Below are 54,612 nucleotides of genomic sequence, written 5' to 3' on the forward strand. Positions count from 1 at the left end.
GGCAAGGGCGGCACGTTCGTCGGCCAGCACCTCTACACGTCCAGGCCGGGCGTGGCGCTGCAGATCAACGCCTTCAACTTCCCCGTCTGGGGCATGCTGGAGAAGCTGGCCCCGGCCTTCCTCGCCGGGCTGCCCTCGATCGTCAAGCCCGCCAGCCAGACCGCCTATCTGACCGAGCTCGCCGTCCGGCTGATCGTCGGCTCGGGCATCCTCCCCGAAGGCACTATCCAGCTCGTCGCGGGCAGCGCGGCCGGGCTGCTCGACGAGCTGACCGTGCAGGACTCGGTGGCCTTCACCGGCTCGGCGCACACCGCCGGGATCCTGCGCCGCCATCCGAACGTGCTCGACGGCGGCGTGCTGCTCGGCGTCGAGGCCGACTCGCTGAACTGCTCCGTCCTCGGCCCCGACGTGCGGCCGGACGACCCGGAGTTCGACCTGTTCGTCAAGGGCGTCGTCACCGAGATGACGGTCAAGGCGGGGCAGAAGTGCACGGCCATCCGCCGCGCGCTGGTGCCCTCGGCGATGGCGGACCAGGTGGTGGAGGCGCTGGCCGCGCGCCTTGCGCGGGTGACCGTGGGCGACCCGCGCAACCCGGACGTGCGGATGGGCGCGCTGGCCGGGCTCGGCCAGCGCGAGGAGGTGCGCAAGGCCGTCGAGGCGCTGCGCGCCGGCGCCGACGTCGTGGCCGGCGACCTCGCGGGCGGGCCTCTGCTCGACGGGGACGCGACGCGCGGCGCGTTCATGACCCCGCTCCTGCTGCGTGCCCGGCCCGGCGCCACCGAGCCGCACGAGGTGGAGCCGTTCGGGCCCGTCAGCACCGTGCTCACCTACGACACCCTGGACGAGGCCGTGGCCCTGGCGGCGCGGGGCCGGGGCAGCCTGGTCGCCTCCGTCGTCACCCACGACCCCGAGGTCGCCCGGTCCGTCGTGCTCGGGCTCGCGCCGTGGCACGGCCGGGTCCTCGTCCTCGACCGGGACGACGCCGCAGAGTCCACCGGTCACGGTTCGCCGCTGCCCGTGCTCGTCCACGGCGGCCCGGGGCGGGCCGGGGGCGGCGAGGAGCTGGGCGGGGTGCGCGGCGTGCTGCACCACATGCAGCGGACCGCCGTCCAGGCCTCCCCCGACCTGCTCACCGCCGTCACCGGGCGCTGGACGACCGGCGCGGCGCGCACCGACTCGGACGTACACCCGTTCCGCAAGTCGCTGGCCGAGCTGCGGATCGGCGACACGATCGCGTCGCCGCCGCGCACGGTCTCGCTCGACGACATCGAGCACTTCGCCGAGTTCACCGGCGACACCTTCTACGCGCACACCGACCCGGAGGCGGCCGCGCGCAACCCGTTGTTCGGCGGCATCGTCGCCCATGGATATCTGGTCGTCTCGCTGGCGGCCGGGCTGTTCGTGGACCCCGCGCCGGGTCCGGTCCTGGCGAACTTCGGCGTGGACGCGCTGCGCTTCCTCACGCCGGTCAAGGCGGGCGACGCCATCGCCGTGACGCTGACCGTCAAGCAGATCACGCCGCGCAGCGGGGCCGGCCACGGCGAGGTCCGCTGGGACGCCGTCGTGACCAACCAGGAAGGGCGCGCGGTCGCCACGTACGACGTCCTCACGCTGGTGGCCAAGACGTGGGACGAGAACGCGCCGTGAGCGACACCGGCGAGGGCTGGCCGGCACGTCCTGCCGCTCCGCTGGACGACGTGGACCGGGCGATCATCGCCGAGCTGCTGCGCGACGGGCGCATGTCGGTGCGGAACCTGGCCGAGCGCGTGCACATCTCGCGTGCCAGCGCCTACGCGCGCCTGGCCAGGCTCCTGGACGACGGCGTGATCACGGGTTTCACGGCCGAGCTCGCGCCGGCGAAGGCAGGGCTGGGCACCAGCGCGTACGTCTCGGTGGCCATCGAGCAGAACACCTGGCGGCAGGTGTCGGCGCGGTTGCGCGAGATCGCGTACGTGGAGCACATCGCCATGGTCGGCGGCGACTACGACCTGCTGGTGCTGGTCAGGACACCGGACAACGAGGCGCTGCGGCACATGGTGCTGGAGCGCATCCAGGACATCCCCGGCGTGCGCGCGACCAGGACGTGGCTGGTGTTCGACGAGGCCCGCGGCCGGGGCGCGGAGTGGTGAGCCAAACGTCCGGCTCACCCTCCGCAAGTAACCCGATTGGATCGACATTTGGCCCATACAAGCTCCATTTTTGGCCATTTGTCGCTGTTTGTACGTGATGTCTTGAGCAGGTGGCTCGCGCGGCACACGCTTCTCTTGTCAAACGTCCAGAGAAAGCGAGTGTCGCCATGTCCCATCACCAGGTGGCCGGCCTTCTCCCCGCGCCCGACCCGGTGCGCTTCGTCGCCGAGGACGGCACCGCCGTCGATCCGCCCGCCGGTTACCGGGCGCCCGCGGACGAACAGCTGGCCGAGGCCTACCGCCTGATGGTCCTGGGCCGCCGCTTCGACCGCCAGGCGACCGCGCTGACCAAGCAGGGCAGGCTCGCCGTCTACCCGTCCAGCCTGGGGCAGGAGGCCTGCCAGGTCGCCGGCGTGCTCGCGCTGGGCGCGGACGACTGGCTGTTCCCCACCTACCGCGACTGCGTGGCCCTGGTCGCGCGCGGCCTCGACCCGGTCGAGGTGCTCACCCTGCTGCGCGGCGACTGGCACTGCGGCTACGACCCCGCGGCCGCCCGCGTCGCGCCCCAGTGCACGCCGCTGGCCACCCAGACCGTGCACGCGGTCGGCATGGCCGAGGCGCTGCGCCGCAAGGGCGAGGACGCGGTCGTGATGGCCTTCGTGGGCGACGGCGGCACCAGCGAGGGCGACTTCCACGAAGCGCTCAACTTCGCGGGCGTGCTGCGCTCCCCGGTCGTGTTCTTCGTGCAGAACAACAAGTACGCGATCTCGGTGCCGCTGGCCAGGCAGACAGCGGCCCCCGCGCTCGCGTACAAGGGCGTCGGGTACGGCGTCCGCTCCGAGCAGGTGGACGGCAACGACCTGGTCGCGGTGCTGTCCGTGCTGACCGAGGCGGTGCGGCACGCCCGTGAGGGAGGCGGCCCGTTCCTGGTGGAGGCGCACACGTACCGCATGGACGCGCACACCAACGCCGACGACGCCACCCGCTACCGCGACGACGAGGAGGTCGAGCGGTGGGCGGCGGCCGACCCGCTGGCCCGGCTGGAGACCTACCTGCGCGAGCGGGGCCTGCTCGACGCGGCGGGCGTCACGGCGGCGCGCGAGGCGGCCGAGGAGTTCGCCGCCCGTGTCCGCGACGGCCTGAACGCCGACCCGGAGACGGACCCGTACGAGCTGTTCGACCACGTCTACGCCGACCCCACGCCGCAGTTGCGCGAGCAGCGCGAGCTGCTGGCGGCCGAGCTGACCGCACCGGAGGAGTGACATGACCGCGATGTCGATGGCGCAGGCGCTGAACGCCGCCCTGCGCGACGCGCTGCGTGCGGACGAGCGGGTGCTCGTCTTCGGCGAGGACGTCGGGCCCCTGGGCGGCGTGTTCCGCGTCACCGACGGGCTGACCAAGGAGTTCGGCGAGGAGCGGTGCTTCGACACGCCGCTGGCCGAGTCCGGCATCGTGGGCCTCGCGGTGGGCATGGCGATGGGCGGGTTCCGGCCGGTGGTGGAGATGCAGTTCGACGCCTTCGCCTATCCGGCGTTCGAGCAGATCGCCTCGCACGTGGCCAAGACGCGCAACCGCACCCGCGGCCGGGTGACGTTGCCGATGGTGATCCGCGTCCCGTTCGCGGGCGGCATCGGCGGCGTCGAGCACCACTGCGACTCCAGCGAGGCGTACTACGCCCACACGCCGGGGCTCAAGGTCGTCACGCCCGCGACGGTCGAGGACGCGTACTGGCTGCTGCGTGACGCCATCGCCGACCCCGACCCGGTGATCTTCATGGAGCCGAAGCGGCTGTACTGGTCCAAGGAGGCGTTCTCCCCCAGCGGGCGGCGGCGCGCGCCCGGGTTCGGGCAGGCCGTGGTCCGGCGCGAGGGCCGCGACGCGACGCTCGTGGCCTACGGGCCCGGCGTGCCGGTCGCTCTCCAGGCCGCCGAGGCGGCGGCCGCCGACGGGGTCTCGCTGGAGGTGGTCGACCTGCGGACGATCGTCCCGTTCGACGACGAGACCGTCACGTCCTCCGTACGGAAGACCGGGCGGTGTGTCGTGATCCAGGAGGCGCAGGGGTTCGCCGGGGTGGGCGCCGAGATCGCGGCCCGGGTGCAGGAGCGCTGCTTCCACTCGCTGGCCGCGCCCGTGCTGCGGGTCACGGGCTTCGACATCCCCTATCCGCCGCCGAAACTGGAGCACGCCCATCTGCCGGACGCCGACCGGGTCCTGGACGCGGTCGACCGGCTGCAGTTCGACGACCGGCCCGACGTGGTGCACCTGAGCAGGGAGGCGTCATGACCGCGGGGCAGGTGTTCCGGCTGCCCGACCTGGGCGAGGGGCTGACGGAGGCGGAGATCCTCGACTGGAAGGTGTCCGTCGGCGACACCGTCGAGATCGACCAGATCGTGGTGGAGGTCGAGACCGCCAAGGCTGCCGTCGAGGTCCCGGTCCCCTACGCGGGCACCGTCCTGGCCCTGCACGCCGAGCCCGGCGCCGTCCTGTCCGTGGGCGCGCCCCTCATCGAGGTCGCCGCCGAGAACCCGGCGGCGGCCCGCTACCGCGAAGAGGAACGCGCCGGCTCCGGCAACGTCCTCATCGGCTACGGCACCACCCCCACCCCACCCCGCCGTCGCCGCACCCGCCGTCCCACCACAAACGGCAACGCCACCACAGCCCCCCGCCCCACCGCAGACCTCACTACCACCACAAACCTCACCCCCGCCACAAATCTCCGTCCCGCCGCAGACCGGCGGCCTGCCACAGATCCCCGCCCGGCAGACCTCCGCCCCGCTGCGGAATCACGGCCTGTCACGGAGGTGCGGAGGCGGGAGGCGGCCGGGGGGATGGCGCCGCGGGTGATCTCGCCGTTGGTGCGGAGGATCGCGCGGGAACATGGGATCGATCTCGACGAGGTCACGCCCACGGGGCCGCGTGCGGTGATCCTGCGCCGCGACGTGGACCGAGCCATCACCGACCGCGCCCGCGCCACGGCGGGGAGGGCGCCGGTGGCCGACCGTTCCCAGACCACGGCGGGGAGAGGGACCGACCGTTCCCAGGACATGGTGGGTCAGGAGCGCGTGCCGCTGCGGGGGGTGCGGCGGGCTGTGGCGGAGAAGCTGAGCCGCAGCCGCGCCGAGATCCCCGACGCCACGACGTGGGTGGACGTGGACGCGACCGAGCTGCTCGCGGCCAGGGACGCGCTCCGGCGCGACCGCCCCGACCTCGGCATCGGCCTGCTGGCCCTGCTGGCCCGCATCTGCGTGGACGGCCTGCGCCGCTTCCCCGAGCTGAACTCCACGGTGGACGTCACCCGTTCCGAGATCGTCCGGTACGAACACGTCAACCTGGGATTCGCCGCCCAGACCGACCGCGGGCTCGTCGTCCCCGTGGTCCGCGGGGCGCACCGGATGACCACCGCCGAGCTGGCCGCGGAGCTGACCCGGCTCACCGGCCTGGCCCGCACGGGCAAGCTCCCGCCCGAGGCGCTGACCGGCGGCACGTTCACGCTCAACAACTACGGCGTCTTCGGCGTGGACGGCTCCACCCCCATCATCAACCACCCGGAGGCCGCTCTCCTGGGCGTCGGCCGCGTCATCGACCGCCCCTGGGTGCACGGCGGCGCGGTCGTCCCCCGCAAGATCACCCAGCTCTCCCTCACCTTCGACCACCGGGTCTGCGACGGCGGCGCGGCCGGCGGGTTCCTGCGCCACGTGGCCGACCTCGTGGAGAACCCGGCGATCCTGCTCGCCCACGTCTGAGCGTCAGGAACCGCCCGGCACCACCAGGCCGGACTCGTAGGCGATGACGACGAGCTGGGCCCTGTCGCGGGCGTGGAGCTTGGCCATCGCCCGGTTGACGTGGGTCTTGGCGGTCAGCGGGCTGATCGCCAGGCAGTCGGCGATCTGGTCGTTGGACAGGCCCTGCGCGACCAGGGCGACGCTCTCGCGTTCCCGGTTGGTCAGCTCTTCGAGCCCTCTGCCGGTGCCGAGGGTGATCGGCCGCGTGACGTACCTGTCGATGAGTTTCCTGGTGATCGACGGCGCGAGCAGCGCGTCGCCGCGGGCCGCGACCCGCACGGCGTGCAGGAGATCCTCGGGCACGATGTCCTTGACCAGGAACCCGGCCGCGCCGGCGCGCAGCGCGTCGAAGACGTACTCGTCCAGGCCGTAGTTGGTCAGGATGACGACGTGCACCCCGGCCAGCGCGGGGTCCGCGGCGATGCGCCGGGTCGTCTCGATGCCGTCGGCGACCGGCATCTGGACGTCGACGAGCGCGATGTCGGGCAGATGCTCCCTGGCCAGGGCCAGGCCCTCGACGCCGTCGCCTGCCTCCGCCACCACCTCGATGTCGTCCTCCAGGTCGAGGAGCGCGCGGAACCCGCTGCGGATGAGCGGCTGGTCGTCGACCAGCAGGACGCGGATCACGGCAACCGGTCCACGGGGAGTTCGGCCCGGACGGTGAAGCCGCCCTCGCCGCGCGGCTCCGCCCGCAGGCGTCCGCCGAGTGCGGTGACGCGTTCCCGCATCCCGAGCAGCCCCACGCCGGGCACCGGGACGGTGTCCTGGGTGGCCCTGCCGTCGTCGTCGACGCGTACTTCGAGCGTGTCCGGGCGGCAGTCGATCCGGACCGAGGCGGTCGCGGCGGCGGCGTGCCTGGCGACGTTGGTGAGCGACTCCTGGACGATCCGGTAGACGGTCCTGCTCACCGCGGCGGGCACGTCCTGCCGCCGCCCCTCGATCGTCAGGGTGGCGTCCAGGCCGATGGCGCGGGCCCGTTCCACCAGCTCCGGGACGTCGTCGAGCCCGCGCGGCGGGGTCGTGTCGTCGTCGCGCAGCGCCTGCAGGGTCGCGCGCAGCTCGCGGGCCGCCTCGCGCCCGGCCTCCTGGATCGCCAGCAGCGCCTCCGGCACCTGTTCGCCGCGCCTGCGGGCCACGTGCACGGCGACCTCGGCCTGCAGCTTGACGATCGAGATCTGGTGGGTGAGCGAATCGTGCAGCTCCCGCGCGATGCGCAGCCGCTCCTCGTCCGCGCGGCGCCGCGCGGTCTCCTCGCGGGTGCGCTCGGCCTCCTCCGCCCGCCGCTCGGCCTGCCGCAGCGCCTCGCCCGCCGCCCCGGCCGCGACCAGCCAGGCCAGCTCAAGGGCGCCCCGGGCCTGCGCGAACGCCTCGCCCAGGTCGTACGATCCCGAGGCCACGGCGGCGAGCGGCAGCGCGGCCAGCATGGTCACGCTCGCCACCACCGTGACGACGCGGTGCCCGGCCCGTACGGCGGCGTACACCGCGAACAGGAACGCGACGGCGGGCACGTCGAAACCGGCCGCCTGGTAACCCACCGCGCACAGCCCGGTGACGACCAGGACGGGGACCGGCGCCCGGCGGCGCACGGCCAGCGCCAGGCCGCCGGCGACCAGCGCCGCGTAGCCGGCGGGGTTCGCGGAGCCCTGCCCGGACAGCCCGGTGACCACCAGCGCCGCCGCCACGCAGCCGGCGATCGCCCAGTCGAGGGCACGGGACCGTCCTGTGCTCATGCGCGCACCATAGCCCGATGCCGTCGCGGGCGGATCCTGCGTACGGACGATCGCCGGGCTACCGCGTCCGCGGTACTTCCACGGATCCTGCGTCACCGGCGGCAGCGCGCATCGCCTCCCCTGGCCGGACGACCGGCGGCGGGTCCGGAGGACACCATCGGGACACGTCCAGTCCCAGGAGGAGAGCCTCATGTCCGTCACCTTCACCCTGCTCGGAGTCGTGGAGCCCGTCGACGCCTACGCCATGACCTCCGGGCGGCTCTGGTCCGCGGTGGGCGCGCTGCTGGGCCTGGCGGGCACGGTGATCGGCGGGCTGGCCCTGGCCCGCGCCACCGGTCGCGTCGGCGCCGGCACCGGCAGGAGGGGGGCCGTCGTGGCCCTGGTGGCGGGGCTGGCGGGCGCGGCCGTCGGCGGGCTGGTGGTGACCGCCGCCGAGGGCGGTCCCGGCACCGGCTACGGCATCGTCGGCGGCTATGTCGCCGTGGTGGTGGGCCTGTGCTCCGTCGTGCTCGGCGGGCTGGCGCTGACCCGCCGCGTCCGCCGCTGATCGCCGGGCCCGTATCATCGCGGCATGCCGAACCCCAGCAGGCGGGCGGTGCTCCTGGCCGCCGGTGGGCTGATCGCCGGTTGCTCGCGGCAGCGCGAGGTCGGCGAGATCGACCTCCGGCTGGCCACCGGGCCGGCGGGGGCGGTCTACCGGCGCATCGGCGGCTCGATGGCCGCGCACATCTCCGAGCAGGTGCCGGGCGTCACGGTGCGCACCGTGCCGAGCGGGGCGTCCACCGACAACATCCGGATGCTGCGGGCCGGCGCGGTGCACCTCGGGCTGACGAGCCTGGACGCGCTGATCCTGACGGACGGCAGCGCGCCCGGGGAGCTCTCGGCGATCTGCCGGCTCTACGACAGCCACCTGCATCTCGTGGTCATGGCCGGTTCGGCGATCGAGGAGTTCGGCGACCTGGAGGGCAAGCGCATCTCGCTCGGCGCCCGCGACTCGGGCACCGAGTTCACCTCGCTGCGGGTGCTGGAGCTGGGCCCGGTCGACACCGACAGCCGGTATCTCAGCCAGGCCGAGTCGGCGGCGGCGCTGCGCGAAGGCGTGATCGACGCGATGTTCTCCCTGACCGGCGTCCCGACCCCGGCCATCACGGAGCTGGCGCAGCGCCACCCGATCCGCCTGATCCCGCTGGACGCGCAGGCGGGTGCGCTCTTCACGGCGTTCCCCGGCCCCTACGCACCGGCCATGATCCCCGCGACCGCCTACGCCGGCGTCCCGGCCACCCGCACCTTCGCCGTGCCCAACGTGCTTCTCGTACGGAACGATCTGCCGGCCGACCTGGTGTACGCCATCACCGACACGATCTTCACCCACACCGGCACGATCTCCTCCGCCGGCCGCGGCGACACCGAGGCCATTCCCGAGGCCTGGCACATCAACGTCCGCACCGGCATCTCGACCGCGTCGATCCCGCTCCACCCGGGCGCCGCCGCCTGGTTCCGCGACCGCAAGCACTAGGTGCGAGTTGCTCGCAATTGCAACTTATATGCAGAATGGGGTTCAGCGTCACCATCGTCTCACCACCGGAGCTTCACCGCATGAGCCGCCCCCGCACCACCGCCATGACCCCCACGTCGCCGGAGGCGGTGGCCGGATCATGAGGAAGCTGCTCGCCCTGATGGCGGCCCTGACGCTGACCGCCTGCTCACAGGCTCCCGCCGCCGAGGAAACCACCCAGGCGGCGCCCGGCTTCCCCGTCACGGTGGAGAACTGCGGCCGCACGCTCACCTTCGACCGGCCGCCGGCCAAGGTGGTGACCGGCTACCACCCGTCCCTGGAGACCCTCTTCGCGCTCGGCCTGGGCGACCGGATCACCGGGCGGACGAACTTCTCCGAGAGCGCGTTCCTGCCCGGCCACCAGGAGCAGTACGACAAGATCCCGGAGATCTCCGACACGATCATGATGCCGCAGAAGGAGATCATGCTCTCCCAGGGCGCCGACTTCATCGTGGACAACCAGATGGCCAGCTTCGACGCCGCCGGCGGTTACGCCACCGTGGAGGAGCTGGACGCGGCCGGCAGCCCCGTCTACATCCTGGGCGGCTGGTGCAGCCCCGAGGAGGTGCTGCGGTTCACCCTCGACGAGACCTTCGACGACCTGCGCAACCTCGGCAAGATCTTCGGCGTCTCCGACCGCGCCGAGAAGCTGATCAGCGAGCTGCAGGGCCAGTTGGACGACGTCAAGAAGCGCGTCGAGGGCCGCACCCCGGTCAAGGTCCTGGCCACCGACGGCGGCAAGGGTCCGGTCAACGCCTACGGCGGCTCCGGCATCACCCACCAGATGATCACCCTGGCCGGCGGCGAGAACGTCCTCAAGGACGTCAAGGGCGACTACACCGAGGTCAGCGCCGAACAGGTCAGCGCCTCCCAGCCCGAGGCCGTCCTGATCAGCGACTACTCCACGCTGCGCGGCGAGGACATGCCCAGCTCGCCCGCCAAGGCCGCCGAGACCTTCGCCATCGTCAAGAACAGCCCGGCCGCCGAGGAGCAGCGCTACCTCGCCGTGCCCGTCGCGGCCCAGCATCCCGGCTACCGCAACCTCCTGGCCGTCACCGACATCGCCAGGTTCCTGCACCCGGACGCCTTCACCCGGTGACCAGCACCACCCGGCAGAGCCCGGCGCAGACCGTGCTCGTCCCGCGAAGCCGCCGCGTGAGCAGGTTCCTCCTGCTCGTCGCCGCGCTGATCGCCGCCGTGGTCGCCTCGACCTGGCTGGCGGTCAGCATCGGCGCGGTGCCGGTCGCCCTGCCCCAGGCCTGGGGCATCGTCGCCGACCGCGTCATCCCGGGCGTGGTCCCGCAGACCTGGACCCCGGTGCAGGAGCAGATCGTGTGGGAGTTCCGGCTGCCGCGCGCGCTGCTGGCACTGCTCGTCGGGGCCGGGCTGTCGGTGGTCGGGGCGGTGCTGCAGGCGCTGGTGCGCAACCCGCTGGCCGACCCGTTCCTGCTCGGGGTCTCCTCCGGCGCCTCGTTCGGGGCGGTGCTCGTGCTGATCCTGGGCGCCTCCGCGCTGGGCGGGCTGTCGCTGTCGGCCGCCGCCTTCGCCGGCTCGCTGCTCGCGCTCGTCCTGGTGTACATGATGGCTCAGCGGTCCGGACGGCTCACCCCGTCGCGGCTGGTGCTGTCCGGGGTGGCGCTGGCGTACCTGTTCCAGGCCGCCTACAGCTTCGTCCTGCAACTGGCGCAGAGCGGGCGGGCCGCCCAGCAGGTGCTGTTCTGGCTGATGGGCAGCCTCGGCGGCGCCCGCTGGCACGTGCTGCCCCTGCCGGCGGTCGTCCTGGCCGCCGGGGTGGCGTACCTGCTGCTGCAGCACCGCCCGCTGAACGCGCTGGCCGCCGGGGAGGAGACGGCCGTCTCGCTCGGCGTGAACGTGAACCGCTTCCGGCTGAGCCTGTTCGTGCTGACCTCGCTGCTGGTCGGCGTGATGGTGGCCACCAGCGGCGCGATCGCGTTCGTCGGCCTGATCGTGCCGCACGCCGCCCGGCTGCTCGTCGGCGCCGACCACCGCCGGGTGCTGCCCGTCACCGCCTTGCTCGGAGCCGTGTTCCTGCAGCTCGTGGACATCGCCGCGCGCACCGTCAACGCCCCTCAGGAGCTGGCGCTCAGCATCGTCACCGCGCTGTTCGGCGTGCCGTTCTTCCTGTGGCTGCTGCGCCGCCGCTCGGTGGACCGGGCGGTGAGCGTCCAGTGAGGCTCGACCTGCGCGGCGTGTCCGTCGCGCTCGACGGCACCCCGATCGTGCGCGAGGCCGACCTGCTGGTGGACGACGGCGAGTTCGTCGGCCTCGTCGGGCCGAACGGCTGCGGCAAGTCCACCCTGCTCCGCTCGATCTACCGGGCGCTGCGCCCCTCGGCGGGGCTCATCACCGTGGACGGCGACGACGTGCACCGGCTGCCCGCCCGCGAGGCCGCCCGGCGCACCGCCGTCGTCGCCCAGGAGACCCCGCCCGACCTGGACTTCACCGTGGCCGAGATCGTCGCCATGGGCCGCACCCCGTACAAGTCCGACCCCCGCGCCGACGAGCAGCTGTGCGCGCGGGCGCTGGACCGCGTCGGCCTAACCGGCGCCGCCGGCCGGATCTTCGCCACCCTGTCCGGCGGCGAGAAACAGCGCGTCCTGCTCGCCCGCGCCCTGGCCCAGCAGACCCGCCTGCTCCTGCTGGACGAGCCCACCTCCCACCTCGACATCCGCCACCAGCTCGAACTGCTGCACCTGGTGCGCGAGCTCGGCGTCGCCACCCTGGCCGTGCTGCACGACCTCAACCAGGCCGCCGCCTTCTGCGACCGCCTGTACGTGATGAACGCCGGTCGCATCGTCGCCGGCGGCCCGCCCGAGCAGGTCCTCACCCCCGAGCTGATCTCCGAGGTGTACGGGGTGCGCGCCGTGCGGCGGACCCAGCTCGTCTTCGAACGGCTCAAGGACGAGAGGTGACCCTCAGGCCGGGGCTCCGGACGACTCCGCCACCGGCAGCGCGACCACCGCGGCGAACCCGTACCCGGACCCGTCCGGGCGCGGCAGGCCGTCCTCCAGCCGCAGCTCGCCACCGGCCGCGCCGACCAGGTCGGCGCAGATCGCCAGGCCCAGACCGGTCCCGGACACGTTCTGGTGGCGCGGCGAGCGCCAGAACCGCCGCAGCGCCTGGGCCCGCTCGGACGCCTCGATCCCCTGCCCGTCGTCGCGCACCGCGATCGTGACCACGCCCCCGCCCGCGGGGACGGCCCGGGCGGTGACCTCCACCACCCGGGCGTCCGACAGCCGCAACGCGTTGCTGATGAGCTCGTCCAGGATGCTGCCCAGCCCGCCGGTGGGCTCCAGCAGCCGCAGCCCCGGCGGCACGTCGACCGCGAGCGTCTGCCCGGCCGTCGCCGTCAGCGCCCGCCACCGCTCCACCCGGGTCGCCAGCACCGCGTCGAGGTCCACCGGGGACGCCGTCCGGATGCTCTCCATCCGCGCGCTGGCCTGCAGCGAGTTCAGCAGCCGCTGCATGGCCTTCAGCTCGTCCACGGCGACGTCGTACACCTGCCGGCCGTCACCGGAGGCGCGCAGGTGCGGTTCGAGGCTCTCCACGGCGAGCCGGAGGCTGGTCAGCGGGTTGCGGAGCTGGTGGGAGGCGTCGGAGACGAACGCCCGCTGCCGCTGCACGGCGTTCTCGACCGCGTCCATCATGGTGTTGAACGACTCCGCCAGCCGCCGCAGCTCGGCGGGCCCGGCCTCGGCGTCGGCCCGGATGGTGAGGTCGCCCTGCGAGATCCGCGAGCTCGCCGCGTCCAGCTCCCGCACCGGCCGCAGCACCCACGCCGACACCGGCCAGGCGACCGCCATCAGCGCGATCAACGGCAGCAGCCCGATCCCGGCGAGCTGGGCCCAGCGCAGCATGATGCGCCCGCGCGTCTTCGACAGGTCGGAGATCGTCACGATGGCGCCGACCACCTCGCTGTCGCGGCCCACCGGCTCCGCGACCACGAGCGCCGACCCGGCCCACGGCGCCCAGTCACCGGACGGTTCGGGCCGCGCCCCGGCCAGCGCGGCGGTGACGATCGGGCCCATGCCCGGCTCGCTTCGCGCCGCCTCCCGGTAGGCGTCCGTGGGCCCGAGCAGCACGGTGCCGGAGGTGTCGATCACCGCGACCGGGATGCCGTAGAGCTCGTGGTAGCGGGCCAGCTCCAGCTGGAGCGCCTCGGTCCGCCCGGTCGACAGCGCGGTCTCGGCCAGCGACGCGAACCGGCCGACGTCGTTCAGCCGGTCGACGTACGTCTCCTGCACCTCCCGCTCGGCCACCGTGACGCTGAGCGGGACCCCGAGCGCGGCGACGAGCATCACCGCGAGGGGCACCAGGACGACGAGCAGCCGGCGGTGCACGGCGCGTCAGCCGGTCGGCTCCGGCCGGTCGGCCAGGAGCCTGTAGCCGACCCCGTGGACGGTGCGGATGACCACGGCCGGGCCGATCTTCTGCCGCAGCGCGGCGATGTGGGTGTCGAGGGTGCGGCTCGACGACTCCCAGGTCGCGCCCCAGATCTGGTCGAGGATGACGTCGCGGCTGACCACGTTGGGCGCCCGCCGGGCCAGCAGCAGGAGCAGCTCGAACTCCTTGCGGGTGAGCGTCACGGGCGTGTCGTCGACGGTGACCTCGCGGGTGCCGACGCCGATGCGCATCGGGCCGAGGAGGAGCGGCTCGTCGGGGGCGCTCAGGGCGCGGGCCACCCGGGTGCGCCGCAGCACGGCGTCGATCCGGGCCAGCAGCTCGGGGATGCCGAACGGCTTGACGATGTAGTCGTCGGCGCCGGCGCGCAGGCCGCGGACCCGCTCATGTTCCTCGGAGCGCGCCGTGACGGCGATGACGGCGGTCTCGGGGCGGTCGCGCAGCTTGCGGATCACGTCGAGCCCGTCGCCGTCGGGCAGGCCCAGGTCGACCAGGACGACGTCGGACGGGGCCGCGCGCACGGCCTCCGCGGCGGTGGCGAGGCGGTGGACCTCGAAGCCCGCCTGGGCCAGGACGGTCACCAGACCCCGGGCCACGCGGTCGTCATCCTCGATGATGGTGATCCGCATACCGGATTGTACGGCCCGGTCCGACTCCGTTGTTAACCAGTTCTTGGGATTTTCCTGACATCTGGCGCATTCCTTGGGATTCCTCTGACACTATCCGCGCCCGTACCAGCCCAGACTGAGGCCGCGCACTCACCCAAGAACCGCGAATGCGCCGAAGAGGAGGCCGCGACATGAGAACGACCAGCAGGTACCGGGCCGCCGCGCGGATGATCGCCGTCATCGGCGTCGTCTCGCTGGCCGCCGCCTGTGCGGGCAACGGGGGCGACGGGGGCACCACCGGCGGCGGCGACACCGCAGGCTACCCGGACCAGAACATCACCTTCGTCGTGCCGTTCAGCGCGGGCGGCCCGACCGACACGGTCACCCGCATGATCGCCGAGCCGATGGCGGCCAAGCTCGGCGCCAAGATCGTCGTACAGAACGTCGAGGGCGCGGGCGGCACCGTCGGGGCCGGCGAGGTCGCGCGGGCCGAACCCGACGGCTACACCGTGCTCATGCACCACATCGGCATGTCGACGGCGCCCGCCCTCTACCAGAACCTCGGCTACCAGCCGCTGGAGAGCTTCGAGACGGTCGGGCTCGTCACCGAGGTGCCGATGACGGTCGTCGCCCGCAAGGACTTCGCGCCCGCGACGCTCCAGGACCTCGTGACCCACGTGAAGGCGAACGCCGACAAGGTCACGCTGGCCAACGCCGGCATCGGCGCCGCGTCCCACCTGTGCGGGCTGCTGTTCCAGACCGCCGCGGGCGTCAAGCTGCAGGAGGTCCCGTACGAGGGCACCGGCCCGGCGCTGACCGACCTCGTCGGCGGCCAGGTCGACTTCATGTGCGACCAGACGACCAACACCAGCGGCCAGATCTCCGCGGGCGAGGTCAAGGCGTACGCGGTCACCACGCCGGAGCGGGTCAAGAGCCTGCCCGACCTGCCGACCACGGCCGAGGCGGGGCTGCCCGGCCTGGAGGTCAGCGTGTGGCACGGCCTCTACGTCCCGAAGGGCACCCCGCAGGACGCCGTCCAGAAGCTGTCCGAGGCGCTGAAGACGGCGCTGGCCGACCAGAAGGTCGTCGACCAGATGGCCAAGCTCGGCACCGCGCCGGTCCCGGCCGAGAGCGCCACCCCCGAGGCGCACCGGACCAAGCTCCAGGAGCAGCTCGGCACCTGGGCGAAGGTCATCGCCGACGCCGGGATCAAGGCTTCCTGACGTGGAGCACCGCCGGTCCTTCCCCGACGTCCTCGCCGGGGGGATCTTCGTCCTGATCGGTGGCGCGTTCGTGGTGGGGTCGCTCGGCTACGAGCTGGGCACCCCGCTGCGGATGGGCCCCGGCGCCTTCCCGCTGCTCGTCGGCGCGCTCGTGGCCGCCCTGGGCCTGGCGATCGTGGTCAAGGGGCTGGTCGCCGGCGAGATGATCGACTTCGGCACGATCCCCTGGCGCGCGGTCGCCGTCATCACGCTCGCGCTGATGTTCTTCGGATTCACCGTACGGGGCCTCGGGTTCGTGCCGACGTCGGCCGTCACCGCCCTGCTCACCACGCTGGCCAGTAAGCACGTACGGCCGCTCACCGCCGTGGTCGTCGCGGCCGGGCTCACCGTGGCCAGCACGCTCATCTTCGTCGTCGGCCTCCAGCTGCGGATCCCGCTCTGGGGCCCGTGGCTCGGATTCTGACGCGGCATCCGGATTGAGGCATGGACCTACTCGAAAACCTCGCGCTCGGCCTCTCGACCGCTCTCCTGCTGCAGAACGTCCTCTGGTGCTTCGTGGGAGTGCTGCTCGGGACGATGGTCGGCGTGCTGCCCGGCATCGGGCCGACGGCGACGGTGGCGATGCTGCTGCCGATCACCTTCAGCTTCGAGCCGGTGACGGCGCTGATCATGCTGGCCGGCATCTACTACGGCGCGCAGTACGGCGGCTCGACCACCGCCATCCTGATCAACCTGCCCGGTGAGTCGTCCGCGGCCGTCACCGCGCTGGACGGGCACGAGATGGCCCGCCAGGGCAGGGCCGGCGCCGCCCTGGCCACCGCGGCGATCGGGTCCTTCATCGCGGGCACGGTCGCCACGGTCGTGCTCGCCGTCGCGGCGCCGCCGCTGGCCCGCGTCGCGTTGCAGTTCGGCCCCGCCGAGTACTTCGCGCTGGTGCTGTTCGGCCTGATCGTGTCGATCGCGCTGGCGCGCGGCACCGCGCTCAAGGCCCTCGCGATGATCTTCCTGGGCGTCCTGCTCGGCACGGTCGGCCAGGACATCTACACCGGCACCCCCCGGTTCACCTTCGACCAGCGCGAACTGTACGGCGGGATCGACTTCGTGTCGGTCGCCGTCGGCATGTTCGGCGTGGCCGAGATCCTGCGCAACCTGGAGAACGAGCAGACGCGCACGGCGATCGTCGACAAGGTGCGGAACCTCTGGCCGACCCGGGAGGACCGGCGCCGCATCGTCGCCCCCATCCTGCGCGGCACCGGTCTCGGCGCGGCGCTCGGGGTCCTGCCCGGCGGTGGCCACGTGCTGGCCTCGTTCACCTCGTACGCCGTCGAGAAGCGGATCTCGAAGCGGCCGCAGGAGTTCGGGCACGGCGCGATCGAGGGCGTCGCCGGCCCCGAGTCGGCGAACAACGCCGCGGCGCAGACGTCGTTCATCCCGCTGCTCACCCTGGGCCTGCCGGCCCACCCGGTGATGGCGCTGATGATCGGCGCGTTCATCGTGCACGGCATCACCCCCGGCCCGAACGTCATCACCGACGAGCCCGCGCTGTTCTGGGGCCTGATCGCGTCGATGTGGATCGGCAACGTGCTGCTCGTGCTGCTGAACCTGCCGCTGATCGGCATGTGGGTGCGCATGCTGCGCATCCCGTACCAGGTGCTGTTCCCGATGATCATCCTGTTCGCCTCGATCGGCACGTACTCCCTGGGGTTCAACGCCTACGACGTCTACGCGATCGTGCTCTTCGGGCTCCTGGGCTACATCCTGATCAAGTGCGGCTGCGAGCCGGCCCCGCTGCTGCTCGGCTTCGTCCTCGGCCCCCTGCTGGAGGAGAACCTGCGGCGGGCGCTGATCATCTCCCGCGGCGACGCGACGGTCTTCCTGACCCGGCCGATCTCCGCGGTGCTCCTGGCCCTGTCGGTGGCGGCGCTCGCCCTCTCCGTCCTCCCGGCGATCCGCAAGCGCCGCGAGCAGGTGTTCACCGAGGACGAGTGAGCCCGGCCATCGTGAGGGCGGCGAGCACGGTGACGAGCGGGATGGCCGGCAGCGCGGCGGGGACCAGCGTGACCACCAGGGTCCCCGCCGCCGCCCCGACCACGACCGCCGTCAGGATGGCGATGTCGCGCACCATGGCGCCCGCCAGGCCGCCGGAGGTGAGCAGGGCGGCGATGACGCCGGTCAGCGTCCCCGTCAGGTACGTCGTCGACACCACCCGGCGGCCGCCCAGGGCGCGCATCGCCGCGCTCTGCAACCCCATCGCCATCGCCGTCAGAACCAGCAGGACGTGCAGCGCCACGGCGGACGGGCGGCCGCCGGTCACCTCCCAGCCCACCGCGAACGCCACCAGCGCGAGCAGCTCCGCGCCGAGCACGGCGATCATCCCGCCGCGGCCCGCGACGCCGGTGCCGGCGGCGACCCCCAGCACGTACCCGATGACCGCGGTGACGGTGGTGAGCAGGTGCGCGAGGTCGGCGGTGCCGATCGCGTAGCCGGACACCACCAGGTTGCCGGTCATGACACTGCTGAACACCCCGCCGAGCCGGATGAAACTGGCCGCGTCGACCGCTCCGGTGCCGACGGTGAGCACGACGGCCATGGCGGTGAGCGGAAGGTCCAGCCGCTCTCGCCCCATCAGCGGCGCGTCACGGGCCCACGACCGTCCCGCATCGCATCCTCCCCACATCCGATGTCAACGCTCCGTACCCATTCCACCACGAAGCGCCATCACATGCCTGACACGCGCGGCCGATGGAATGCGAGCGCGGTCGCCGCCGTTGTCGGAAGTGCGAGCCCGACCATGGGTCCGCCCGGACGAGACGCGCCGTACCCGGCCTGCAAAGACGACGCTCCTTTCATGAAAGGAGCCGTCATGGCTTGGATCATGCTGGTCGCCGCGGGTCTCTTCGAGATCGCCATGGCCTACGCGCTCAAGCAGAGCAACGGGTTCTCGCAGTTGCTGCCGAGCATCGGTTTCGTCGTCTTCGCCGTGCTCAGCTTCGGTCTGCTCGCGCTCGCACTCAAGACCCTCGACGTCGGTACGGCCTATGCCGTCTGGACAGGCATCGGCGCGGTCGGGACCGCCGCGCTGGGCATGATCCTGCTGGGAGAGAGCGTGTCCCTCCTGAAGCTCGCCTCGATCACCCTCATCATCGCCGGCGTGGTCGGCCTCAACCTGGCGAGCGGGGGCCACTGACGGGCCCGGATCCGAGGACGCCCGGCGGCCCTGGTCATCACCGTCCTCCCGGCCACCCGCAAGCGCCGCGAGCAGGTGTTCACCGAAAACGACCAGGTCAGGGAAGCGCGGGAGGAGGCGTCATGCGCGGCTCCGTCGCCACGGCTTCGGCGATGCGCACCGCCTCCTCCCGCACGAGCGATCGGTTGGTGCACGGGCGCTTACTCATGAGAGCCGCAGAGCCCGGTCTGGTAGGCGATCACGACCAGTTGCGCGCGGTCGCGCGCCCCCAGCTTTCCCATGATGCGGCTGACGTGGGTACGCGCGGTGGCCGGGCTCAGGAACAGCGCGGCACCGATCTCCTCGTTGCTCATGCCCTGTCCCACCTGCGCGAGCACCTCGCGCTCACGCTCGGTCAGCACGGCGAGCCGGTCCTCCCCGGACTTGGCCGCCCGGCGCCGCGCCGTGAACTGGCTGATGAGCCGACGGGTCACCCGGGGCGCGAGCAGCGCGTCGCCGGCGGCGATCACCCGGATGGCGTGCAGCAGTTCGGCGGGGCCCGCGTCCTTGAGCAGGAAGCCGCTCGCCCCCGCCTGCAGCGCCTCGAAGACGTTGTCGTCGGTGTCGTACGTGGTCAGGATGAGCACCTTGACCTGCTCCAGCCCGTTGGTCTCGGCGATCTGGCCGGTCGCGCGGATCCCGTCCAGCCGGGGCATGCGGATGTCCATGAGCACGACGTCGGGGCGGGTGGCGCGGGCCAGCTCGACGGCCTCCGCGCCGTTGGTGGCCTCACCGACCACCGCGATGTCGTCCTCCAAGTCGAGCAGCACCTTGAAACCGGAGCGGACCAGGCGTTCGTCGTCGGCGAGCAGCACCTTGATCGGTAACGTGCCGGTCACGAGCGCGACCCGACAGGGGAGAGCGGCAGGCGGGCGCTGACCTCGAACCCGCCGCCTGGCCGCGACCGCGCGTCTAGCTCGCCGCCGAGCAGCAGGCAGCGCTCGCGCATCCCGCTGATCCCGCGGCCGGACGACGGCGAGCCGCCGGCGCGGGCCGGCACGTGCGAAGACTCGCGCCGGCCCTCGTCGGTCACCCGGATCCGCAGGGCGTCGAGCCCGGGTTCGAGCACCACCGTCACCCGGGTCGGGCCGACGTGGCGGACCACGTTCGTGATCGACTCCTGCACGATGCGGTACGCGGCGCTGCCCACCGCGCTCGGCAGCGGCGTGATCGGCGAGCTCTGCTCGAGGCTGATATCCAGCCCCGCGTCGCGGGCCTTGCCGGTGAGCTCGTGGATCTCGTCGAAGCCGGGGTACGGCTCGCGTTCGTCGCCGTCGCGCAGGACGCCGAGGATGGCCCGCATCTCGCGCAGCGCCCGCGAACTGGTCTGCTCGATCGTGCGCAGCGCCTCGCGGGCCTGCTCAGGCCGCTTGTCCAGCACATGGGCGGTGACACCGGACTGCACGTTGATGATGGCGATGGCGTGGGCGACGGTGTCGTGGACCTCGCGGGCGATGCGCAGCCGCTCGGCGTCGACCCGCGCCCTGGCCTCTTCCTCCCTGGAACGTTCGGCCAGCTCCGCCCGCTCCTGCGCGTCGGCCGCGATGACCCGGCGTGACCGTACGGACTCGCCCAGGGTCGTACTGATCACCGAGGCGCCGATCCGGAAGAAGACCCAGCCGACCGCCACCCGCGGCTCGATGTCCGCCGCGGCGACCAGCCAGACGACGCCGAGCACGGTGATGCCCCCGGCGGCGACCTGCAGCGACCGGCGGCCGTCGCCGTAGGCGGCGAGCGTGTACAGGACGATGAAGAGGGCGAGGCTGGACAGCTGGTCGGGGAAGCCGAGACTGTAATAGACGGCGTTGGCCAGGGCCACGACCGCGAACACCGCGACGGGCCACCGGTGGCGGGCGGCCAGCGCCAGGCCGCCGACGATCAGCAGGACGTAGCCCGCGTTCCCGAAGTCGTCCAGTTGCCTGGCGATCGGCTTGAACGTCGTGAAGTCCGCGACCCCTTCGAAATGCACCAGTGCGCCCTGGATCTGGACCACGGCGACGAACAGCGCCAGCAGCACGTCCGATAACCAGGGCGACCGGCGCGAGAACCAGGCGGACGTCAGCTGCGGCAGCGCTCGCAGACCCATGTCTTGATCGTACAACTTTGACCGGCTTCGGGATCCCGCTCCGGTGCGTGATCAAGGTACGACGAAGGGCGTAGCGGGCCCGTTCTTCGTACGCGTATTGACGTAGTCGGCGTCATCCCTCGTCGGAAGCGCCCCGCCCTGCCCGGCGTGACGATCCCCAGTATGAGAAAACTCTTCACCGGGCTGGCGGCACTGCTGATGCTCGCCATCGTCGCGCAGTTCTTCCTAGCCGCCGTCGGCGCGTTCGACAGCGCGCCCACGGAGGAGGCCTTCGCGCCGCACCGCCTGCTCGGGTACTCGATGCTCGTCCTGGCGGTGCTGACCACGATCATCGGCGCCGTCGCCCGGATGCCGGGGCAGCTCATCGGGCGGGCCGGGCTGGTCGTCGGGCTGGTGATCGTGCAGGTGCTGATCCGCGAGATCGCCAAGGCGATCGGCGACGGCTCGACCGCCGGGCCACTCGTCTTCGGCCTGCACGCGCTCAACGCGCTGTTCATCATGGGCGTGGCCGAGTCGGTCCTCCGGCGGTCACGGCAGACGTGGGAACCGGCCAAGACGGGCCGGCTCGTGTCATGACCGCCGGCACTCTGATCATTGTGGACCATGCCGTCGCGCTGCTGGGCGTCACGACCTGGTTCGCGTCAGGCGTCACGGCATCCCTGCGACGGACCCGCACGGCGCTCGCCCTCCTGGCCGTGGCGCTGGTGGTGACCGCGGCCAGGGCGATCCCGGTGATGCTGCTGGCCGCTCACGGCTGGTGGTTCGTCCAGGAAAAGGTCCTGCTCGGCCTTCCGCTCCTCACCCTGGCCGCCCTGGCCGCAGCGGCGATCGCCGGCCCCCGGCTGCTCGCGGCGGCCAGGGCTCAGGGATGGCGCCCGCGTGCCGGGACGGGTGAACCGGACGCGCCTCCGGACGCGCCTCTGAAGACGCCCGAGCGCGGGGCGCGTGCCGGGGACCTCGACACGGTGAGCGTCATCGCGCTGCTCACCACCGCTTACGCCGCATTGGTCGGCTTCGTGCTGACCTTCCTCGTCGGCTATCCCCTGACCCTCGGCGTCGCACTGATCGCGGTCGCACTGGTGCCTGCGGCGTCGCTGCTCACCGCCCGCGTGCTCGACCACCCGGAAAGGGACCTCGCGGAAAACCGGGACACGGTCCCCGGGGAGAGAGCGGCGGAGATTTCGCGGCGGCGGCTTCTTGGCGTCGCAGGTGGTTCGGCGGTGGTCGGCGCGGTCGGGGCGGGTATCGGGTTGTCGGTGCGGCACGGTACGGCGCCGGTGAACGGTGGCGGGCCCGGGCCGGCGGCGCGTACGACCGTGCCGGTGACAGATCTGCGAGGCCCCGTCACCCCGGCTCCGGGTGGAGTCCGTCGCGCGCACGTCCTGACCGCCAGGAAGGCCACCGTGCGCCTGGCCAACGGACGCGACTTCGACGCGTGGACCTTCGACGGCACCCTGCCCGGTCCGGCGATCACGGCCACTCAGGGCGATCTCATCGAGGTCAAACTGGTCAACCACGACATCGACGAGGGGGTCACCCTGCACTGGCACGGCTACGACGTGCCGTGCTCGCAGGACGGCGCGGCGGGCGTCACCCAGGAGGTCGTGGGGCGCGGCGGCGAGTTCGTCTACCGGTTTCGCGCCGATCAGGTAGGGACGTACTGGTACCACACCCATCACGCGTCCCACATCGGGGTGCAACGGGGCCTCTACGGCACCCTCGTCGTGAAACCCCACGAGCCGGACGCCGGAGAGCTTGATCTGACGTTGCCTGCTCACACCTTCGACGGCACCGTCACGATCGCCGGCGGCGACGAGCACCTGGCGCCGCCCGGCACGTCCGTACGGCTGCGGCTCATCAACACCGACTCCGACCCGCACCGGTACACGCTGGCGGGCACCTCGTTCCGGCTGGTCGCCGTCGACGGCCGCGACCTCGTGGGGCCCGGCGAGATCAGCCGCCAGGCGCTGTATCTGCCCGCAGGCGGGCGCTTTGACCTTGTGTTCGTCATGCCGGACACCTCCGTGGCGCTCGCGCTCGACGACGGGACCGCGACCGTGTGGCTGCGGCCCGAAGCCGGCGTTCCCGGCGGCGCTTCCGACAGTGCTTCCGACAGTGCTTCCGACGGTGCTTCCGACGGTGCTTCCGACACCGGGCTCGCCACCCAGGACATCGGCGGCCGGCCCGAGCTCGACCTGCTCACGTACGGGACGCCGGCGCCTGTCGCGCTGCGGGCCGATGCCGCCGACCGGCACTTCACGCTGGTCCTCGATCGCGGGCTGGCCATGGTCGACGGTGTGCCGGCGTACGCGCACACCGTCAACGGCCGCGGGCACCCCTCTATCCCCGACCAACTGATCGCTGAGGGTGACGTCGTCCGGTTCACCGTCGTCAACCGGAGCCTGGAGACCCACCCCTGGCATCTGCACGGCCATCCGGTACTCATCCTGTCCAGGGACGGCAAGCCGGCGTCGGGCAGTCCGCTGTGGGTGGACACCTTCGACGTCAGGCCTGGGGAGGTGTGGGAGGTCGCGTTCCTGGCCTCGAACCCGGGCATCTGGATGAACCACTGCCACAACCTGCCGCACGCGCATCAGGGGATGATGCTGCAGGTGCGTTACGACGGCGTCACGTCGCCGTTCGGTGGCATGCACGCCACCGGCCCGGGACACGCGCATGGATGACCGTGTGGGTCTTGCACAGTCCCGGGAGGGAGGTTCGTAGGGCCCGGATACGACATCACCCGCTCATCGGCGGACCCGGTACGCCAGGTGGAGCACCCGGTCCCCCTGGACCACCACGTGCGGGTCCTCCAGCAGGTGCTGAGCGTCGACCGAGCCGAAGTAGCGCTTGCCCGAGCCGAAGACCACCGGCACGACGTCCATCGCCACCTCGTCCACCAGCCCGAGGGCCAGCGCCTGCCCGCCGACGTCGCCCGCCGCCACGGCGACCGTGCGCTCCCCCGCGAGTTCCCTCGCCTTGGCGACCGCCCGCGCCACGTCGTCGACGAAGTGGTAGGACGCCTCCGGGTGCCAGCCCTCGGGCCTGGGCCGGTGCGACACCACGACGACGTGCTCGCCGGCCGGCGGGCGTCCCTCCCAGCCGTTCGTGATGTCGAACAGGTGACGGCCGATCACCATCGCCCCGATGCCGGCCCAGATCGGCTTGACGTACTCCGCCGAGGCCCGCGAGACCTTCATCGCGCCGCCTTCGACGAGCGGGACGTCGCCGTTGCCGTACCACTCGAACAGCGGGCCGACCTCATCGGCGGCGTCGGCGATGAAACCGTCCACCGACACGACGTTGTGCATGACCACGGTGCTCATGAGATCTCCCAGGGTGTGTGACTATTTCGTCCTTTCACCCATGCGTCGAACGCACACCGCCGGAACAGACACCGCACCGGGAAAATCTCGTCAGCCGGCTCGCCCCGGACGTCAGGTCAGTGTGCCGGTGACGCGCCACAGGTCGTAGCTCCACAGCGAGGCGCACGTCCCCGCGCAACTCTCGGTGAAGATGACCGTGAGCGATCCGCTGTCGGGCAGCGTGCCGTAGACGGTACGCACGATGCCGGCGTTGTGGTTGCGGGGCAGGCCGGTGAGCGCGGGGTCGATGACGCCCTCGACGCGCCAGGAGCCGCCGCCGTTCCAGATGGACGCGCCGTCGATGCTGGCCACCTGGAGCGAGGCGCCGATCTGCTTCGGGGCGACGGTCGGGTACGGGTGCTGCTCACGTACGGCGTAGAACCGGTCACGGGAGGGGTCATAGGCGACGTCGAAGTTGTTGAGCACGTCGGGCTTCCCGTCGGTCCCGGTCAGCCCGGCCCTGGTGACCTCGACGGCGGGGCCGACCACGGGTGCGGACATGTCGGCCAGGGTGATGTCGCGCCGGTACGCCCGAGTCCCGCCGGGACCGCCCGCGGTGTAGAACAGCAGCAGCCGGCCGGCGGCGGGATCGACGGCGGTGACCGCGGGCTGGCCGGCGCCCCACGCGGCGGGGTCGTCGAAGGGGAACGCCACGACGGGCTTCGGATACTTCACCCACGGCCCGTCGAGGGTCTTGGCGAAGGCCACGCCGATCTGGTTGTGGGCGCTGGCGTTCACGTCGTTGCCCAGGTAGAACATCGCGTAGCCGTACGTGACGCCCTGATATCGAGCGGTGACCGCGACGACGGCGGGATCGCAGTTGTGGTACTTGTCCCAGCCGGTGCCACCGGAGGCGATGACCCGCCGGTCGCCGACGATCTTCCCGCCGGACCGGCGAGTGTGCCAGATGTCGTCCTTGATCTTGCCGTCGGTGGTGTTGTGGCAGGTCCAATAGTGCTCGGTGGCGCCCTGTTCGATCGCGGCGGGAGCGTACGCGTAGAGCTTGCCCTTCGGATCGTAGACCTGCTGGGCCGCCCCTGGTTCCCACCCGGCGGCGGCGTGCGCGGGCGCCGGCAGGAGCGAACCGGCGAGCACGAACAAGCAGGTCAGCGCGCGAACCAGCATGGCGGCTCCTTCATGTGGAGGGGACGGCTTCGTCGCCGGTCAGCGCGATGCTTTCATGACCCGCCGCGTTCCGGTCGCCGAACCCGGATTCGTCTTCCAAGCCGGCGAGATGCGCGGCTCGCTCCACTCGGCACGTCCTGACCGTTCGCCGTCAGCTCCGGTTTCCCGCGAGCGCACGAGAAGGCATGAGCGCCGAGGACAGCGCCCAGCGGCCGGGCCCGAGTGCGGCGACGAGCAGGAAGCCCCAGCAGAAGAGCGCGGCCTTCTCGCCGCCGTTCTCGATCGGGAACAGCGCCTGCGGCTGGTGGACGACGAAGTAGGCGTAGGCCATGGTGCCCGAGCAGACGACGGCGGCGGCGCGGGTGGCCAGCCCGAGGAGGACGAGGACGCCGCCGATCAGCTGGATGACGGCCGCCCACCAGTCCGGCCACTGCCCGACGCCGGGCACCTGGCCGTGGGGCCCGCCCAGCACGTCGAAGAGCGTCGCCACGCCGTGACAGGCGAACAGCAGGCCTATCACGATCCGGTACAGGGCCAGGAACAGCCCTTGGTCCTTGACCAGCGATTCCACAGAGGTGTCCTTTCGACGAAGGGTTGCTGGTGCCGTTCTCCGGGACGCTTTTGGGAGCGCTCCCAAAGGGTCTCTGTACGGAACCCGCCCGTCAACGCCGCGCCTCCCGCGGGAGATCCCGCCGTCGGCTGCCACGCGCCCCACAAGGCGGAACACCACAACCGCGACCTCGTAGAAGATGAAAATTTCAACTACACGACTCCCCCTCACCGACCATGAAAGTTTCATGATCCACAGTGACGACCTCACGAGGTGGTAGAAGTAGGGCGAAAGCGGGGGTCCTGACGGTGGGGGCGATCGATGATCCGGGTTCTGCTCGCGGAGGACATGCACATGGTCCGCGGCGCTCTGGTCGCGCTGCTCCGGCTCGAACCCGACATCGAGGTGGTGACCGAAGCCGCCACCGGCGACGAGATCGTCCCCCCGCCACTGGAGCACGACCCGGACGTGACCGTCCTCGACGTCGACGGCCTCACCGCCGCCGCCGAGCTGCGCAGGAGACTCCCCCGCTGCCGGGTCCTGATCGTCACCGGCTTCGGCCGGCGAGCGTCCGCAGGGCGTTCGCCGCGCAGGCCACCGGGTTCGTCGTCAAGGACGCCCCGCCCGTGCCCGGTCATGCCGAGGGCGCCGCCCCGGCCGGCCTGTACGTCGGGAAGCAGGGCCACGCCCACGACGACATCCGCGACCACAACCGCGACTACGCCTTCGTCAACGTGTACGACGGGGTCGTCTCCCCCGCTCCGGGCGAGCTGACGACCGCCGGCAGGCTCTCCGACAACGTCGACGAGCAGGGGATGGCGTTCAACCAGCCCCTCGCGCCCGCGGTCGACGTCTTCGGCTATCCCGCCGGCCCCCACCCCGACGGCTACTCGGACGAGACCCGTACCGGCTATCTCAACGGCATCACGATCAGCGTTTCCGACACCGACGGCGACGGCCGGTACGACCCCGGCATCTCGTCGTACTTCGACGGCGAGACGATCCCGGTCCACAAGCACGCCGCGAGCGCCTGGACCGGCCGCATCACCTAGGGCCGCACCGATCCTCGACACCCGCATGGGCAGGGCGCCGCTCACTGCCCTGCCCCAGACTCCTGGCGCGCCTGTACGGTCGATTCACACGAGATCGCCGGCCGTGGAGGCTTCCTACCTCGCCTGTTCGGGCAGAGGCGGAATGAGCATGGTCTACTGCGCCCGCGACATCGGGCCTGGCGCAAGGCCTTCACCCGATCCAGCGCAGGGCGTGGGGCTATCCGGCTTCGGTGATCGGCAGAGTGACCACGTCGTGCGCGTCGGACTTCAGGTCGGAGCTGCGGGGAACCGAACCTCTTATGCGCAGGAAATACTCTTTGGCCTGGCGCAGGCTTTGCTGAAGTCCTCGGGCGACCTGGCCGCGCTGCTCGTAGTAGGTGTCGCTACCGTAACGCTCCTCGACGAAGTCGTAGAAGTCCTGGGCCTTGTTCTCGACGAATACGCACGCGTCTTCCATCTTGTTTCCGAGCTCAGCGCTCACGTGCTTGCTCGCCTCGGCGACAGAGGCGTCCAGCGTCCGCAGCTCGGCGGTGAAGGCGACGCGGTTCTGCTCCAGCCATTTGAGGTTCCGGCTCTGACGGTGAAGTGTCTCAAGTGTGCTGATGGCCTGGTCAAGGGCGTGAGCGCCCTGGGAGGCGGCCATTTCTCACGGTCGTGCCTCAGACAGCAGGTCGAGCAACCACCTTCGGAAAAGCTCGGCGGATGCGCATGCCCTGCGCACCTGGTCCGCGGTGGCGTACATGGCAGCCTCCGACAAGATCTCCTCCAGGCGGCCCACCAGCTCTTCAACCCTCATCGGTTCCTTCGGGTACGGTGGACGTTCTTCGCGCAGCGCCATTCGGAGGAACTCGGTGTCGGCCGCGAGATCACCGCTCGTTCGAGCTGTGAATCTGGTGGCGCGCAGCGCCTCGACGAGATCTCGCCAGGCTGCCGCTGGATTCTCTGCCAGCTGTCGCCGTCGCACGCCGGTCAGCTCTTCCAGAGCGGAGACCAGACTCTGCGCCTGGTCCCTGAGCAGCCCACGGACCAGGAGCTCGATGGAGTCCGTAGCGATGCGCACGTCGGCCGTGTCGATGAGGCCGAGCCTGCGGTCCAGAGAGAGGTGCAACTGCCTGATGTCGCCGTGGGCGATGCGTGTGACGCCGGAGGCCCGGAACTTGGTGTCCAGCTCGGCCGTGCGTACGTACCGGTCGCTGACCACGATCACCGCCGAGCCAGGTGTGCTGGCGCGCACGCGGCAGGGGGCGAGGCGCACGAAACGCTCCTCTTCGTCCAGCAGCTGGAGAGCCGCGCCTACCAGACCGTCCTGATTGCCCATCGTCCGCTGCATGAAGTGCAGTTGCCTGCTGAGCACGGCGTCTATCTCGCCCCGCGAGCGGGGCACCCCGACGACAGGAGCCTTCGCCGCCGGCCGGAAAGGAGGTACGTCGACGTCCCTGGTCAGCCGGGAGTATTCACGCGCCGCGTACACGCTCATATCGAAGAACCACTGCCGGACGTCGTCGGGCAGCCGCTTGCGACCGACGAAGACGAGGGCGCAGCCGATCAGGGACAGCAGTGCCTGGGGCCGCCAATGCTCGCCGTGATCGTTGCTGTCGGCCCAACTCTGGCCCGCCTCATGGAACGCCGCGCTGACCGCTTTGAAGCCGAAGACTGAGGGGACGTCAGGATTGTGCGGAGTGACGATCGCAGCCTTGAGGTGGTGCCGCGCCTCGGGGTCGTCGGCGAGAGCCCTCAGCCATTCGCGTGCCAGGCTGAGCAGCAGATGCGCGGGATCACGGGCCAGTGGCGCATCTTCGGCGAAGTCACCGAAGTCGATGAGCTTGAAGCCCCGCGGATCCTCGGCGCGCAGCAACACGTTGCGGACGTTCAGGTCACCATGACCACGTCCGCGGTGGACGAGCAACTGATGCGAGCCATCACCCTTGGCCAGGGCCAGCGGGTTGCGCGCCAGACCGCCATCGCCGTCAGGCACCCATTCGACCGTCGCCGTCACACCGTGCTCGACGGCCCACCTGTCCAGTGGTTCGCCGTGATCCAGGCGGTCACCGAGCAGCAGGCGCAGGTATGCGCCTGCTGTCATGGACTCCGGCCGGTGAAGGAGCGTCGGGTTCCATGCGCCGAGTACGGACTCGAACACGATTCCACAGGCTTTGGGCAGCCCATCGGAATGCCGCAGCTCCACCAGGGGCCGCACGGTGGATCGGTCGCCGCCGGCGATCCTCATCTGGATCATCCACCACGAGCCCAGCATGATGGGGTCGCCGATCAGCTCCACCAGGTGCGCCTCACGGAACTCGCGTGGTGAACGGTTCAGAGCCCGGCGCATTCGTCGCGCTTCTCTGGCGCCATCGCCTTTCAGGAATTTGAGCACGGCCTGCCGGGCGAGGACGTCGGCCTCGAACTGTGAGGCGACGGCGACCAGCGCGTCGCTCATCCCTCCCGCCATCCAACCCGTCAGCTCGGAGTCATATGTGGTGGACTCGTGCCACCGCCTGTAGACGGCGAGCAGGTCGGAAGGCAGCTCATTCCATTTCTCGCCCGACAGCTCGCCCACGTCGCCCGCCCTATTCCAGGAAGAACAAGATGATGGAGATGATGATCCCGAGCACCCCGAGGACAAGGCCGTAGAACTCCCATGGCCTGTCCCTGACGATAGCTCGCAACGTACGTCGCTGAACGCCCATCAGGCTCAGTGGCAAGGCGCCGATCCCGTCCGGAAGAGAGTCGTGGAGCCGGCGCAACCCCGCCATGTTGAGGCCGGCCCGGTTCACCTGGGTGCCTTCTTCGAGAAGGATCTCCGGTTTCACCCAACGGGCATCCGGCCCGGCGAGCAACTGGGCGCGGGAGGACCGCAGCTGGAAGAACGCGATCTCATACGCGGTCAGTGCGCCCAAGGTGCGCGACGGCTGAGTGATCTCGGCTGTTCCCAGCTCAACGAGCTGGTCCGTACGGGAGTCGAAGACGAATCGGGAAAGCTCCTCCTCCAGCTCGCGCACCGCGACCTCGCGCATGCCGGGATCGGCGGGACGCATCCGCCCGCCGGGAAGCTGGTACTGATCGGCGGCACTGTCGTACATGATCAGGTAGTTGACCCCCTGACCGCGCAACCGCGCTTTGACCACCACTTGCGCGACTTTCACGCGTCGCAGCGGACGCGCCCGGGGGCTCAGGCGACCACGCTGACGTTCCATCAGATACAGGAACTGCGGCCCCGCGAGAGCCTCCTGCTCCAGGTACGGCGGCTCGCCCACCCGCGCGCGGGCCCAGTTGCCCAGGATCGGAGTGCCCGTGTCGACGTACTCGGCCAGGCTGCGGAGGAACAGTGACGACGTCACGTGATCGGCCCTGACCTGACAGTCCTTGACCGCGAGCACGCCGAAGGCGTTCAGCAACGTGATCAGAACCTGACCGACCGTCTCGGCCTGCTCGGGATCCAGGCCCATCCCGTCGCAGATGGAGGCCGCGGGAAGCGCGGCCTCACCCGGCAAGGGCAACTTCCGCAGCAATTCCGCAGCGATCCGCCGTGCCTCTGGCTCTGTCATCCCCCACCCTTCTCGGGCCCGGGTGCCGCAGAGTCATCGTCTCTCGTGGTCGTGACGCTGTCGATCCACCTACCGGCGCAGGACCTGCGGATCACGAACATGACCTGCGGCGCGTCCGGCACAATCGAGGCTCCCGGCCGGAACGTCGCCCAGAAGTCGGGCCTCAACCGTTCGATTCTGGACGCGGGCTGGGGAGTGTTCCTGACGATCCTGTCGCACAAGGCTGAAAGCGCCGGTCGAGAGCTGATCGCGGTGAACCCCGCCGGCACCTCCCGCACGTGCTCGCGTTGCGGGCACTGCGTGAAGGAGAACCGCGTCACCCAGGCCGCGTTCCGACTCCAGGGGTGCGGACATGCCGCGCACGCCGACGTGAACGCGGCGGTCAACATCGTGAGGGCAGGGCTTGCCCTTCGCGAGGCTGCGGAAGCGGCTTAGCGAGAAGCCGCTCCCTTCAGGGAGCGGAGGAGTCACGGTTCCTCCTCGATGAGTGGTCCCGAAGGCAAGTGTGAGCGAGAGGACCGACAGATCGTCAGCGCAACGTCGCCGTGAAACTGCGGCCGTGGGCGTGGCGGGTCGTCGCCTGGATCAGCATCCCGCCCGGCACCCGCCGCACCTTCACCCCCTCGTCCGCCGAGTCGACCCGGAGACGCGGCCCGTGCAGCACGACGCTGACCCGGTCCCGCCGCATCGTCGGATCCGACAGCGCGACCACCGTACGCTCGCCCGACCGCACGATCACCGAAGCGGGCCCGTCGACCAGCATCCGCCCGGTGAGACGCGGCCCGTCCGAGAAGACGTTGGCCGCCACGATGCCGAGCCCTTTGTGCTGGATCGCCTGGATGTGCCGGTCGTTGGCCAGCACGCGCACCGTCCCACGCGCGTACCCGCGCAGCCCCGCCTCGGTCGCGCCGGGCACCAGAGCGTAGGCAAGCTCGGGAACGTGACCGCCCGCGGGATGCGTGACCGACGCGGTGAAGACGTTCTTGGTGACGCTGGTGTCGGGGTTGCTCGTACGGACGACTCTGCGGCTGCGGGTCACCGTCTCCAGCCCGGCGGTGACGGGCTGCCTGGTGAGGAAGGCGTAGCCGACGGCGGTGCCGCGGGTGTCGTTGGCGTAGCGCAGCCAGCGGGGCGGCGTGGTGTCACCCGCCCGCCAGGCTCCCCCCTGCCAGCGTTCGCCGGTGACGGCGACCGCGTCACCGGGAGCGGCGATGCGGCTGTCCACGGTCGTCACCGCGGCACGCCCGCCCTGCCCGGCGACCCCCGCCGCCAGCACCACGATCTCGTCGTCGAGCATGAACCACGACTTGGTGGCCCGGGCATTCCGATAAGCCACGAAATCCTCGGGCAGAACCCCCTCCTGCTTCGCCGTATAGGCCACGTCATCGGACTGCACGAAACCGGCCGCCCCGTACACCCCGGACGTCACCCCGCCGGAGAACGCGTTCTCGCCACGCGGGAAGTACACGTACGTGTTCTGCGACTCCGACGACGAGGTGAAGTTCAGCGGATGCCCCGGGTTCTCGTACCAGAACCGCCCGTACAACTCGGGCACTGTCCGCCGCTCCTCCACCGGCGCGGTGACCCCGGCCAGCCGGTACGGGGAGACGGCCGTGAAGTAGTCGACCCCGAACACCTCCCGCTGGTCCTCGCCCGCCAGATAGAGGTAGTAAGCCCCATCCCCCTGGAACCAGGGCATGAGGTTCTCCCCGTTCATGTACTCGTACTTGCTGATCCGCTCCGAACTCCGCGCCAGCGCGAACGCGTACCCGGGCCGCCGGTGCACGGCCCGGTCCATGGCGTTGAAGGCCACGGACCGCGAAGGCGGGTTCAGGTCGGCCGCCGGGATGGTGTCGTCAGAGCGGATGGCCGAGTAACGGGCGATGCTGACCGGAGAGACGAACGAGCCCGTGTCGGCGGGAGGCAGGTGCTTGACGTACTTCTTCAACGCCAGCGCGCTGTCCCCGCCGACGTGGTCCGCCAGGTCGGCGATGGCCTCCACGATGATCCCGACGTCCGCGTACCCGGTGTTGGTACGGGACACCGCGCGCCCCTTGACGATCTCCATCATCCAGCCCTCGAAGATGAGCGGGGCGAAGCCGTCGGTGATCCACCTGTGGACCACCTCCCCCAGCCCTGACCCGGTGGTCGCGCCTTCGAGCGTCTTGAGGGTCTGGACGACGCGGGTCAGCAGGATGCGCCCGTACGAGCCGGTGTAGGCGACCGAGTGGTGCTGGATGAAGGAGCCATCCTGGTAGTAGCCATCGGTGACGCCGTGCTGGAGATCGTACGGGTCGATGGTGGCGAAGACGGTGGCCTGGTCGGCGATGGCCTTGGCGACGCGGGCGTCGTCGGCGGTGAGGGCGCCCTGGAGGATGCGGTTGGCGGTGATGTCGGCGAGGTTGGCGCCGGTGTGGAAGCGGGAGTCGAGGTCGACGTCGCCGTCCTTGCCGTTGCGGAGGTAGGCGTCCATCGTGGCGAGGTACGTGGGCGTCAGGGCGGGGCGTTCGTCACGTAAGAGGTCGGCGAGCAGGACCAGGGTCCGGCTGACGTGGGTGGGGATGCCGATCTCCCAGTTGTGCCAGTTGCCGTAGTAGCCCGCCGCCTGGTCGCCGAAGTGGCGCTCGTGCAGCCATTGGAGTCCTTCGACGACGCGCCGCTGGACGGTGGCGTCGCCGTCCAGCTCGCCGCCCGGGGTGCGGGTGGCGAGCGCGATCTCGTACAGGAACTGGAAGGCCTGGCGGAGTGCGGCGTCGTCGGCGCCGAGCGTGAGTCCGGCGAACAGCTCGCCGTCGCCTGCCCGGTCCATGGCGGTGAGGCGCTGCCTGGCGGTCCTGAGGATGGCGGCGAGCTTGGCGGCGACCTCGGGCCGGGTGTTGCTGTCGGGGGTGCCGGCGAGCATGGCCACGGTGTTGGCGAGCAGCCGGGCGTGGTCGGCGCCGGAGGCGGCGGCGCGCACGGGAGAGGCTACGGCGAGGAGGCCGGCGGCGGGAAGGAGGGAGAGGGCCTGGCGGCGAGACAGGTGCGGCACGGCTTGACTCCGGGCTGTCGGGGGCTCCTCACATGATCCACATTCACCGCGCTGGAATCCATAGTCATCTCACGCCCCCCTGCGGGCCGAACGCGACGGGAGCCGCACACGACTGCTGCTGTGCGGCTCGGCCATGTCGTTCATGGGACGGCTGCTGAGCGGCAGCGCACCGCTGCGGGGCAGGGCCGCCCTGGAACTCGTCGTCCCGCCCCTCGATCACCGGCTCGCCGCGGAGTTCTGGGGGGCGGCCGATCCCGTCACCGCGGTCCAACTCAACGCCATCGTGGGCGGCACCCCCGCCTACCGCCGCGAGTTCGCCCGCGACGACACGCCGTCCGGTCCGGACGACTTCGAGGACCTCTACAGATCGCCCGCCCAGGTTTGAAGGTGGACACCGTGGCGGGAACCGATGAGGATCGGGACGAGGAGGAGCGATGATCCTGGACAGGCGTCCCCTGCTCGCCCTCGCCCTGGGCGGCCTGCTCGTGACCGGCATCGCGGTCATGCTCGTCACCCGGCCGCTGTGGCATCAGGTGTTCACGCCCCGCGTCCTCGCGAGCGTGGTGATCACGGCCGTCATCGTCATCGTCCCCACGGTCCTGGAGCTCGTTCCGCCGACCGTCCGCATGGTGTGGGGTCTGGCGTTCGTGGCCTTCGGCGGTGTGGCGGCGCTCGCCACGGCCCTGGTGCATCTGACGCGCGGGTCGCCCGAGGTGCTGCACGCCGAGGATGCCCTCTCCCTCGGGATGGTCGGAGGGCTGGTGGCGGGCGGGGGCGTCGTCCTGGTGGCGAGGGCCGTCCGGCTGCTGCGCGAGGCGGGCGTGGAGCACCTCGGCTGGGCGGAGGAGCGGAGCGGCGAGGGGTACGTTCCGGTCTGTGCCTGTGGCTGGGAAGGCGAACCGGGGCCGAGCTCGTCGCAGGCCCTGGAGGAGGCGGGGGATCACGCGGGCCGGGTGCGGCTCACGGGCCCGCGGGATTCCGGTCGTCCACGTGCGACAGGATGACGGCGTCCGCCACCAGGGTGATCTGGTTCTGCCCGTAGCAGTCGGCCTGGTGGGTGGCGAGGTCCGTGCCGCAGCCCGCGCAGACGAGGTTGGGGCCGTCGATCTCGCTGATCCCGCAGCAGCCGCCGACCCGGGACCGGTCCGGGTGCAGGAGCATGCCGACCGCGTCGTCCGGGTGGATCACCAGGCCGGGCGGTTCCCCGGAGAACTCCTCGGGCCGGTGGTTGGCCGCGTACGTGCCGCGCGGCATCCGCGGGGGCTGGATGCGGTCGGTGGGCACGGTCGCGCCGGCGATGGCGGTGTAGTGCGCCGGCGGCAGGGGGATCCTGCGGACCGGCAGGGTGATCGGGCGACGGCAGGCGAAGCAGAGGAAACGCGCCACAAGGGCGACGATACTTGACGTCAACCGAACTTCAGGTTGCACCGTACGAGGATGAACAGCTTCGAGATCGGCGTCATCCTGCCCGGGGTCGGCGTGCAGCGCGGGGACGGCATCGACCTGCGGGAGGCGGCGCGGCACGCCGAGGACGCCGGGCTGGACGGCGTGTGGCACGGTGACCACCTCGCCGTCGGCGGCCCCACCCTGGACGCCCCGATCGCCCTGGCCACCGCCGCCGCGGCCACGGCCCGGGTCAGGATCGGCACGAGCGTCCTCATCCCGGCGATCCGCCCCCTCGCCTGGGCCGCCAAGCAGGTCGCGACGCTCCAGTACGTGTCGGGCGGCCGGCTGGTGCTCGGGGTCGGTTCGGGTGGCGGTCCCGGGCAGTGGGCCGCCGCCGGGGTGCCCTATGCCGAGCGCGGGCCCCGTACCGACAGCGCGCTGCGGCTCCTCCCGCGCCTGCTGGCCGGCGAGCGGACCGAGGTCGAGGGCGCGGCCGTCGAGCTGGCGCCGTCCGTGCCGATGCCCCCGGTCTGGGTCGGGAACGCGTCCATGACGGCGATCCGGCGGGCCGCGCGGCTGGGGGACGGCTGGTTCCCGTCCCTGATCTCCCCCGCTCAGCTGGCCGAGGGCGCGGCGCGGCTCGGCGAGCTGGCCGCGGAGCACGGCAGGCCCGCGCCGGTCGTCGCGATCGGGGGGACCTGCGCCCTGGGCACGGGGGTCCCTTCCCGTGAGGAGATCGCGTCAGGCATCGGCGGCGCCTACGGGCGTCCCGTGGAGGAGGTGATCGACATCCCGCTGACCGGCCGTCCGGAGGAGGCCGCCGAGAAGCTGGCCGCGTACCGCGAGGCGGGGGCGCGGCACGCGGTGATCGGGATAGCGGGCGGGGACTGGCGGACGCAGGTCGAGCTGCTGGCGGAGGTTCGCAAAATCTTGCATGACACGCATTGATGCGCGTTGTGTATGTTTGACCTGTCCCCTCTAGACAGGATGCGTACATGAGCGCCGACACCGCGCAGACCGCGACGCCCGAAGAGTCGCCGAGCTCCAGCCCCACGGCGATGCGCCAGATCATCCCCCCGGACATGCTGGAGCGCGGGCGGTGCCCGTTCGACCCGCCGCCCGGTCTGCGGGAGCGGCGCGGCCAGGGGGCGGTGCAGCCGCTGCCGCTGCGCAACGGCGCGCAGGCGTGGCTGGTGACCGGCTTCGAGGAGGCACGCACCGTACTGTCCGATCCGCGGTTCAGCGCCGACAAGATGCGCCACCGCGACGCCACCTCGATGCAGCCGCACGAGGTGGACGCGACCACCACCCCCGAGCCGCCCGCGACCCGCGAGGACGGGTTCTTCGTCTTCATGGACCCGCCCGAGCACACCCGGCTGCGGCGGCTGCTGACCGGCCAGTTCACCGTGCGGCGGATGAAGGCGCTGGAGTCGCGGGTCACCGAGATCGCCGTCGAGCACATCGAGGCGATGAAGGCGGCCGGCGACGAGGCCGACCTGGTGCCGGCGTTCGCGCTGCCGCTGCCGTCGCTGGTCATCTGCGAGCTGCTCGGCGTCGACTACGCCGACCGGGCCGAGTTCCAGGAGCACACCTCCGTGGCGCTCGACAGCAGCGCCGACCCCGAGCGGCGGGCGCTGTCCGGGGCCGAGCTGTACGGGTTCATGCAGCGCCTGGTCGCCCACAAGCGCGACAACCCTGCCGACGACCTGCTGTCCGGGCTCGTCCACGACGCCGACCCGCCGCTCACCGACGCCCAGCTCGTCGACGTCGCGCTCGTCCTGCTCGGCGCGGGCCACGAGACGACCGCCAACCAGCTGAGCCTGAGCACGTTCGCGCTGCTGGAGAACCCCGACCAGCTCGCCGCGCTGCGCGCCGACCCCTCCCTGATCGACAACGCGGTCGAGGAGCTGCTCCGCCACCTGTCGATCATCCAGCTCGGCGTCAACCGGGTCACGACCGAGCCCGTCACGCTGGGCGGCGTCGACATCCCGGCCGGCGCCACGGTCGTGATCGCCACCCCTGAGGTCAACCGTGACGCCCAGCACTGGCCGGACCCCGACCGGCTCGACGTGCGGCGCCCCCGCACCCCGCACCTCGCCTTCGGTCACGGCGTCCACCAGTGCCTCGGCCAGCAGCTCGCCCGCGTCGAGATGCAGATCGGCCTGCGCGAGCTGATCACCCGCCTGCCGGGCCTGCGCTTGGCCGTGCCGGCCGAGAAGATCCCGGTACGGAACGAGATGTTGATCTTCGGCGTCCACTCCCTGCCGGTTACCTGGTCATGACGGCGCTTCCGGGACGGCGTGAGCGGAAGAAGCAGGCCACTCGCGCCGCCCTGAAGGAGGCCGCGCTGCGGCTGGCGATCCGGGACGGGGTCGAGAACGTCACCGTCGAGCGGATCGCCGACGAGGCCGACATCGCGCTGCGCACCTTCTTCAACTACTTCTCCAGCAAGGAGGAGGCGGTGGTGGCCACCGTGTCCTCGGCCGCGGAGGCGCTCATCGCCGAGTTCCGGGCGCGGCCCCGTACGGAATCCGTTCTGCGGGCTTTCCGTGAGGCGGTGCTGGTGATCCTGAACGAGAGTGACGCCGCCAACCGCGACTACCTGGCGGTGGTCAGGCTGATCCACCGGACGCCGTCGCTCGTACCGCAGCAGCTCGCCATGCTCGCCGCCCAGGAGAAGGCGCTGGCTTCAGCGATCGCCGATCGTGTCGATGTCCCTGAGGACTCCGTCTACCCGACGGTGTGCGCGGCGGCGGTGCACGCGGCGCTGCGGATCGTGGTGAACCAGTGGCTGGAGGCGGGGCGGGAACCGTCCGCCGAGGTGCTGGGGCGGCAGGTCGACCTGGTGATCGCCGAACTCGCCGCGGGGCTGGACCGGGCCGGACGGTAGGGGGTCAACTGCGTGGGTGTCCACTACCATGCCGCTTAGTCCCCATCTGCGAAGTGTCTGCGGCGTCGGGACAACCCCAGGAGGTCGCGTGTGCGTAAGTTGGGACCTAACTGGACTGGCTCATTGTCGGTACTCGACGCGATCAGTCTGCCGCCGCTCAACGTCGCCGAGGTGCTCACGGGCCGGTCGGCTCTGGCCTACCGCAGCGTCCGATGGATCCAGGTCATGCACTGGCCTTCCGACGAGTTCGTCCGGCCCGGAGACCTCGTGCTCAGCACCGGGGTCGCGCCGTCCGAGCAGGCCGCGCGCGAGTTCCTGGAGAACGTGGTCAGGTCCGACGCGGCCGCGCTGATCGTGAGCCTGCCCGAGGGCCTGGATCAGCAGGCGATTCTGGCGCCGGTGATACCGGTGGCGCGGGCACGGGAGTTCCCCGTGCTGTCGCTGCCGTGGGAGGTCCCCTTCGCGGACGTCTCGCGGACGATCGTGACCCGCCTCATGGCGATGGGGTGTTACGCCGACGAGTCCTCCTGCGCGTTGCGGCACGCCGGTGTCCGGCGGACGCCCCTGAAGCTGAACGTGTCCGAAGAGATCTCGCGGGCGATGGCGCTGCGCGCGGAGTCGGCGGATGTCGAGGTCGCCCTCGGGCGGCCGGGGGCCGGGGCGGACGCGCACGAGAGCCTGGCCAGGCTGGTCGCCGAGCTCCAGAGCACCGCGGCCCGCGAGCAGCTCCAGTTGCGGCTCTGCCAGCGGCCCGGGGTCGCGCTGCTCGTCCTCGAGGACGGGCGCGGGGTCATGACGTTGCGGCGCCTGCTGGAGAGGGCTCGCCAGTCGGTGTCGGACACCTCCACGCACTGGGTGGTCGCCGATCGCGACGGTCACGAAGCCTCGCACGAGGCGCCGGAACTCGCGCAGTCGATGAAGGTCGGCCGGGAAATCATGCGCGACGGTGACAGCTGGGTGGCGAGCCAGCCCCTGGAGTCACTGTTCGTCCTGGGCGCGATGGCGCAGAATCCGCTCATCAACTCGGTGGTCGTCGACGCCGTGGGACCGCTCGTGGAGTACGACCGGCAGAACCGGCGCAACCTGGTGGAGACGCTGCAGGTGTTCCTCGACGAGTCCTGCAACACCAGCGCCGCCGCGCGGCGCCTGTTCCTCAACCGGCATTCGCTGATGTACCGGCTCACCAAGATCGAGGAGCTGACCGGGTTCTCCCTGAAGGAGCCGGCCGACCGTTTCTTCCTGCACGCGAGCGTGCGCCTGTACAGGTATCGGCTCGTGGAGGGCATCGCCGAGGAGTGAGCGTCAGCCGATGAGCTCCCCGCCGTCGACGACGACGTTCGCGCCCGTCATGAACCCGGCCGCGTCCGACAGCAGCCAGCACGCGAGCCTGGCCACCTCGTCGGCGTTGGCCATCCGGCCGAGCGGGACGTACTCGGCGACCCGCTCCAGGAACCCCTCGCGGCCACCGAACGGGTGCCAGATCGCGGCGTTGAACGGGGTGTCGACATACCCGGGGCACAGTGCGTTGACCCGGACCCCGTCGACCGCGTGGTCGTGCGCGAGCTGGCGGGCGAGCGCGATGGTGGCTCCCTTGGACACCGCGTACGGGACCAGCGCGGTCTCCGGCTGCAGGCCGGAGTTCGACGCGGTGATCAGGAAGACGCCGCCGCCGTTGCTCCGCAGGTGGGGGATGACCGACTTCGCGATGACGAAGTGGGCGCGGACGTTGACCATGTAGCTGTAGTCGAAGTCGGCGACCGTGGCCTCCTCGACGTCGCCGCCCCGCTGGACACCGGCGTTGGACCAAGCGGCGTCCAGCCCGCCGAGCCCCTCGGTGGCGGCGTCGACGGCGCGGGCGAGCTGCTCCTGGTCGGCGACGTCCACCGGGATCGCGATGGCGTCCAGCTCGCGGGCGAGCTTCAGCAGGCGGGTCTCCTGGTTGTCCAGCAGGGCCAGCCGGCAGCCGGCCTCAGCCAGCATGCGCGCCCCGGAAGCGCCGATTCCCGTGGCGCATCCGGTGACCAGGATGCGGGAAGGCAGCTCGGCGACGATCCTCATGCGCACTCCAGTCCCCGTTGGGCCAATCCGTAGGCTACCGCGTAGCGGTGCCCAAGTGATCCCGCCACGTTGCCGCGTCCCACCGTCGAACCCGGGGGCAGGCACTCGGCGATCGAGGCGAGCACCTCGTCGTCGCCGGCCGCTCCGCCGACCACCAGAAGCGGGAGGGCTTCGGCGACGCCGAACGCATCCAGCGCACGCACCACGTTCCGGCCGATGGTCTCCGCCTTGGCCGCCATCCGCCAGGCGCGCCACTCACCCAGACCGAGCGACCGGTTGAAGGGAAGCAGCCCCACCGGACCCTCGACGCACAGCGCGCCGACCGCGCCGCCGGACAGCGGTGCGTCCAGGAAGGCCCGGCCGCCCTTCTCGTCGATCACGACGTGCGGCGAGTCGGCGTGCAACGCGGGCACCCGCTTGGCGTGGTCGGCCAGCCCCATCGGGATGGCCAGCGCCTTGGCCGTCACGGTGGTGAGCATCTCCCCCGCTCCGGCCAGCACGAGGCGCCGGTCGCCGGCGGAGACGTCGATCGTGCCGCCGCCCAGGTCGGCGATGACCGCGTCACCCGGACAGCCCGGGGTCGTGAGGGCTCCCGCGCGTCCCGCCGCCGCTTCGGATCCGGCGAGCGACACCGGCGCGTCCAGCGCCTCCGCCAGCACCCGCGCCGGGTCGGCGACGGGCAGGGGCCCCGAGTCGAGCACCGCTGTGATCACTTGGTCGACGCCGACCGTGCCCCGCCGGGACCGGGCCTGCCGGGCGATCGCGTCGAGGTGGACGGCGTAGACGTCATCAACGCTGTCCCATCGCGGACCCGCCCAGCGGACGGCCGAGACGCGGCCGGGCGGCGACCGCCTGAGTCGGTCGACCGTGCCCGTCAGGTCGGCGATGGTCCCATCACTCCATCGAAGCCAGTCCCCCGTCTCGGTCGATGGTGTCTCCCCGCGCCGACCGTCGTCATCGGCCAGCAGCGCGACGACCGCGTACGAGGAGTCGGCCAGTTCGTGGGTGAGCGCCCGGACGTACGGGCTAGCGGCAGGAATACCGAAGGTGTCAGCCACCCAGTACGGGTCCGCGAGGCGTCGCAGGGGCCGCCCGTGGGGGCGCGCCTCGACCGCGACCAGCTCCGAGGCGCCCAACTCCCCCGGCGGCACCCCATCGACCACCGGGAGCCGGTCGCCCAGCCGGTTCGCGATCAGGACCGCCTCGTCGCGTTCCACCAGGACCGCGACGATGTCGGCGCCTGCCCTGCGGGCTTCGTTGATCTGACCCGCCGCGTGGTCGTACGCGACACCGGCGGGCACGACGACAACCAGCGCGTCCAGCCGGTCGGCGTCCGCCGGCGAGCCGTGACGGCGGACGCGCAGCGCGTCCAGGGTGACCGGCCGGCCGGCGGCGACGGCGTCACCGGCGGCCGTCGTCGCGGCGCGGGTGAGCAGGCGCAGTGGGCCGGTGCCCGCCGGCGCCCGCCCGCCGGCCCGGCACGCCGTGCGCACCGGATGCGCGGGGGCCAGGCACGCGGAGTCCACGCGCACCGAGCAACTCGCCGCCGTTCGCAGGACCAGCCGTGCCGCGGCGGTGAGCGACTCCGCGCTTCCCTTGGTTCCCCGGGTCATGCCGCGGGCGGACGCCAGGACCTCGACGCCGCCACGTGCCGCCCGCGCGAGCACGATCTCCGTAGTCGAATTGCCGATGTCGACGCCCGCGACCACGGTCATGGCGCGAGGCCGCAGCGCGCGTAGACGTCCGCGGCCTCGCTCACCAGCTCTGCGCACCTCGGCATCCCCTGCGCGGCCAGGCCGTCCGCTATCTCGCGCAGCTCCGCGGCGGTGGAACGGCCCGGGCGCAGGGCCTCGTAGAGGCGCATCAGCTCCTCGTCACCAAGCATCGCCATCTCCGCGCCGCGCCGCAGACTTTCGGCCAGCTGACTGTTGCCGAAGCGGTCGGCCTGCGCCGCCTGGTGGAGCAGGGTGTCCGGATGAATGCGGATGTCATCGAGGGTCAGCTCGCCGGAGCGGGCTCGTTCCAGCGTCAGTTCGTCGATCGGCCGACCTGACACGGCACGCGGCGTCAACGGTTCCATCTGACCTCCTGGGGGGGCAGATCCGGGCGGCTGTGGGCACGCTCAACCGCCACCATCGAGACGACCCGGGTGTGGTATCTGGCGGTGATGGCTTCATCGGTGTAGGCGTTCCGGACAGGGTCGGGGGTGCTGCCCTTGGCGTGGCGTCCGGCGTTGATCCCCATGGCGCGATACATCTCCCGGGTCACGAGCGGGGCCACGCTGAAGAGTTCGAGGTTCATCAGCGGCGCGAGGTCACGGCGGTGGATCAGCGCCGTCCCCTTGGCCTGCAGACCAATGCCGATGCCCGAGCCCGCGAGCCGTGCCGCGGCAAGCCCGATGAATCCGACGTCGATCGTGGCCTGGACCCGCACCAGTCGGGCTTCGCAACCCTCTTCCTCAAGCCCTGCCGCGAGTTCTTTCAGCACTTCGTAGACGGTCAGCCCGGACAGGGTCTGGTGCAGGCTGACGGCGAGAGCCGGTGACAGCCCGATCACCACCTCGCGAGGGTCGTCGCCGGGCGACGCCGGGCCCGCGTCGGTCAGGACGCCCGGCAGCGCGTGCCGATCCTGCTCACTGACCAGGTCGATCACGGATCTCTGCTGCCGTACGGTATCGATCTCCCGCCTCCGCTCGGCGGGCATCTCGTAGCCTGTCCCGGGGCCGCTGTAGTCGTTGGGGTCGGTGACGCCGGACAGGACGTTCATCTGCTCGTCGAAGATGGCGGCGGTCTGGAGGTAATCTCCCTGCACGCGGGCGCGCAGCATGCCCAGCACCCTTTCGGCCTCTTCGGGGTATCCGCATTCGTCCAGCGCGCGTACGACGTCGAGACCGGTGAGGCCAGACTCCTGGATCACTCGGGAGGCGTGCAGGACAGCCAGCGAATCCGGTTCGGCCAGGTCCTTGGATCCCTCGGCGGTGACGACGGACTCGAGGTGCTCGTCGCTGAAGTCGGCCAGCCCGAGATACCGGTAGACCGCCCGGGTCGCCTCGGCAGCCTTACGTCGCAGTTCCAGGACGGTCTGTTCGTCGGCGCTGCGCAGCCCACCGTCGACACCCCAGTCACGCTGCAGGACCAGGTAGTCGTCCAGATCGTTGGCGTTGAAGTTGGACGGGCCGAACATGTTGTCGTAACGCGGGACGGAACCGAAACCGGAGAAGATGAAGTCCGACCCGGCGAGGAAGAGCGGCAGGGTGCGGGCCGTCCTGCGCATGTCGGACTCCGACATCAGGGTGTCGTTGCCGGAGCAGGATTCCAGGTTGCGCATCATCACCATGAGGTTCTCGCTGAGCAGCTCACGCACCCCGCCGGGCACGGACGCCGCCACGCTCGCCCCGTCGATACCGCCGTTCTGCACTCCCTGGGCGCCCATCGCGCGGGCCAAGGCCACGCAACGAGCCTCCAGGTATCCCATGGACTTTCCTTCGGCATATCCCATCAGGACCTCGGACCCGGCCCCGCTGGAGACCCGCATCTTGATCCCACGGGAGGCGTACCCGGACACCAGGAACGCCTTGGACCAGGGGGTGTCGTCGCCGTCCACGAACACCCGTTCCGTCCCGTACAGGCTGACCGTCTCGGCGTAGGACACGAGCCCGCGCATGCCGAGCTTCAGTTCGAGACCTTCCTCGACCGCGCACTGGGTGAGCGCGCCGGCGGCGGGCACCTGGGAACCGATCAGCAGAGCCATCGCGACGGCGGGGGCATCATGGAGCACCGGCACGGTGGTCTCCAGCTCGCGGAACCCGAACGCCACGGCGGTGGCCGCGTCCGCCGCGATCAGCAGCGGGTCGTCCATGCGGTTGGTCACGTGCGCCTGGTTCGCGGGAGTACGACGCACCCGCATTTTCATGATCGCCATCTGCATCTCGACCGGCTTCAGCCCGGCCAGAACACGTGCGATCTTGGCCGGTGTCATGCCGGAGGTCAGCCTGACGACCTCGTCACGCGGCGTCGCGCTGTCGACGAGGAGCCTGGCCAGCTCCCGTTCGTCCATCGCCATCACCTCGGGCGCGACGGCCAGGTCCAGGCCGTGCCGGGCGATGAAGTGGTCGATGCTGTCGAACTCCTCGACCGTACGGCCGTCCATCTCCACCACGACACCGTCCCGGACGCGGATGCCGGGCTCGGGGTCGTGCGGTGAGCTGAACGACATCAGGCCGAGGTCCGGATTCTCGGTGGAGAAGCCGTCGAGGTTCACCCGCTGGGCGTCCATCATCCGGAACCGCCCCGAACGCTGCTCTGGAGCCGTCATCGCCGCACTCTCTCGGGTTGAGGATCGGCGACCCGCGCCTGACCGCCGGACGGGGTGCCCGACGCGGGCGACCCGCCGCCTCGCGCGGGCGGCTCCTGCGCGGACTCCTCGGGTATCGCGCCCGCCGTGCTCCGGCCGCGCCTGGTCAGTACGAACAGCGCGAGCAGCAGCGCGAGGAGAGTCACCAGGATCAGCACGCTGGCGATGGCGTTGATGGCCGGGCTGACGCCACGCCGGATCGAGGAGAACAGCAGGATGGGAAGCGTCTGGGACTGCCCCCGGGTGAAGAACGCGATGATGAAGTCGTCGAACGCGAACGTGAAGGCGAGGATGAACCCGCCGAAGATCGCCGACCCCAGTTGCGGCAGCGTGACCTGGAAGAGCGTCCGCAGCGGCGGCGCGTAGAGGTCCGCGCTGGCGTTGCGCAGGCTCGCGTCCATCTGCGCGATCCGCGCCTTGAGCACGATCATCACCACCGCGATGCCGAACACCGACTCGCCCGCGATCACGCTGATCTTGCCGAGCCCCAGCTCGGGCGGCGTGTCCCCGGGCCACAGGTACGCCAGCCACGGGTTGAGCCAGTCGGCGAAGGTGACGAAGGCCAGCAGCAGCGACAGCCCCAGCACGATCGCGGGGATCACCACCGCGACGTACGTCATCATCTCGATGGTGCGTTGCGCCCTCGGCCTCAGCCCGGTCACCCCGATCGCCGCCGCCGTGCCGAACAGCGTTGCGATCACCGCCGAGGCGGTGGAGATCTGCAGGCTGTTGCGCAGCGCCTCCAGGATGAAGGGATCGGTCCACGCCTGCTCGTACCAGGTCAGCGACAGCCCTTCGAGCTGGGTCACGTGCCGTCCGGAGTTGAAGCTGAAGACGACGACCACGGCGATCGGCACGAACAGGAACAGATACACCAGCAGCGCGTAGCCGGAGAGCAGGCGATCGAACCTGGCGGTCTTCACAGCACCCCCTCGGTGGGAAGCGGTCCGGCCAGCCTCCGGGTGAGCCTGGAGTAGCCCACCACGACGAAGCTCATGAGGAGGATGAACGACCCGGCGAGGGCGGCACCCAGCGGCCAGTTACGCGACTGCAGGAACAGGTCGGCGAGAGCGTTGCCGAGGAAGTACGAGCGTCCTCCGCCCAGCAGGACGGGGATCAGGTACTCCCCCATCACGGGGATGAACACGAGCAGACAGCCGCTGAGCACCCCCGGAGCCGACAGCGGAAGCGTCACCTGCCGGAAGGTCGCCAGCCGATCCGCGCCGAGATCCTTCGACGCCGCCCGCAGCGAGGGGTCGATCCGCTCAAGGGAGACGTAGATCGGCAGCAGCATCAGCGGCAGGTAGTTGTAGACGATGCCGATCACGATCGCGAACGGCGTGTTCAGCAGGCGCAGGTCGTCGGCCAAGCCCAGCGTCGACAGCACCTCGGGGATGCCGTTGTTGCCGAGCAGGAAGATCCAGGCGTAGGTCCGGATCAGCATGCTGGTCCAGAACGGGACGATGATCAGCGCGAGCAGCACCATCCTCATGCGGCCGGCCTTCATCGCGAGGTAGTAGGCCAGCGGATAGGCCACCACCAGCGTCACCGCGGTCCCGATCAGGCTGAACCGCACGGTGTTCAGGATCGGGACCAGCCGGGTCTCCAGCTCGCCGTAGTTGGCCAGCGTGAACCCCGGCAGGTAGCCGCCGCCCGGCCCCCGCACCCCGACGGACACGACGAACAGCACCACGAGAGGGGCGATCATGAACAGCAGGAACCACAGCACGGCGGGACCGGCCGCGACGGCCGAGCTCCGGCCCCGTCGAGCTGTGGACGTCATGGTCTTACGGCTCACGACGACTTGATCCTCGCCCAGGTTTCGGCGCGCAGCGGGCTGTTGTACGTCTCGGCGGTGGCGAAGGAGAGCGGCGCGATGGTCTCCTCGGCCGGGTAGATGACCGGGTTGTCCCGGACGGCGGCGTCGACCATCGCGGTCACCGCCGGGTCGGCATGCGGATACAGCGAGAAGTTGATGTTGTCGGCGGCGTTCTGGGGCTGGTGGATGAACTTGAGGAACGCCCAGGCCGCTTCGGCGTGCGGGGCGTCCTTCGGCACCGACCAGTTGTCGCTCCAGATCTCACCGCCGTCCTTGCCGATCACGTACTTGAACGCGGGATTGTCGCGGACCACCTGCACCCCGTCGCCCGTCCAGGCGATCGACATCCAGGTGTCCCCGTTGCGCAGGCCCGGCTGGGTGTCGCTGCTGATGGCGAAGAGCTTCGACTTGATGCTCTTGAGGAACTTCTCGACCTCGCCGAGCCCCTTCTCGTCGCCGACGTTGAAGTCCAGGCCCAGGCTGACCGCGGCCGACCCGATCGAGGAGATCTGGTGGTCGACGATCAGGGCCCTGCGGTCGAGGGTCGGAGCCAGCTTGAAGAACTCGGCCCAGCTCGACAGCTCGGAGCCCAGCTCCTCAGAGAAGATCATCCCGGTGGTGCCCCAGTGCTTGGGGAGCGTGAACTTGTTGCCCGGGTCGAACTCCTGGTCGACGACCGCCTTGTTCCACCCGGAGACGTCGACCTCGATCTTGTCGTAGTCGAGGGGCTGGAGCAGCCCGCTCTGGATCCAGCCGGGGATCGCGTACTGGCTGGGAACGGCCACGTCGATGCCGGAGTTGCCGGCGCGGAGCAGCGCCTCCATCTCCTCCGTCGAGCCGAACACCTGCACGTTGACGCGGACGCCCGTCTCGTCGGTGAACCGCTGGAGCACGGCGGGGTCGTCGTAGTTCGGCCACGTCGCGAGGTTCAGCGTCGAGCCGAGCTCGCCGCTCTTGGCGGCGGTCCCGGTGTTCGAGGCCGTGGTCGGCGGCGCGCAGGCCGACAGCGAGGCGCCGGCCCCCGCGGCCAGGCTGCCGTAACCGAGGAGTCGCATGAGACTGCGGCGGGAGATCGCGTTGGGGGATGGCATGGGCACTCCTTAGGACTTCGCGGCGGAATTCCACGTGGGCACGACTCGGGCGTCTCTCGAATTCCAGCCGACGACCACCGCGCCGCCCGATTGGAAATCGATCTCGTGGGCGGTGCCGGCCAGCGGAATGCGCACCTTCACCGCGCCGATCGTCTGCGTCCGCACCGTGCAGTCGACCTGGTCCCCGTGAAAACTGAATGCCTCCACCACACCGGTGGCCGTGCATTCGGCGGCCTTGCTGTCATCGCTGTCCGGCGCGAACAGGCGCAGGCGTTCGGGACGCAGCGCCAGCCGGACGTCCTGGCCGGAATTCAGATCCGCCGTGGCGATGCCGGAGAAAGTCCCGGCCTCCGTCTCGACCTGAGTGAGGTCGTCGGAAACGCCCGCCACGGTCCCCGCGACGAAATTCATCGTGCCGATGAAACCCGCCACCCACGAGTCCGCCGGCCGATCGTACAAGTCCATGGGGGTGGTGTCCTGCACGATCTCGCCCTCGCGCATCACCGCGATGCGGTCGGCCATCGACAGGGCCTCCCCCTGGTCGTGGGTGACGAAGATGAAGGAGATGCCGAGCCTGGACTGCAGGGACTTGAGCTCGGCCTGCATGTCGACGCGGAGCTTGGCGTCCAGCGCCGACAGCGGCTCGTCCAGCAGCAGGACCGACGGGTGGGCGACCAGCGCCCGCGCGAGAGCCACCCGCTGCTGCTGTCCCCCGCTCAGCTCCGACGGCCGCCGCCGCGGCAGGTGGTCCAGCTGCACGAGCTGGAGAGCCGCGTTGACCCGCGACTCGATCTCGGACTTCGCGATCCGGGGCCGCTGCTGGCGCAGCGCGTATCCCACATTCTTCGCCACATCCATATGCGGGAACAGCGCGTAATGCTGGAAGACGGTATTCAACGGCCGCCGGAATGCGGGCATGTCCGTGATCTCACCCGGACCGAGATGTATTTCTCCGGCCGACGGCGACTCGAATCCCGCCAGCATCTTGAGCAGCGTGGTCTTTCCGCACCCCGAGGGGCCGAGTAGGGCGAAGAACGTGCCCGGCTCGAGGGAGAAACTAACGTTGGAGACAGCACGCACGTCACCGTATGCTTTGCTCAATCCCACAACGCGAAGAAAACCCTCGGCAACCTGTTCGTCATTGGTTACCGCAGTCACGCAGACCTCCGTATCAGGCCTGCCGCCCGCCGGTTTCCCTCGCACATTTCCGTGGGGGACCGGTAAGCGGCACGTGCCCCGGAGCATGCCGCGCGCCGCGAACGGCGGTCAACGACTGCACTCGCTTTCCAACACCTTGTTGGTCACCGGCGCGCGTCTTTCAGCCACTTTGAAGCCATTTCAAGATCATGCCTGGACCGTGCGCGGGGCGAAGGCCTTCCGGCTGTGCGCGAGCGCTTCTCGTACGGCTGGATTGTGGGTGTTCTTCCAGACCAGGGCGAGCATGGCGGGCTGGTCGACGTCGTCGATGACGCGGGCGGCGAGCCGGTCGCGGTGGTGCGCGGCCATCGACTCGCTGAGGATGCCGACGCCGAGCCCGCGCGCGGCCAGGTCGGCGACGGCGTCCCCGGCACTGGCCTGGAACGCGATCACCGGCCGGCGGTCTCTCGCCGCGCAGGCCCGGTCGAACACGGCCCGCAGGCCGGTGCCCTCCGGCATGCAGACGATCGGGTACGCGGTCAGCTCGTCCAGCGTGACCCGCTCCCGGTCCGCGAGGGGATGGCCGGGGGGCACCGCCGCGACGAGGCGTTCCCTGGTGATCGTCATCGTGTGGAGCCCGTCGTGCTCGCCGGTCTCCGTCCCGATGAGGGCCAGGTCGATCGTCCCGGTTCGTACGCTCTCGGCTAGCCAGTCGGAGTTGCCCTCCAGCAGCGAGATCTCCACTCCCGGGTGCGCCCGGTGGAAGGCGGCGAGGGCGTCGAACAGCGGGGTGACGGTGCAGCCGATGACCATGCCGACGGTGAGCCTGCCCTGGATCAGGCCGGTCACCTCCCCCACTGCCTGCTTGACGGCGTTAGAGGCGGCGAGGGCGGCGCGGGCGTGTTCGAGCGCGGCCTTGCCGGCGACGGTGAGGGTGACGGTGCGGGTGTGCCTTTCGAAGAGCTCGGCGCCGAGTTCGCGTTCGAGCTGGCGGATCTGGGCGCTGACGCCGGACTGGCTGATGTGGACGCGCTCGGCGGCTCTGGTGAAGTTGCGCTCTTCGGCGACGGCTATGAAGTACTCGAGCTGCCGGAGTTCCATAAGCGTTGATTCTAGTTTCGGCGAGGCCTACCTGTTGGGCTTCTAGCGGGCCTGTTCATGGCGCCGGTCCTTGCCCTCAGAACCATCTCGCGACGACGCCGACGACGATCCCCACGAGTCCCACTGCGGCGACCGCTGCCGCGTTGCGCAAGCGGAAGACCCGAAGCCTCAGGGCCATCCCCGCCGCGGTGATGAAGATCAAGCCGATGGAGACGTGGGGAAGCGCTGCCAGAGCGCCCTGCACTCCCCGGAACCCTGCCCGGTCACGCCCGCTGGTGATCTGAGCAGGATAGACGCGGCCGGGCTCGCCCCAGGAGAAGGCGCCGACCGCCGCCACCTTGTCGCCGGTGGCCTCGTACACGAAGTCGCCCGTGCACACCTGCCTGCCGTACCTGCTGGACTCCAGGTCGTGGCACTCCTGAACGGTCAAGGTTCCCGGAGCGCCGGTGAGACCGGTCGCCAATCCGATGTCGACCAGTGCGGGGACAGTGGCCGTCAGAGTCCATCCCACCGCCGCGACCATCGTGGCGACGACCAGGACGACCATGGTGAACATCGACTCGCCGGAGGCGTCGGAACGAGAGGGCATGGTGTCACTGTGGAGTGGTGGATTTGCGACTCACTTGGAAACCACTGGGCCATGCGGTCACCGGGTCCACGCATGTCCGACGGCCTGCGCCCGGTCCGTCACCTCGCCCACCGCCTGGCGGCAGGCGATCCGCATTCGTCCCTTCCGAGCGTGTTCAGGCCAGGTGGCCTTGGCCGGGGAGCGACCTGCTCCACTCCGCTGTGCGGCGGAGCAAGGTCACGGCGGTGGGCAGCGGATCGGCGCCGAGGACGCACGCGTGGAAGGCGTGCGGCATGCCGTCGTAGATGTCGAGGCTCACCGTTCCCGCCGCGTCGGACACCGCTTCCGCGAACCGCCGCGCGTCATCGAGGAGAACTTCCTTCGAACCGGCCACGACCAGCAGCGGCGGCAGTCCGCGAAGGTCACCGTGGAGCGGGGATTGAGGTCCCTGATCTGGCCTGGCCCCGGCCAGGTACTGCGTGCGGACGTGGTCGAGCACGGCCCGGTCGACGACGTCCTGGCCGTCGTTGGCGCCGATCGAGGGGCTGGACAGCGTGAGGTCGGTCTGCGGGGAGACGGCCAGCGCTCCAGCGGGCAGGGCGTCGCCGGCCTCTTTCAGCACGAGCAGCGCCGACAGCACGAGCGTGGCGCCTGCGGACTCACCGGCCAGGATGATCCGGGAGGCGGGCACATCCTGGGCGAGCAGACTCCGGTAGACGGTCACCACGTCATCGAGGGCGGCCGGATAGCGATGGGCGGGGGCGAGGCGGTAATCCACGGCCAGGACGGGACGGTCGGTCGCCTGGGAGAGGCGGTAGGCCATGATCTGTTCCAGGTGGGGGTTCGTGTACTCGAAACCGCCTCCATGGACGTAGACCGTAACCCCCGCCTCGGCGGTCGGCGACCGTGGAGCGGTGACCCAGGTGGTGGGAACGCCGCCGGTGTGCGGCAGCAGCGCGGCGCGGTCGGCGTCGGCCGGGAGGACGGGAGGCTGCGACAGCATGGCGCCGATCTCGGCCAGGAGCTCGGCTGCGGCGTCAGGGGCGGCGGGGATGTGGGTAAGGTTCACGAATGGGTCCTTCGCACGGTCGAGGGGAGACACGTCGTACCGGCTGCAGCCAGATCACCACGAGGTGCTTGTGCCATGGCCGGCGACAAAGAGACCGGTTCGGCGGTCAGTCATCCGGCATCCGGGAATGTCGCGATGGCGGTGCTCAGCACCGTCAGTGCAGGAGTTGCGCGGGCGTGGCCAGGATCAGATGCGACCGGTGAACTGAGACGTCACGAGATCAACCCCCTGATACGACGCCTCCATGCAGCCGGCGTTCTCCTCACCGGCGTCACGCGACGCGGAGATCATTACAGCCCGCCCCCCCGAGGGCTGTCAAACGTCGCCGACGCCGGCTTGACGGGTGATCCTGAGAGTGATGAGATCCGTCGTCAGCGCCGCGGTGTATCCGGCAAGCAGGCCGCCGAGGACATGGAGGCGCCGGACCATGGGATCCCTATGGGAACATCCACCCCTGACGAACGCCTCAGAGCGTTCGGCAACCAGTTGATCAACGTGCATGAATGGCTCCGCGAAGAGCTGGCCAAGCTGCGCGCCGACGTCGAGGCCCACTTGGCGGGCCGCGCCGCACTGCCCCGGGCACTGCCGGCTCACTGCCTGGCGTTCTGCTCGGCGCTGGAACGTCACCACACCGGCGAGGACGCCGTCGCGTTCCCCGTGCTGGGCGAGCGGTTTCCCCCGCTGCGGCCGGTGCTTGAGGAGCTGACACGCGATCACCGACTTGTCAGCGACATCCTGCGCCGCCTGCGGGACCTCCTCGACGGTCTCGGTGACGAAGGTGCCGTCGAGCCCCGGCAGGTGCAGGCCGAGTTCGACGGCCTGGCAGCCCTCCTGGAGTCACATTTCACCTACGAGGAGCGGAAGATCGTCGCAGCTCTCAACGCGCTGGCCATCACCGGCTGGGACGACACATCGCCCGACTTCCTGCTCACCGTCCCCGTCGAGCCGGACATCGGACGCGATGCGCAGCGATGAGTCCGCCGGCGCCCAGAGGTCTACCTCTCGATCGAGACAACCAACGCATCGGGAGTAAGGGAATGGGCCTCATCCACATCGAACTGTTCGCCACCCTCGACCTCGTCGGGCAGTCGCCCGGCAGCCCCGACGAGGACCCGGTGGGGTTCCCGTTCGGCGGGTGGCAGGCGCCCCTGCTGGAAGAGGCCACAGGGGCGCAGGTCTCCGCCGCGTACGAGGGCACGGACGCGCTCCTGCTCGGCCGGCGGACCTACGACATCTTCGCCGCCTACTGGCCGCACCAGGAGGGCGAGATCGCCACGCTGTTCAACAGCGTCCCGAAGTACGTGGCCTCCCGCGGCACGCCCGACCTCTCGTGGGCCGGGTCCACGCGGCTCGGCCCGGACCTGGCCGGCGCGGTGCGTGAGATCCGCGACCGGCACGAGCACGTGAAGGTCGTCGGGAGCCTGAACCTGGTGCAGACCCTCCTGCGCGAGAAGCTCTTCGACCGTCTCGACCTCTGGGTGCACCCCATCGTGCTCGGCGTCGGCAAGAAGGTGTTCGACGGCGGCGCGGTGCCCACGAACGTCACACTCCTCGAACCGCCGGCGGCCGGTCCGAAGGGGACCGTGTACCTGCGCTACGGGCTCGCCGACGGCACGCCTGAGACAGGGGACATGAGCCGCGTTTCATAAGTGCTGATTCTGGCTTCGATCAGAACCAGCTGTTGGACTTCTGGTTGGAGGGGTGGGGATGCTGGAGGCATGAGTGCATACGAGAAGGCCATGCGACCCGAAGACATCACCCGGCTGTTCGTCGAGCGGTCCAACGCCGGGGACGCGGCCGGGGTCGCCGCCCTCTATGAGGAGGACGCGGTGCTGGCGTACCCGCCGGGGAGCCAGACCGTGGGGCGGGAGGCGATCCGCGAGCTGTGGTCGAAGGTGCTGGCCGGGCGCCCCCGCTTCTCACCGGAGGAGCCGTTGCCCACGTTGATCAGCGGCGACATCGCCCTGACCTCGACGCCGCCCAAGGACGGTTCCGGCGCTCGCGCGCAGGTGGTCCGGCGTCAGGCCGACGGGAGCTGGCTGCGGGTGCTCGACCAGCCCGAATTCGTGCCGCCGGGCCGCTCCTAGGACGGGCGAGGGGCGCGGCGGTCCTGGCGCTGGGCGAGTTCTTCGTCGTCCACCAGCGTGAGCATCGGCTTGCCGGGCTCACACAGCATGGTGACGGTGAAGCGGAGCCGGACGTCGTCGCGGTGGTTGCCGTCCTGGTAGTGGATGACGTCGCCGCCCGGCTCCCAGAACACCTCACCGGCCCGCAGGACCCGCTCCGGCTCGCCTTCCAGCTCGAACAGCATCTCGCCTTCCAGCACGTAGCCGAACGCCGGGCCGGAGTGGCGGTGCGGCGGGGTGCCGGGGTCGCCGGGCGGGAACTCGATGACCACGGTCATCACGTGCGCCCCCTCCGGGATGAAGGGCGGCTCGACCTCCTGCAGCATGGTGAGCGCCGTCTGCCAGGCGGGCTTGGCCTCGGACATGGGACCTATCTCCAGTCTCGGTAGCGGATCTCGCCGAGGGTGGCGCCGTCATCCGGCACCAGCGACCTCTCGCGCAGCTCGGCTCCGAAGTAGTGCGCGTGCGGGTCGGTGACCACCTCACGCGGATCACCCCAGGAGGCGAGCGCCTCCCGGAAGAACTCGTCCATCCGGACCTGCTCGGGCCCCGCCACGTCGACCCTGCCGTTCGACGGCTCCCCCACCGAGACCCGGCCGACCGCCCGCGCTACGTCGTCACCCGCGATGGGCTGGAAGAGCACGGGCGCCATCCGCACCTTGCCGCCGTCCGTGGCCTCGTCGGCGATGCTCGGGACGAACTCGAAGAACTGGGTGGCGCGTACGAGCGAGAACGGGATCGACGCCTCCTCGATCAGCTTCTCCTGGGCGGCCTTCGCCTGGAAGTACGGGCGCGCCGGCGGGCGATCCGCGCCCACGATCGACAGCACGACATGGTGGCCGACGCCGGCCTCCGCCTCCGCGGCGAGCAGGTTGCGGGTGGAAGTGTCGAAGAACTCCCGTACGGCGGCTTCCTCGAAGGAGGCGGACTTCGATACGTCGACCACCACGGACGCGCCCTCCAGCGCCTCGGCCAGGCCTTCGCCGGTGAGGGCGTTCACACCGGTGCTCGGGGATGCCGGTACCGCCTCGTGGCCGCGTTCTTCGAGCTTGGCCACGAGCTTCGAGCCGATCAGACCGGTTCCGCCTACTACGACGATCTTCATTCCTGACCCTTCCCTGTGCCCTTGGCCTGGCGGCTGCCGGTTAGGACAGGACGGCTTCCTGGCCTGAGTTGCTTTGGACCTCGTCTTTGAGCGTCCCTCGTGGCGTCTCTGTTGCCACGTACAGGGCGGCAAACTTTCAGCAACCGTCGAAAGCGTCCCTGTCTGTGGGGGTTCGTCGGCCCGCTTGCATCACCGAGCGCGGCCGGTCACGATCTGCAGCCACAGTTCCTCGGTCGCGCTGGCGGACGTCCAGGCGCTTTCCACGATGTCCCCGAGGCCTTTGGCGGGGAGGCGCCGGACGAACCACAGGCCGGCGGCTGTGCAGAGCTCGAACGCCGGGTAGGTGCAGGCACAGGTGTGGCCGCGGACTCGCAGCCGGTCCGCTCTGGGAAGGCTCTTTGCCCAGTCCACCCGTATGGCGTCGGCGCGGGGTGTGGGTACGTGGAGGCCGAGGCACTCTGGGTCCAGCGGCGGACGGCT

General features: G+C 70.8%; 56 protein-coding genes, 1 pseudogene and 1 riboswitch (2 of these 58 running past the window's edge). Of the genes and pseudogenes, 28 read left to right on the forward strand and 29 right to left on the reverse strand.

All coding sequences use genetic code 11. The features are described from left to right. The 5 genes from paaZ to KME79_RS21445 form a co-directional block, all read left to right on the forward strand. Window positions 1-1,647 carry the 3' portion of a phenylacetic acid degradation bifunctional protein PaaZ gene (gene paaZ / locus KME79_RS21425; RefSeq protein ID WP_219545955.1) on the forward strand. Its footprint begins 399 nt before the window's first position, so only the last 1,647 of its 2,046 coding nucleotides appear in the window; its start codon lies off the left edge, out of view; its stop codon occupies window positions 1,645-1,647. Continuing rightward, window positions 1,644-2,129 carry an Lrp/AsnC family transcriptional regulator gene (locus KME79_RS21430; RefSeq protein ID WP_261808903.1) on the forward strand — a complete coding sequence of 162 codons (486 nt, stop codon included), beginning with the start codon at window positions 1,644-1,646 and terminating at the stop codon, window positions 2,127-2,129. Before paaZ ends, KME79_RS21430 begins: the two co-directional genes overlap by 4 nt. A gap of 167 nt (window positions 2,130-2,296) precedes the next feature. Further along, the gene (gene pdhA, locus KME79_RS21435) at window positions 2,297-3,391 is read left to right on the forward strand and encodes a pyruvate dehydrogenase (acetyl-transferring) E1 component subunit alpha (RefSeq protein ID WP_219545956.1); all 1,095 of its coding nucleotides are present in this window, start codon (window positions 2,297-2,299) and stop codon (window positions 3,389-3,391) included. A 1-nt stretch (window position 3,392) separates the two neighbouring features. Beyond that, the gene (locus KME79_RS21440) at window positions 3,393-4,412 is read left to right on the forward strand and encodes an alpha-ketoacid dehydrogenase subunit beta (protein WP_219545957.1); all 1,020 of its coding nucleotides are present in this window, start codon (window positions 3,393-3,395) and stop codon (window positions 4,410-4,412) included. Then, a complete protein-coding gene (locus KME79_RS21445; protein WP_219545958.1) occupies window positions 4,409-5,872 on the forward strand; it encodes a dihydrolipoamide acetyltransferase family protein in 1,464 nt (487 codons plus the stop codon). The genes KME79_RS21440 and KME79_RS21445 overlap by 4 nt, the downstream gene beginning before the upstream one ends. Window positions 5,873-5,875: 3 nt before the next feature. Here KME79_RS21445 and KME79_RS21450 read toward each other — a convergent pair whose 3' ends face one another. Then, window positions 5,876-6,538, reverse strand: coding sequence for a response regulator (locus KME79_RS21450; RefSeq protein ID WP_219545959.1), 663 nt, complete (start codon window positions 6,536-6,538; stop codon window positions 5,876-5,878). Continuing rightward, complete coding sequence (locus KME79_RS21455) at window positions 6,535-7,641, reverse strand: sensor histidine kinase (protein WP_219545960.1); 1,107 nt, start codon at window positions 7,639-7,641, stop codon at window positions 6,535-6,537. Before KME79_RS21455 ends, KME79_RS21450 begins: the two co-directional genes overlap by 4 nt. Before the next feature lie 190 nt (window positions 7,642-7,831). On the opposite strand from KME79_RS21455, the gene KME79_RS21460 reads away from it, so the two are divergent. The 5 genes from KME79_RS21460 (at window position 7,832) to KME79_RS21480 (ending at window position 12,129) form a co-directional block, all read left to right on the forward strand. Continuing rightward, complete coding sequence (locus KME79_RS21460) at window positions 7,832-8,188, forward strand: DUF6223 family protein (RefSeq protein ID WP_219545961.1); 357 nt, start codon at window positions 7,832-7,834, stop codon at window positions 8,186-8,188. Window positions 8,189-8,212: 24 nt separating this feature from the next. Beyond that, window positions 8,213-9,157, forward strand: coding sequence for a TAXI family TRAP transporter solute-binding subunit (locus KME79_RS21465; RefSeq protein ID WP_219545962.1), 945 nt, complete (start codon window positions 8,213-8,215; stop codon window positions 9,155-9,157). 139 nt (window positions 9,158-9,296) lie between these two features. Further along, window positions 9,297-10,295, forward strand: a complete 999-nt coding sequence (locus KME79_RS21470; RefSeq protein WP_219545963.1) for an ABC transporter substrate-binding protein — start codon at window positions 9,297-9,299, stop codon at window positions 10,293-10,295. After that, complete coding sequence (locus KME79_RS21475; protein ID WP_219545964.1) at window positions 10,292-11,389, forward strand: FecCD family ABC transporter permease; 1,098 nt, start codon at window positions 10,292-10,294, stop codon at window positions 11,387-11,389. Before KME79_RS21470 ends, KME79_RS21475 begins: the two co-directional genes overlap by 4 nt. Then, window positions 11,386-12,129 (forward strand): ABC transporter ATP-binding protein, encoded by a 744-nt coding sequence (locus tag KME79_RS21480; RefSeq protein WP_219545965.1) that lies wholly within the window; start codon window positions 11,386-11,388, stop codon window positions 12,127-12,129. Before KME79_RS21475 ends, KME79_RS21480 begins: the two co-directional genes overlap by 4 nt. 3 nt (window positions 12,130-12,132) lie before the next feature. Here the strand turns inward: KME79_RS21480 and KME79_RS21485 are convergent, their stop codons facing one another. Then, window positions 12,133-13,557, reverse strand: coding sequence for a sensor histidine kinase (locus KME79_RS21485; protein WP_219545966.1), 1,425 nt, complete (start codon window positions 13,555-13,557; stop codon window positions 12,133-12,135). Between the two features lie 6 nt (window positions 13,558-13,563). Continuing rightward, window positions 13,564-14,247, reverse strand: a complete 684-nt coding sequence (locus tag KME79_RS21490) for a response regulator transcription factor (protein WP_148035004.1) — start codon at window positions 14,245-14,247, stop codon at window positions 13,564-13,566. A gap of 170 nt (window positions 14,248-14,417) precedes the next feature. On the opposite strand from KME79_RS21490, the gene KME79_RS21495 reads away from it, so the two are divergent. The 3 genes from KME79_RS21495 to KME79_RS21505 are packed head-to-tail and all read left to right on the forward strand — an operon-like array spanning window position 14,418 to window position 17,438. Continuing rightward, window positions 14,418-15,449: a tripartite tricarboxylate transporter substrate-binding protein gene (locus KME79_RS21495; protein ID WP_219545967.1), complete on the forward strand. Its 1,032-nt coding sequence runs from the start codon at window positions 14,418-14,420 to the stop codon at window positions 15,447-15,449. A gap of 1 nt (window position 15,450) precedes the next feature. Further along, on the forward strand, window positions 15,451-15,912 hold the full coding sequence (locus KME79_RS21500; protein ID WP_219545968.1) for a tripartite tricarboxylate transporter TctB family protein: 462 nt from the start codon (window positions 15,451-15,453) through the stop codon (window positions 15,910-15,912). A gap of 20 nt (window positions 15,913-15,932) precedes the next feature. Beyond that, complete coding sequence (locus KME79_RS21505) at window positions 15,933-17,438, forward strand: tripartite tricarboxylate transporter permease (protein ID WP_219545969.1); 1,506 nt, start codon at window positions 15,933-15,935, stop codon at window positions 17,436-17,438. On the opposite strand, the gene KME79_RS21510 is transcribed toward KME79_RS21505, so the two are convergent. Next, entirely contained in the window at window positions 17,422-18,075 is a 654-nt protein-coding gene (locus tag KME79_RS21510; RefSeq protein WP_219545970.1) for a YoaK family protein, read from the reverse strand. The genes KME79_RS21505 and KME79_RS21510 overlap by 17 nt on opposite strands. A gap of 152 nt (window positions 18,076-18,227) precedes the next feature. Further along, window positions 18,228-18,293, forward strand: a riboswitch (guanidine-III (ykkC-III) riboswitch). A gap of 19 nt (window positions 18,294-18,312) precedes the next feature. Here KME79_RS21510 and KME79_RS21515 point away from each other — a divergent pair. Next, complete coding sequence (locus KME79_RS21515) at window positions 18,313-18,636, forward strand: DMT family transporter (protein ID WP_219545971.1); 324 nt, start codon at window positions 18,313-18,315, stop codon at window positions 18,634-18,636. A 200-nt stretch (window positions 18,637-18,836) separates the two neighbouring features. Here the strand turns inward: KME79_RS21515 and KME79_RS21520 are convergent, their stop codons facing one another. Together KME79_RS21520 and KME79_RS21525 are read right to left on the reverse strand one after the other, a co-directional pair. Next, the gene (locus KME79_RS21520; protein WP_219545972.1) at window positions 18,837-19,514 is read right to left on the reverse strand and encodes a response regulator transcription factor; all 678 of its coding nucleotides are present in this window, start codon (window positions 19,512-19,514) and stop codon (window positions 18,837-18,839) included. Continuing rightward, on the reverse strand, window positions 19,511-20,761 hold the full coding sequence (locus KME79_RS21525) for a sensor histidine kinase (protein ID WP_219545973.1): 1,251 nt from the start codon (window positions 20,759-20,761) through the stop codon (window positions 19,511-19,513). Before KME79_RS21525 ends, KME79_RS21520 begins: the two co-directional genes overlap by 4 nt. 162 nt (window positions 20,762-20,923) lie before the next feature. Between KME79_RS21525 and KME79_RS21530 the strand changes: the two genes are divergently transcribed. Together KME79_RS21530 and KME79_RS21535 are read left to right on the forward strand one after the other, a co-directional pair. Continuing rightward, window positions 20,924-21,337: a DUF6220 domain-containing protein gene (locus KME79_RS21530; protein WP_219545974.1), complete on the forward strand. Its 414-nt coding sequence runs from the start codon at window positions 20,924-20,926 to the stop codon at window positions 21,335-21,337. Then, window positions 21,334-23,445, forward strand: coding sequence for a multicopper oxidase family protein (locus KME79_RS21535; RefSeq protein WP_219545975.1), 2,112 nt, complete (start codon window positions 21,334-21,336; stop codon window positions 23,443-23,445). Before KME79_RS21530 ends, KME79_RS21535 begins: the two co-directional genes overlap by 4 nt. 63 nt (window positions 23,446-23,508) lie before the next feature. Here the strand turns inward: KME79_RS21535 and KME79_RS21540 are convergent, their stop codons facing one another. From KME79_RS21540 to KME79_RS21550, 3 genes are all read right to left on the reverse strand, one after another. Continuing rightward, window positions 23,509-24,087 (reverse strand): dihydrofolate reductase family protein, encoded by a 579-nt coding sequence (locus tag KME79_RS21540; protein ID WP_219545976.1) that lies wholly within the window; start codon window positions 24,085-24,087, stop codon window positions 23,509-23,511. A 111-nt stretch (window positions 24,088-24,198) separates the two neighbouring features. Further along, window positions 24,199-25,251, reverse strand: coding sequence for a glycoside hydrolase family protein (locus tag KME79_RS21545; RefSeq protein ID WP_219545977.1), 1,053 nt, complete (start codon window positions 25,249-25,251; stop codon window positions 24,199-24,201). 151 nt (window positions 25,252-25,402) lie between these two features. Then, complete coding sequence (locus KME79_RS21550) at window positions 25,403-25,822, reverse strand: DoxX family protein (RefSeq protein WP_148035013.1); 420 nt, start codon at window positions 25,820-25,822, stop codon at window positions 25,403-25,405. Window positions 25,823-26,155: 333 nt separating this feature from the next. Between KME79_RS21550 and KME79_RS47675 the strand changes: the two are divergent. Together KME79_RS47675 and KME79_RS21560 are read left to right on the forward strand one after the other, a co-directional pair. Beyond that, window positions 26,156-26,311 (forward strand): annotated as a pseudogene (locus KME79_RS47675) (response regulator); the annotation flags it as partial. Between the two features lie 116 nt (window positions 26,312-26,427). Further along, the gene (locus tag KME79_RS21560) at window positions 26,428-26,853 is read left to right on the forward strand and encodes a hypothetical protein (RefSeq protein WP_219546082.1); all 426 of its coding nucleotides are present in this window, start codon (window positions 26,428-26,430) and stop codon (window positions 26,851-26,853) included. A 217-nt stretch (window positions 26,854-27,070) separates the two neighbouring features. Here the strand turns inward: KME79_RS21560 and KME79_RS21565 are convergent, their stop codons facing one another. Genes KME79_RS21565 through KME79_RS21575 form a run of 3 tightly spaced genes read right to left on the reverse strand, consistent with a single transcriptional unit; the run spans window position 27,071 to window position 30,398 of the window. Then, entirely contained in the window at window positions 27,071-27,496 is a 426-nt protein-coding gene (locus tag KME79_RS21565) for a hypothetical protein (protein ID WP_219545978.1), read from the reverse strand. Window positions 27,497-27,499: 3 nt separating this feature from the next. After that, window positions 27,500-29,410 (reverse strand): hypothetical protein, encoded by a 1,911-nt coding sequence (locus KME79_RS21570; protein ID WP_219545979.1) that lies wholly within the window; start codon window positions 29,408-29,410, stop codon window positions 27,500-27,502. Window positions 29,411-29,420: 10 nt separating this feature from the next. Further along, the gene (locus tag KME79_RS21575) at window positions 29,421-30,398 is read right to left on the reverse strand and encodes an NUDIX domain-containing protein (protein ID WP_219545980.1); all 978 of its coding nucleotides are present in this window, start codon (window positions 30,396-30,398) and stop codon (window positions 29,421-29,423) included. Window positions 30,399-30,443: 45 nt separating this feature from the next. On the opposite strand from KME79_RS21575, the gene KME79_RS21580 reads away from it, so the two are divergent. Then, window positions 30,444-30,833 carry an RNA-guided endonuclease InsQ/TnpB family protein gene (locus tag KME79_RS21580; RefSeq protein ID WP_308248997.1) on the forward strand — a complete coding sequence of 130 codons (390 nt, stop codon included), beginning with the start codon at window positions 30,444-30,446 and terminating at the stop codon, window positions 30,831-30,833. Window positions 30,834-30,927: 94 nt separating this feature from the next. Here the strand turns inward: KME79_RS21580 and KME79_RS21585 are convergent, their stop codons facing one another. Beyond that, a complete protein-coding gene (locus KME79_RS21585; protein ID WP_219545981.1) occupies window positions 30,928-33,429 on the reverse strand; it encodes a polysaccharide lyase family 8 super-sandwich domain-containing protein in 2,502 nt (833 codons plus the stop codon). Between the two features lie 142 nt (window positions 33,430-33,571). Between KME79_RS21585 and KME79_RS21590 the strand changes: the two genes are divergently transcribed. Beyond that, window positions 33,572-33,814: a hypothetical protein gene (locus KME79_RS21590; protein ID WP_246640195.1), complete on the forward strand. Its 243-nt coding sequence runs from the start codon at window positions 33,572-33,574 to the stop codon at window positions 33,812-33,814. Window positions 33,815-33,863: 49 nt separating this feature from the next. Continuing rightward, window positions 33,864-34,433: a hypothetical protein gene (locus KME79_RS21595; RefSeq protein ID WP_219545982.1), complete on the forward strand. Its 570-nt coding sequence runs from the start codon at window positions 33,864-33,866 to the stop codon at window positions 34,431-34,433. Here the strand turns inward: KME79_RS21595 and KME79_RS21600 are convergent. After that, a complete protein-coding gene (locus KME79_RS21600; RefSeq protein WP_219545983.1) occupies window positions 34,390-34,815 on the reverse strand; it encodes a hypothetical protein in 426 nt (141 codons plus the stop codon). The genes KME79_RS21595 and KME79_RS21600 overlap by 44 nt on opposite strands. Window positions 34,816-34,866: 51 nt before the next feature. Here KME79_RS21600 and KME79_RS21605 point away from each other — a divergent pair, with 51 nt between their 5' ends. The 4 genes from KME79_RS21605 (at window position 34,867) to KME79_RS21620 (ending at window position 39,004) form a co-directional block, all read left to right on the forward strand. Next, the gene (locus tag KME79_RS21605) at window positions 34,867-35,763 is read left to right on the forward strand and encodes an LLM class flavin-dependent oxidoreductase (protein WP_219545984.1); all 897 of its coding nucleotides are present in this window, start codon (window positions 34,867-34,869) and stop codon (window positions 35,761-35,763) included. Window positions 35,764-35,810: 47 nt separating this feature from the next. Beyond that, the gene (locus KME79_RS21610) at window positions 35,811-37,097 is read left to right on the forward strand and encodes a cytochrome P450 (protein WP_246640196.1); all 1,287 of its coding nucleotides are present in this window, start codon (window positions 35,811-35,813) and stop codon (window positions 37,095-37,097) included. After that, on the forward strand, window positions 37,094-37,705 hold the full coding sequence (locus KME79_RS21615) for a TetR/AcrR family transcriptional regulator (protein ID WP_219545985.1): 612 nt from the start codon (window positions 37,094-37,096) through the stop codon (window positions 37,703-37,705). The genes KME79_RS21610 and KME79_RS21615 overlap by 4 nt, the downstream gene beginning before the upstream one ends. 123 nt (window positions 37,706-37,828) lie before the next feature. After that, on the forward strand, window positions 37,829-39,004 hold the full coding sequence (locus KME79_RS21620) for a PucR family transcriptional regulator (RefSeq protein ID WP_219545986.1): 1,176 nt from the start codon (window positions 37,829-37,831) through the stop codon (window positions 39,002-39,004). Between the two features lie 3 nt (window positions 39,005-39,007). On the opposite strand, the gene KME79_RS21625 is transcribed toward KME79_RS21620, so the two are convergent. From KME79_RS21625 to KME79_RS21675, 11 genes are all read right to left on the reverse strand, one after another. After that, complete coding sequence (locus KME79_RS21625; RefSeq protein ID WP_219545987.1) at window positions 39,008-39,763, reverse strand: SDR family NAD(P)-dependent oxidoreductase; 756 nt, start codon at window positions 39,761-39,763, stop codon at window positions 39,008-39,010. Next, window positions 39,760-41,478 carry a diol dehydratase reactivase ATPase-like domain-containing protein gene (locus KME79_RS21630; protein ID WP_219545988.1) on the reverse strand — a complete coding sequence of 573 codons (1,719 nt, stop codon included), beginning with the start codon at window positions 41,476-41,478 and terminating at the stop codon, window positions 39,760-39,762. Before KME79_RS21630 ends, KME79_RS21625 begins: the two co-directional genes overlap by 4 nt. After that, the gene (locus KME79_RS21635) at window positions 41,475-41,843 is read right to left on the reverse strand and encodes a diol dehydratase small subunit (protein ID WP_219545989.1); all 369 of its coding nucleotides are present in this window, start codon (window positions 41,841-41,843) and stop codon (window positions 41,475-41,477) included. The genes KME79_RS21630 and KME79_RS21635 overlap by 4 nt, the downstream gene beginning before the upstream one ends. Then, window positions 41,831-44,077 carry a propanediol/glycerol family dehydratase large subunit gene (locus KME79_RS21640; protein ID WP_219545990.1) on the reverse strand — a complete coding sequence of 749 codons (2,247 nt, stop codon included), beginning with the start codon at window positions 44,075-44,077 and terminating at the stop codon, window positions 41,831-41,833. The genes KME79_RS21635 and KME79_RS21640 overlap by 13 nt, the downstream gene beginning before the upstream one ends. After that, window positions 44,074-45,039, reverse strand: a complete 966-nt coding sequence (locus tag KME79_RS21645; RefSeq protein WP_219545991.1) for an ABC transporter permease — start codon at window positions 45,037-45,039, stop codon at window positions 44,074-44,076. The genes KME79_RS21640 and KME79_RS21645 overlap by 4 nt, the downstream gene beginning before the upstream one ends. Next, window positions 45,036-45,914, reverse strand: coding sequence for an ABC transporter permease (locus KME79_RS45075; protein ID WP_219545992.1), 879 nt, complete (start codon window positions 45,912-45,914; stop codon window positions 45,036-45,038). The genes KME79_RS21645 and KME79_RS45075 overlap by 4 nt, the downstream gene beginning before the upstream one ends. Continuing rightward, complete coding sequence (locus KME79_RS21655) at window positions 45,911-47,026, reverse strand: ABC transporter substrate-binding protein (protein WP_219545993.1); 1,116 nt, start codon at window positions 47,024-47,026, stop codon at window positions 45,911-45,913. The genes KME79_RS45075 and KME79_RS21655 overlap by 4 nt, the downstream gene beginning before the upstream one ends. 9 nt (window positions 47,027-47,035) lie before the next feature. After that, window positions 47,036-48,184, reverse strand: coding sequence for an ABC transporter ATP-binding protein (locus KME79_RS21660; protein WP_219545994.1), 1,149 nt, complete (start codon window positions 48,182-48,184; stop codon window positions 47,036-47,038). A 186-nt stretch (window positions 48,185-48,370) separates the two neighbouring features. Continuing rightward, window positions 48,371-49,264 (reverse strand): LysR family transcriptional regulator, encoded by an 894-nt coding sequence (locus KME79_RS21665; RefSeq protein WP_219545995.1) that lies wholly within the window; start codon window positions 49,262-49,264, stop codon window positions 48,371-48,373. Window positions 49,265-49,340: 76 nt separating this feature from the next. Continuing rightward, the gene (locus tag KME79_RS21670) at window positions 49,341-49,853 is read right to left on the reverse strand and encodes a hypothetical protein (protein WP_219545996.1); all 513 of its coding nucleotides are present in this window, start codon (window positions 49,851-49,853) and stop codon (window positions 49,341-49,343) included. A gap of 154 nt (window positions 49,854-50,007) precedes the next feature. Continuing rightward, window positions 50,008-50,901, reverse strand: coding sequence for an alpha/beta hydrolase (locus KME79_RS21675; protein ID WP_308248998.1), 894 nt, complete (start codon window positions 50,899-50,901; stop codon window positions 50,008-50,010). 75 nt (window positions 50,902-50,976) lie between these two features. On the opposite strand from KME79_RS21675, the gene KME79_RS45080 reads away from it, so the two are divergent. From KME79_RS45080 to KME79_RS21690, 3 genes are all read left to right on the forward strand, one after another. Then, window positions 50,977-51,876 carry a hemerythrin domain-containing protein gene (locus KME79_RS45080; RefSeq protein ID WP_246640198.1) on the forward strand — a complete coding sequence of 300 codons (900 nt, stop codon included), beginning with the start codon at window positions 50,977-50,979 and terminating at the stop codon, window positions 51,874-51,876. A gap of 62 nt (window positions 51,877-51,938) precedes the next feature. Continuing rightward, window positions 51,939-52,550: a dihydrofolate reductase family protein gene (locus tag KME79_RS21685; protein ID WP_219545997.1), complete on the forward strand. Its 612-nt coding sequence runs from the start codon at window positions 51,939-51,941 to the stop codon at window positions 52,548-52,550. Between the two features lie 69 nt (window positions 52,551-52,619). Beyond that, a complete protein-coding gene (locus KME79_RS21690; RefSeq protein WP_219545998.1) occupies window positions 52,620-52,988 on the forward strand; it encodes a YybH family protein in 369 nt (122 codons plus the stop codon). On the opposite strand, the gene KME79_RS21695 is transcribed toward KME79_RS21690, so the two are convergent. From KME79_RS21695 to KME79_RS21705, 3 genes are all read right to left on the reverse strand, one after another. After that, entirely contained in the window at window positions 52,985-53,392 is a 408-nt protein-coding gene (locus tag KME79_RS21695; protein WP_219545999.1) for a cupin domain-containing protein, read from the reverse strand. The genes KME79_RS21690 and KME79_RS21695 overlap by 4 nt on opposite strands. 5 nt (window positions 53,393-53,397) lie before the next feature. Continuing rightward, window positions 53,398-54,132: an SDR family oxidoreductase gene (locus KME79_RS21700; RefSeq protein WP_219546000.1), complete on the reverse strand. Its 735-nt coding sequence runs from the start codon at window positions 54,130-54,132 to the stop codon at window positions 53,398-53,400. A 479-nt stretch (window positions 54,133-54,611) separates the two neighbouring features. Continuing rightward, window position 54,612, reverse strand: partial view of a hypothetical protein gene (locus KME79_RS21705; protein WP_219546001.1) — a 1-nt sliver only. 218 nt of this gene lie beyond the right edge of the window; a 1-nt sliver of its 219-nt coding sequence is all that appears in the window; its start codon lies beyond the right edge, outside the window; only part of the stop codon is in view: it crosses the right edge, with 1 base visible at window position 54,612.

Source organism: Nonomuraea harbinensis (genome assembly GCF_019396385.1).
GTDB lineage: Bacteria > Actinomycetota > Actinomycetes > Streptosporangiales > Streptosporangiaceae > Nonomuraea > Nonomuraea ferruginea.

Bases quoted from the DNA above. Each gene is read 5' to 3' on its own strand.
- KME79_RS21440 (WP_219545957.1), top strand. From the start codon at position 3,393: ATGACCGCGATGTCGATGGCGCAGGCGCTGAACGCCGCCCTGCGCGAC.
- KME79_RS21455 (WP_219545960.1), bottom strand. From the start codon at position 7,641: ATGAGCACAGGACGGTCCCGTGCCCTCGACTGGGCGATCGCCGGCTGC.
- KME79_RS21470 (WP_219545963.1), top strand. From the start codon at position 9,297: ATGAGGAAGCTGCTCGCCCTGATGGCGGCCCTGACGCTGACCGCCTGC.
- KME79_RS21595 (WP_219545982.1), top strand. From the start codon at position 33,864: ATGATCCTGGACAGGCGTCCCCTGCTCGCCCTCGCCCTGGGCGGCCTG.
- KME79_RS21700 (WP_219546000.1), bottom strand. From the start codon at position 54,132: ATGAAGATCGTCGTAGTAGGCGGAACCGGTCTGATCGGCTCGAAGCTC.
- KME79_RS21495 (WP_219545967.1), top strand. From the start codon at position 14,418: ATGAGAACGACCAGCAGGTACCGGGCCGCCGCGCGGATGATCGCCGTC.
- KME79_RS21460 (WP_219545961.1), top strand. From the start codon at position 7,832: ATGTCCGTCACCTTCACCCTGCTCGGAGTCGTGGAGCCCGTCGACGCC.
- KME79_RS21640 (WP_219545990.1), bottom strand. From the start codon at position 44,077: ATGACGGCTCCAGAGCAGCGTTCGGGGCGGTTCCGGATGATGGACGCC.
- KME79_RS21630 (WP_219545988.1), bottom strand. From the start codon at position 41,478: ATGACCGTGGTCGCGGGCGTCGACATCGGCAATTCGACTACGGAGATC.
- KME79_RS21490 (WP_148035004.1), bottom strand. From the start codon at position 14,247: ATGCGGATCACCATCATCGAGGATGACGACCGCGTGGCCCGGGGTCTG.
- KME79_RS21545 (WP_219545977.1), bottom strand. From the start codon at position 25,251: ATGCTGGTTCGCGCGCTGACCTGCTTGTTCGTGCTCGCCGGTTCGCTC.
- KME79_RS21540 (WP_219545976.1), bottom strand. From the start codon at position 24,087: ATGAGCACCGTGGTCATGCACAACGTCGTGTCGGTGGACGGTTTCATC.
- KME79_RS21685 (WP_219545997.1), top strand. From the start codon at position 51,939: ATGGGCCTCATCCACATCGAACTGTTCGCCACCCTCGACCTCGTCGGG.
- KME79_RS21625 (WP_219545987.1), bottom strand. From the start codon at position 39,763: ATGAGGATCGTCGCCGAGCTGCCTTCCCGCATCCTGGTCACCGGATGC.
- pdhA (WP_219545956.1), top strand. From the start codon at position 2,297: ATGTCCCATCACCAGGTGGCCGGCCTTCTCCCCGCGCCCGACCCGGTG.
- KME79_RS21690 (WP_219545998.1), top strand. From the start codon at position 52,620: ATGAGTGCATACGAGAAGGCCATGCGACCCGAAGACATCACCCGGCTG.
- KME79_RS21590 (WP_246640195.1), top strand. From the start codon at position 33,572: ATGGGACGGCTGCTGAGCGGCAGCGCACCGCTGCGGGGCAGGGCCGCC.
- KME79_RS21565 (WP_219545978.1), bottom strand. From the start codon at position 27,496: ATGGCCGCCTCCCAGGGCGCTCACGCCCTTGACCAGGCCATCAGCACA.
- KME79_RS21615 (WP_219545985.1), top strand. From the start codon at position 37,094: ATGACGGCGCTTCCGGGACGGCGTGAGCGGAAGAAGCAGGCCACTCGC.
- KME79_RS21465 (WP_219545962.1), top strand. From the start codon at position 8,213: ATGCCGAACCCCAGCAGGCGGGCGGTGCTCCTGGCCGCCGGTGGGCTG.
- KME79_RS21575 (WP_219545980.1), bottom strand. From the start codon at position 30,398: ATGACAGAGCCAGAGGCACGGCGGATCGCTGCGGAATTGCTGCGGAAG.
- KME79_RS21505 (WP_219545969.1), top strand. From the start codon at position 15,933: ATGGACCTACTCGAAAACCTCGCGCTCGGCCTCTCGACCGCTCTCCTG.
- KME79_RS21695 (WP_219545999.1), bottom strand. From the start codon at position 53,392: ATGTCCGAGGCCAAGCCCGCCTGGCAGACGGCGCTCACCATGCTGCAG.
- KME79_RS21655 (WP_219545993.1), bottom strand. From the start codon at position 47,026: ATGCCATCCCCCAACGCGATCTCCCGCCGCAGTCTCATGCGACTCCTC.
- KME79_RS21610 (WP_246640196.1), top strand. From the start codon at position 35,811: ATGAGCGCCGACACCGCGCAGACCGCGACGCCCGAAGAGTCGCCGAGC.
- KME79_RS21445 (WP_219545958.1), top strand. From the start codon at position 4,409: ATGACCGCGGGGCAGGTGTTCCGGCTGCCCGACCTGGGCGAGGGGCTG.
- KME79_RS45080 (WP_246640198.1), top strand. From the start codon at position 50,977: ATGGCCGGCGACAAAGAGACCGGTTCGGCGGTCAGTCATCCGGCATCC.
- KME79_RS21530 (WP_219545974.1), top strand. From the start codon at position 20,924: ATGAGAAAACTCTTCACCGGGCTGGCGGCACTGCTGATGCTCGCCATC.
- KME79_RS21635 (WP_219545989.1), bottom strand. From the start codon at position 41,843: ATGGAACCGTTGACGCCGCGTGCCGTGTCAGGTCGGCCGATCGACGAA.
- KME79_RS21535 (WP_219545975.1), top strand. From the start codon at position 21,334: ATGACCGCCGGCACTCTGATCATTGTGGACCATGCCGTCGCGCTGCTG.
- KME79_RS21525 (WP_219545973.1), bottom strand. From the start codon at position 20,761: ATGGGTCTGCGAGCGCTGCCGCAGCTGACGTCCGCCTGGTTCTCGCGC.
- KME79_RS21510 (WP_219545970.1), bottom strand. From the start codon at position 18,075: ATGGGGCGAGAGCGGCTGGACCTTCCGCTCACCGCCATGGCCGTCGTG.
- KME79_RS21515 (WP_219545971.1), top strand. From the start codon at position 18,313: ATGGCTTGGATCATGCTGGTCGCCGCGGGTCTCTTCGAGATCGCCATG.
- KME79_RS21665 (WP_219545995.1), bottom strand. From the start codon at position 49,264: ATGGAACTCCGGCAGCTCGAGTACTTCATAGCCGTCGCCGAAGAGCGC.
- KME79_RS21670 (WP_219545996.1), bottom strand. From the start codon at position 49,853: ATGCCCTCTCGTTCCGACGCCTCCGGCGAGTCGATGTTCACCATGGTC.
- KME79_RS21605 (WP_219545984.1), top strand. From the start codon at position 34,867: ATGAACAGCTTCGAGATCGGCGTCATCCTGCCCGGGGTCGGCGTGCAG.